Source organism: Dechloromonas sp. ZS-1 (assembly GCF_039649255.1).
GTDB lineage: Bacteria > Pseudomonadota > Gammaproteobacteria > Burkholderiales > Rhodocyclaceae > Azonexus.
This window is the reverse complement of the sequence record NZ_JBDIYD010000002.1, coordinates 1-57,671: the sequence shown is the minus strand read 5'-3', so window position 1 is coordinate 57,671 and position 57,671 is coordinate 1. Positions and strand designations below refer to the sequence as shown.

Sequence of the window (57,671 nt, the reverse complement as noted above, 5' to 3'; positions counted from 1 at the left end):
CGCCGCCCGGAATGTTTGACGATGTACATCGCGTGGTCGGCATGACGCAGCAGCATGTCGGGATCGGTGGCATCGTCCGGGTAAACGGTGATGCCGGTACTCGCACTGATGGCCATCCAGGTGTCCCCGACTTGCAAGGGTGCATCCAGCGCGGCATGGACGCGCTGCAGGGCGTGGCTGATCTCCTCCGGCGAGCTCAGCTCATTGAGCAGGATGACGAATTCATCGCCCCCCAGACGGCAGACCGTGTCGTTTTGGCGCAAGGCATGAGTCAGACGGCGGGCGACCTCGACCAGTACCTGATCGCCGGTGGCATGTCCCCACTGGTCGTTGATCGGCTTGAAGTTGTCGAGGTCGAGATAGCAGATGGCAAAATGGTGCTGGTGGCGTTCTGCGAGGGCAATCGCCTGATGCAGTCGGTCGCTCAGCAAGGCGCGGTTGGGCAGGCCGGTCAGTGCGTCGTAATAGGCCATGTGCTCCAGCTTTTCCTGGTTGGCCTTGACGTCGGTGATGTCGGCAATCATGCCGATGTAGTGAGTGGTCTCGCCCGATTCATCACGAATCGACGAAATGCTGGTGTGCTGGGTGTAGAGGCTGCCATCCTTGCGCCGATTTTTCAGTTCACCACGCCAGAAACCCTCTTGCAGCAAGGTTTTCCAGAGTCCGTGGTAAAAGCCCGTGTCATGCATGCCGGAACTGAGCAGACGGGGCTTTTGCCCGATCAGTTCGCCACGCCCATAGCCGGTCAGGCGGGTGACGCTGTCGTTGACGTCAACGATGACGCCCTTGGCGTTCGCAATCAGGATGCCTTCTTCCGCATGGCGGAATACGGCGGCAGCGAGGCGCAAGGCCTGTTCGCGCTCGCGCAAGCGCTGGTTGTCGCCGATGATCCGCCGGATACCCATGAGCAGGACCCCGGCAAGAGCGAGCAGGCATCCCAGCAAGTACGTGCCATAGGTGTTGAAAATGTCCTGCCAGGTGACCTCCTGGTTGGCATAGGGACCGAGGTGCGTCTCGCGAAATAAGTCGTGGACGGTTTGATAGTTCTGCGGCAGGGTCCAGCCATGGATGTGCGCCTGCTTTGCGGCCTCGGCCTCGGCGGGCATGGCGAGGAGGGCGATCAGGACTTGTTTGGTGATCGCTTCGGGCAGATCGCCGACGCGGGCCAGGGGCCATTCCGGATAGAGTCGGGTGGAGTGCAGGAACGGGTAGCCCGAGGTGTGACGCGCATCAATGATGCGCAGGGCGTGTGCCGGTAATTTTCCGGCGGCTTGCAGGGATTCGATCAGGTCGGCGCGGATGAAGCCGGCATCCGCCTTGCCGCTGAGGACGGCATCGATGACTTTTTCGTGGTTGCCGGTTTCCTGGATCTGGGCGACATCCTTTTCCAGGTCCAGCCCCTGTGCCTTGGCTTCCCGCAGGTGCATTTGCCAGCCGCCCAGGCTCGAACGATCGGGAATCGCCAGGCTTTTTCGTTTGAGATCGGCGTAATGAATCAAGTCCAGGCGTTCAGGCCGCGTGATCGCCACGCCGCCAAAATGATTGAGCGGGCCCTGCGGGCCAGCAATCAGGCGGGTGGCAACACGTGAGATACGCCCGGTGGCTTCCAATTCGGTGTAGTGACCCGTATTGGTGATCAGCAGATCGATGGTGCCGGTGCGAACGGCCTCTTCGATTGCGGTGTAACCAAGGGGCATGATCCGGAAAGCTTGGCCGGGAATCTGACGGGTCAGATAATCGGCATGTCCTTGCCATTCTCTGAGCGCAACATCATTGCCACGGTAGGCCAATACGCCAATGCGAATATCGGCCATGGCCGAGTGTACGCAGGCGAAACAGCCAAAGAAGGAAAACAGGAGGATCAGATACGCGCTGAGCCCTGTCCTGAATTTTTTTGTCATGCGGAGAGACTGGGGCGATAACGTATCTATCCTATATTAACGTATCAGAATTAACAAAAATTCTTGATTGATATCAGGGCTGCATTTCCGCTGATGGGCGCCGTATAATTTGACGAATGGTTTCCGTCATTCATTCTGTTGCCGCTCAGAGCAACTTCGATCAGTTCCTCGCCACCTTATGCGAGGGTGTGTCGCCGGAAGAGGCTGGGCGTATTCGTGCTGCAGTCGAATACGCATGGGAAGTCTACGGCGACAAAAATCTGGGTAGTGGCGAACGTATCTGGTCGCATGCATTGGGCATGGCCTTGATCATTGCCGGTTTGCGGCTCGACGCGGAGTCCCGTATTGCGGCTGTTCTCTTCGCCATTCCATCGCACGTCGAACATGCGGTCACGCATATCGAGGAAAAATTCGGCAAGGCGGCTGCGCATCTGGTGCATGGTATTTCCCGCCTGAACAGGCTGCGCCCGATCACCAAAGGCTTTGTCGCGACCAATATCGAATCGGATGAGACCAATCCGGCAGAGATGAAGGCGCAGGTTGAAGTACTGCGCAAGATGCTGCTGGCCATGGTCGAGGATATCCGCGTGGTGTTGCTCCGCCTGGCCAGCCGGACTCAGACCTTGCGCTTTTATGCGGCCAATCCGGACGATCTGCGCGTGCCGGTCGCACGGGAAACCCTCGAACTGTACTCGCCGCTGGCCAACCGCCTCGGGGTCTGGGAATTGAAGTGGGAACTGGAGGATCTTTCCTTCCGTTTCCTGCATCCGGAGACCTACAAAAAAATCGCCAAGATGCTCGACGAGAAGCGGAGCGAGCGCGAGCAGTTCATCACCGATGCCGTGGCCAAAGTGCGGAGCGAACTGCGGGTATGCGGGGTCGAGCAGGCAGAGATCTACGGCCGACCGAAGCATATCTACAGCATCTGGAACAAGATGCGCAAAAAAGGCGTGGAGTTTTCCGAGGTCTATGACGTCCGTGCCCTGCGCATCATCGTCGATGACCTGAAGGATTGCTACACCGCCCTGGGCATCGTCCATAACCTGTGGGTACCGATTCCCAAGGAGTTCGATGACTACATCTCGAATCCGAAGGGCAATTACTACCGCTCGTTGCATACGGCTGTCCGCTGCCCGGATGGGCGCAGTCTGGAAATCCAGATCCGTACGTGGGAAATGCACCGGCATGCCGAACTCGGCGTGGCGGCGCACTGGCGCTACAAGGAAGGCAGCAAGCGGACCTCCGAAGACAGCTATGACGAGAAAATTGCCTGGCTGCGCCAACTGCTGACCTGGAAGGATGAAGTCACCGACAGTTCGGACTGGGTCAAGCATTACAAGCAAGCTGCGCTGGATGAAACCATCTATGTGATCACGCCACAGGGACGTGTGGTCGATCTGCCGCAAGGGGCGACGCCGGTCGACTTTGCCTACCGGGTGCATACCGATCTCGGTCATCGTTGTCGTGGTGCCAAGGTCGGGGGACAGCTGGTGCCCTTGAATACGCCGTTGGAGACCGGGCAGCAGGTCGAAATTGTCACTGCCAAAGTCGGTGGACCGTCGCGTGACTGGTTGAATCCTTCGCTTGGTTACATTCATACCAAGAGTGCACGGACCAAGGTGCGTGCCTGGTTTGCCAATCTGGCCCTGGAAGAAACCCTGGCCGAAGGCCGCGCAATGATCGGCAAGGAACTGCAGCGGGCCGGCCAGACCAGTGCGAACATCGATGATCTGGCCCAGAAAATGGGATTTACCCGGGCCGACGACTTGTACATCGCTGCCGCACGGGGCGATTTGCAACTGCGTCATTTCCAGACCGTGGCGCGGGGGGGCGATCTGGCGGCCGAGAATCAGGCGCCGGATACCGTCACGGCACGGCCGAGCAAGCCGGTTGAAGGCAATCAGGGCATCCTGATTGTCGGGGTCGACAAGTTGCTCACGCAGTTGGCACGCTGCTGCAAACCGGCACCACCGGATGAAATCCAGGGGTTCATCACCCGTGGCAAGGGCGTCTCCATTCACCGTGCGGATTGCTCAAATTTTGCCAATCTGGCGGCTTTGCATCCGGAGCGGGTGATCGAGACGGACTGGGGAACCCAGACGACCGGGGTGTTCGCAACCGATATCGTCGTGGATGCGCACGACCGCCAGGGCTTGCTGCGCGATATTTCGGAAATTTTCACGAAGGAAAAACTCAACGTGGTCGGGGTGAATACCCAGTCGAAGCAGGGGAAGGCCCACATGAGCTTTACCGTGGAGGTCGGCAACCTGCAGCAATTGCAGCGCACCCTCGGCTTGATTCACGACATCGAGGGCGTGGTCGGCGTTCGCCGTGCCTGATCGAACTCAGTCCTTCAGCGTATCGATCAGGACGAACAGTCTTTGGTAAAAGCCGGGGTCGGAAATGGTTTCCTCCCCGACCTTGACCAGCGAAGATTTGTCCGTCGGCCAGGGAACGGAAATCGAGCCCAGGCCGGCCACCGACAGCCCGGTGCTGCTGCCGCCGGATTTCAGCTCGTAGCGGGTCTGCAAGGCATTCGCGTACAGCGTGCTGTCCTTGCCCGTTTGCAGGCAGACCAGCGTGAGGCGCAATTGCACCTGATGCTCGCTCTGCGGCTGGAAAAATTTTGAACCGCGCAGATTGAGCGGGGCGGAAGCGTCCACTTCGTAACCTTGGCTCAGCAGGGCCCGCTTGCCGTGTTCGCAGAGGACGAGGGGCGGCAGATCGCTGTGAAACTGGAAGGGCGTTTCGGCATCGAATGCTTCGTTGCGATAAGCCGGTGCCGGAGCAGAAGCACACGCGGCCAGCAGGGTGGCCAGAAGCAGCGGTAAGGCAAGGCGGGACAGCATCGGTGCGGTGTAAGAAAAGGCAGGAAGCACGCGATTCTATCTGAACTCGGGACGTGCTTGCGGCACGCCCGGTTCAGCATGTCGGATTGTTGCTCAGAGATTGCCCAGTGTCAGCATCAATTCGCTTTGTGCACTGTGCGGCTTGGCACGGGCCGAGCGACGACGTTGGTACTGGCCTTGGCTGTTCATGTCCCAGCCTTGTTGATTGTCGGCGAGATAGAACTTCAGGCCTTCGTTGATCACCCGCTTCTTGAGTTTTGGATCGAGGATGGGGAAGGCAAGCTCAATGCGCTTGAAGAAATTGCGTTCCATCCAGTCTGCAGACGAGAGATAGACCTGCTCCTTGCCGTCGGCATGGAAGTAGAAAATCCGGTGATGTTCCAGAAAGCGACCGATGATGGAGCGCACCCGGATGTTCTCCGATAGGCCGGGAACGCCCGGGCGCAGGGCGCAGACGCCGCGGACGATGAGATCAATTTCAACACCGGCCTGCGACGCCTGATAAAGCGCATCAATGACTTCCGGTTCGAGCAGGGAGTTCATTTTGGCGACGACTCGACCCTTGCGGCCAGCCTTGGCCGCCTCTGCCTCTGCCTGGATGGCGATGACCACATTCGGTTGCAAGGTGAATGGAGCCTGCCAGAGCTGTTTCAGGGTGCGTGCCTTGCCCAGGCCGGTGAGTTGCTTGAACACCTCGGCGACATCGTGGGTGACTTCCTCATTGGCGGTCAACAGCCCGAAATCGGTATACAGCCGTGCCGTACGCGGATGATAGTTGCCGGTGCCAAGATGGGCGTAGCGCTTCAGGCCGCCTTCTTCCCGACGCACGATGAGCAGCGCCTTGGCGTGGGTTTTATAGCCCACCACCCCATAGACGACATGGGCGCCAACCTGTTCGAGCTTGGTGGCCCAACTGATGTTGGCTTCTTCATCAAAACGGGCCATCAGTTCGACGACCACGGTCACTTCCTTGCCGTTCTGGGCAGCCCGGATCAGGGACTCCATGAGGACCGAGTCGGTGCCGGTACGGTAGACCGTCATCTTGATGGCGACCACGGCGGGATCGGTTGCTGCCTGCGAGAGCAGTTCAATGACCGGCGCAAAGCTCTGGTAGGGGTGGTGAATCAGGATGTCACCCTGACGGATACTGTCAAAAATGCCGACGCCCTTGGTCAGCCCTTTCGGCAAACCAGGCGCAAAGGCGCGGAATTTGAGATCCGGACGGTCGACCCAATCCGGAACCTGCATTAAGCGGACGAGGTTAACCGGGCCATTGACGCGGTAAAGGTCCACTTCCTTCAGTTCGAACTGGGCGAGCAGGAATTCCGTGATGGCTTGCGAGCAGTTGTTGGCGACTTCCAGGCGAACGGCGTTACCGAAATGCCGCTGCGGCAGTTCGCCCTGGAGTTTGGTGCGCAGGTTGGTGACTTCTTCCTCATCGACGAAGAGGTCGGAGTTGCGGGTGACCCGGAACTGGTAGCAGCCGAGTACCGTCATGCCGGTGAACAACTCATCGACGAATTCATGCAGGATCGACGACAGGAAAACGAAACCGTGTGCACAGCCGGAGAGGTCTTCCGGTAACTGGATAACGCGGGGGAGTACACGCGGCGCCTGCACGATGGCGATGTTCGAGCTTCGGCCGAAGGCATCCTTGCCTTCCAGTTCGACCGCGAAATTCAGGCTCTTGTTCAGGACGCGCGGGAAGGGATGGGAGGGGTCCAATCCGATCGGGGTGAGCACCGGCACCATCTCGCGATGGAAATAGTTGCGGATCCACTCGCGCTGAGCCTCCGTCCAGGTGGAACGGCGAAGGAAGCGGATGCCTTGCTCGGCCAGCATGGGCAGAATGATTTCATTCAGGTGCTGATATTGTTCGGCGACCATGGCGTGCGCTTCAGTGCTCACCTGACGGAAGGCTTCCTGTGCCGTTTTGCCATCGGTCGTGACCGCCGAACTACGGGCCCGCAGTTGTTCTTTCAGTCCGGAGACGCGAATCTCGAAAAACTCGTCCAGATTGCTCGATACGATGCAAAGGAAGCGCAGGCGCTCCAGCAGGGGGACGCGCTCATCCTGGGCTTGTGCCAGGACGCGGCGGTTGAAGGCCAGCAGGCCAAGTTCGCGATTGAGGTAGTTTTCGGTCGGGAAACGGGGGGTCAGCTGTGCAATGGTCATTCGTACGCTCCGGGGATCCGGACAGTATATGCCCGGCGAGCCGCATTTTGTTGCGGTGATGTTTCAGGATGATGACATCCTGAAATACTGCCGGAAACTAGGCGCTTTCCTCGACTGCGTGCTGTTCTCTGCGTGTTTCGGTGGGCAATCCCAGAGCGTGCAACAGGGTACCGAATTTGGCATTGGTTTCCGCCAGCTCCTGCGCCGGGATGGAACCGGCCACGATGCCGGCGCCCGCCTGCAGATACGCCTGCTCCCCACGGAGCAGGGCTGAGCGTAGCGCAACCGAGAAGTCACCGCTGCCATCGCTGCCAAGCAGGCCAAAACCGCCGCTGTACCAGGCTGTGCGGGCGGGCTCGTGTCGCTGCAGCCAGCGCTGGGCTGGCTGCGAAGGAAAGCCGCCGACGGCGGGCGTGGGATGGAGCGCGTCGAGCACCGTCAGGCAGCGCACGCCAGGGCGGGGTTGTCCGCTGATGCGCGTTCGCCAGTGAGTCAGCATACCTGCTGGCGCTGCCTCCGGGCGAGACAGTTCGAGTCCGGTGACCAGCGGCGCGAGGGCACCCAGAATGGCCTCGGTGACCAGGGACTGTTCGTGGCGATTTTTGTCGCTGGCGAGCGGCGGGGAGTCCTGCCAGGCCGTTCCGGCCAAGGCCATGGTTTCGAGTTGCTGCTGCGAAAATCGGAGCAGGCATTCGGGCGTGGCGCCGAGGAATGTCTCGTGCCCGGTGCCATGGGCGTAGATCGTGGCATCGCGCTGCTCGGCACAGAGGGTCTCAAGGAGACGCATGGGGGCGATCGGCTGATCATGCCTGAGCCGAATCTCGCGACAGAGCACCAGCTTTGCCAGCAGGCCACTTTCAATGTCGCTCAAGGCATGGCGGGTACGTGCCAGCCAGCGCGCTTCTTCCGCCGAATCCCGAATCCGGAGCATGCGTTGAGGCAGAAGTGGATAGGGGGGCTGGGCCGGTGTCAGCAATGCGATGGCGCTGTTCAGACCCACTTCAATATTGCCCGCCGCCAGGGTGATGATGGCGCGCAGGGTGTTCTCTTGCTGCTCAATCAGCAGGGTGGGGATGCCGAGACGGGCATTGGGCCAAGCATTGTTGCGTTCAGGGTTGAAAGCAAAACCGCAGAATGCCTGCCGGACAGGCGTATCTGCTTCATGACGCCAGGCGTGGCATACCGCACGCCAGGCATGATCCAAGGTCGCGAAGCGTTGCGGGCCTTCGCTGTCCAGCAAGAAGGCCTGGCCCACGCCGAGCAGGATACGGCCCTCACCTGGGCGAGCATGGAACCAGAAAGGCTGGTTGCCTGGCTGCCAGCACTGTAGCCAAGCCCGGTCGGGTGTGTCCGGCAGGTCAATGGCAATGCTCAGCGGTGTGCCGGGCGGAGCAGCAGCCGCCAGTTTGCTGAAGCGCTGACGCGTCGAAAGAGCCCGCAGCTGGTTTTGCAGGTCGGCAATCATGCGTTGTCTGCGGCGAGTTGCTTGAGCTGGATGCGCATCAGCTTTCCCGCTGAATTGCGCGGCAAACTGTCCAGTTGCAGGTAGCGGCGCGGGCGCAAGGGCGGGGGTAAGTGCCGGGCTGCGTATTCGGCCAGTTGAGCCGGGTTGCTGTCACCGACGAACAGCGCCATCAGGCTGTCTCCCCAGACTGGATCGGGCAGGGCCGTGACGGCGATATCGCGAATACCGGCATGGTGGCTGAGTGCATCTTCGATTTCCTGCGGGTGAATGTTGCGCCCGCCGCTGATCAGGATGTCGTCGGCCCGTCCCTGGATATGCAAGCGACCTGCCTCATCCAGGTAGCCCGTGTCGCCCGTGGTGAACCAGGCATCGTCAGGGAGGCGCGCTTCTCCCAGATAGCCGAGCATACGCTGTGTGCCGCGAATCTCGATGCGTCCTTCGGGGTTACGCCGAATTTCGACTCCCGGCAACGGTCGACCGGCGAGACCCGGTTGCCAGGGGCCATCTTGTGGTGTCCAGGAAGCAATCTGGGCCGCCGTTTCGCTCATGCCGTAACTGGGGTGCAGCGGCCATCCGGCTGCCTGGGCGCGTGCAAACAGGGCGGCATGGAGTGCAGCGCCACCGATCAGGACATGGCGCAAACTCGCTGGTGGGCGCACGCCGGCATCCAGCAACTTCGCGAGCATGGCGGGGACCAGGGAGAGGTGGCTGACGGGATGACGGGCAAGGCAATGCGCGATCTCCGAGGCATCGAATTGTGCCGTGAGGCAGATCCCCGCACCGGCCATGTAGCAGCGCCAGAGAATCATCTGGCCACCAATGTGGATCAGGGGCAGGCAATGCAGCCAGACATCACCCGGTCCGATGGGGAGTCGTTCATTGGCTGCACGGGCCGCCTGATTGAGGGCGCGCAGCCCCAATTGAACGACTTTGGGACGGCCTTCCGTGCCGCTGGTCGAGAGCATCAGGGCGCATTCGGGCAGCGGTGAGATCGCTAGCGGCGTAGCGCGTTCCTGTGGCCAGAAGGGACGTTCAGCCAGACTGGCGAGCAGCGTTTGTTCAAACAGGTGGCGGCGAGCCCCGACAGCGAGGACGGGGGCGGTGCGGCGAAAGCGGATGGCGCTTGTCCGTCGCAATGCCGCCAGGAGTGCGCCTAGACTCAGGGACTCGGCACCATAGATCAGGCCCGGCGCATCCGGATGGCGTGCAGCGTTGAGTGCCAGATGGTGGGCGAGGGGCAGATTCTCCATAAGCACAGGATTATAGGGGGCGCGATCTGGATGGCATCGAATTTGGATCAAATTGGCCATCGCTCCGGGCAGCCCAAGGATGGATACAAATCCTTACGCATTTGCTCAGGACGGCGATCGTGGCGGTCATTATGATGTTCTTTCCAGAGCAGCCTGCCTGCTCGTTCTCAGGAGTACATTCATGAAGACATTGCTTGCCCTTTGCGGTCTGTGCGCAGCCCCGGCCTTTGCCGGCCCCTTGATTGATCTCTCGGTCGATAGCAGTCGGCCTGCGGCGAACGATATGGTGCGTGCCACGGTGTACAGCGAAGCCAACGGGAGCAATCCCGGCGATCTGGCGCGCAAGGTCAATCAGGAAGTTGCCGAGGCCCTGAAGCAGGCCAAGGCCAAGAGCGGCATCACGGTCAAGAGTGGTCAGCAGACGACGTATCCCGTTTATGGGCAGGGACGGCGTATTGAAACCTGGCGCATGCGTAGCGAACTGATCCTGGAGTCGCGTGATGCGGCCGCCATGTCGGAATTGGTGGGGCAGTTGCAGCAGATGCGTCTGGCAGTGGGCGAGTTGTCGCAGATGCCCTCGCCGGAAACGCGTCAGAAGGTCCAGGATGAAGTACTCAAGGATGCACTGCAGGCTTTTCAGGCAAGAGCAGCCTTGATTGGCCAGCAATTCGGCAAGAGCTGGAAGATCAAGACGATGAGTATCCAGCAAGGAGCTCAAGGGCCGATGCCCAAAGTTTACATGGCCCGTGCCGCCATGATGGCCGAGGCTGCACCGGCACCCATCGAGGCAGGTGAAAGCCAGCTTACGACCAGCATCAGCGGTCAGATTGAACTCGCAGACTAAGTCGCCGCCCTATTCAAGCCTGTCGCCCGTTCTGCTATTGTTGTCAGAAATAACAAGATGAAATGGGCAGGACAGGCAATGCGAATTCTGATCATTGATGACAATGCCGCGATGCGTAAGGTGCTGGCGGCCTTGTTTTCGACGGTAGGCCACGATGTGGTGGGCGCCCTGGAGGATGGGCAACTGCTGGAAAATTCCTTACGCAGCCTGCAGCCCGATCTCGTCTGTCTGGATTACAACCTGCCGGGGCGGGATGGGCTGACCTTGCTGCGCATCATCCAGGCGATGGCCCCCGAAATCGATGTGGTGTTCATGACGGCCTCTGCCGAAGCCGGCTTGGAAGAGCGTGCCGCAGATGCCGGTGCCGCCGGATTCATCCGCAAGCCTTTCAGTCAGCAGCAGATTGTGGCGGAACTCAAGGACATCGCGGATGCCCGCGCGCTGGCTCGTAAAGCGAGTACGGCTGCGCCAGGCGGACGCATGGGCCGGGTGCGCGGCACGGCCGTGATCGCCGATGACACCGGTTCCGTTCGGATCGTCCTCAAGGGCTTGCTGGAAGAGTGCGGGCTGCAGGTCGTGCAGGCCGTGACCAATGGCAGTGAAGCCGTCCAGGCGGCGCGCAACCACAAGCCCCGCCTGCTATGCCTCGACATCAACATGCCGGTGATGGGCGGTATGGATGCCTTGCCGCAAATCCTTGAAGCCAGCCCGGAAACAGCCGTGGTGATGGTAACGGGGTGTCCTGACAAGCAATTGGTGGCCGAGGCGGCGACTCGCGGCGCACGCGGTTATATTCTGAAGCCCCTGCGGCCGGCTTATGTTGAAGGTTTTGTCCGCAAACTGTTGGGCGATTGACCGGCCTGCAGAACTTTTATCCCAAGCCAGCGTCTCTCCTGCATGCCTCAACTTGCCCGCATTGCCACACCCGCATCCCTGCGCCTGTCGGAATTGATTTCGGCGCTCAGTTATGCGCTGGATATCACCGAAGGCCAGCCTGAAGGCCACTGTGTGCGCTGTTGCTGGATCGGCATGCACATCGGGCGGCGGATCGGCTTGTCGGATGAGGCCTTGTGGGGCCTGTACTATACCTTGCTCTTGAAAGATCTCGGTTGCAGCAGCAATGCGGCCCGCATTTGCGAGCTTTATCTGACCGACGACCTTGCCTTCAAGCGGGATTTCAAGACCGTGGGGGATAGTCTGCCGCAGGTCCTGAATTTCGTGCTCGGTCATACCGGCTTGGGGGCGCCGCTGACCGAGCGCTTCCGCAGTGTGCTCAACATCGTGCGTCACGGTGATGAGATCGCAACTGAACTGATCGCCACCCGCTGCCAGCGGGGGGCGGAAATCGCCCGCCTGTTGCGTTTCCCGGAGACAGTTTCCGAGGGCATCTATAGCCTTGATGAGCATTTCAACGGCAAGGGGCGCCCGCAAGGCCTGGCGGGTGAGGCGATTCCACTCTATGCGCGGATTGCCCTGCTGGCTCAGGTGATCGATGTTTTTCATGCGAGCGACGGTCGACAGGCTGCATTGGACGAAATCCGGGCACGCCGCGGGCAATGGTTCGATCCTGCACTGGTCGATGCCTTTGAACTTGTGGCGCAGGATGCCGCCTTCTGGATGACCTTGGCCTCCGGTGCGGTGGATCGGGCTGTCCTGGCCCTGGAGCCGGCCGGGCATGCGGTTGATCTGGACGATGACTATCTCGATGACATTGCCACTGCGTTTGGTCAGGTGGTCGACTCGAAAAGCCCGTACACCAGCGGCCACAGTGCGCGTGTCGCCCTGTATACCGAGTTGATTGCCGAAGAAATGGATGTGGCAGCCTCGCGTCGGCGCTGGTTGAAGCGCGGGGCGTTGCTGCACGATGTAGGCAAGCTCGGCGTCAGCAACAGCATTCTCGACAAGCCCGGCAAGCTCGATGACGACGAGTGGCGGGCCGTACAGGCCCATGCCCAGTACACCGAAGCCATCCTGGCCCGGATTGATGCCTTTGCCGAACTGGCGCGCGTCGCCGGCGCACACCACGAGCGGCTCGATGGCAAGGGCTACCCGCGTGGGCTCACGGCAGACGAGATCAGTCTCGAAACCCGGATCATCACGACGGCGGATATCTTCGATGCGATCACGGCTGAGCGACCGTATCGCGGAGCCATCCCGATCCCGAAAACCCTGGAGATGATGGCGGAGCATGTCGGCACGGCCATCGATCCTGACTGTTTTGCTGCCTTGCAGCGGGTGATTACGCGCCTGCCCGCGTGAACTGCGCGTTCTCCCGGTAAAATATCGCCTTTGTACGCCGGTCGACCCGGAAAAAGGTTTTACTGCATGACTACTGAGATCAAAGTGCCGACCGTCGGCATCGTTTCCCTCGGCTGCCCGAAGGCCGGTTCCGATACCGAGCGCATCCTCACCAAGTTGCGTGCCGAAGGCTACAACCTCTCGCCCAACTACGACGATGCCGACCTGGTCATCGTCAATACCTGCGGCTTCATCGATGCCGCGGTGGAAGAGTCGCTCGACGCGATCGGCGAGGCCCTCAACGAAAACGGCAAGGTCATCGTGACCGGCTGCCTCGGTGCCAAGGGCGATATTGTGCAGACGACCCATCCGTCCGTGCTTGCCGTGACCGGCCCGCATGCCGCCGACGAGGTGATGGGCTACGTGCATCAGCACCTGCCCAAGCCGCATGATCCCTACACCGACCTCGTGCCGCCGCAGGGCGTGCGCCTGACGCCGGATCACTACGCCTACCTGAAGATTTCCGAGGGCTGCAACCACAGCTGCACCTTCTGCATCATCCCGTCCCTGCGCGGTCCGCTGGTCTCGCGTCCGGTCGGTGATGTGCTGGCCGAGGCCGAAAATCTGGCCCGCGCCGGCGTCAAGGAACTGCTGGTCATTTCGCAGGACACCTCGGCCTATGGCGTCGATGTCAAATACCGTACCGCCTTCTGGGGCGGCAAGCCGGTGCGTACCCGTCTGAAGGAACTGTGCGAGGCCATGGCCCAGTTCGGCATCTGGGTGCGTCTGCACTATGTCTATCCCTATCCGTCTGTGGATGACGTGATTCCGCTGATGGCCGAAGGCAAGATCCTGCCGTACCTCGATGTGCCCTTCCAGCACGCCAGCCCGCGCATCCTCAAGGCCATGAAGCGCCCGGCCTCGGCTGAGAATACGCTGGAGCGCATCGCCAAATGGCGTTCGATCTGTCCGGAGATCGTCATCCGCTCGACCTTCATCACCGGCTTCCCCGGCGAGACGGAGGAAGATTTCGACCAACTCATCCAGTTCCTGGAAGATGCCAAGCTCGACCGTGTGGGGGCCTTTGCCTATTCGCCGGTCGAGGGCGCCAAGGCTAACGAGTTGGGCGAATTGCTGCCGGAGTCCGTGCGTGAAGATCGTCGCCGCTGGCTGATGCAGGTGCAGGAAGACATTTCTGCCGAAAAGCTGGCCGCCAAGATCGATACCGTGATCGACGTGCTGGTCGACGAAGTCGATGAAGAGGGCACGATTGCCCGCTCCAAGGCCGATGCCCCGGAAATCGATGGTCTGGTCTATCTGGACGGGCACTTTGATGCCCAGCCGGGCGACTTCCTGAAGGTCAAGGTCATCGATGCCGATCACCATGACCTCTACGCCGAAGTCATCTGAGACGATGGACACCCTGGTCGCCCAACTGGCCGGGGTGGTCGGCGCTGCCCAGGTGATCACGGCGCCGGCCGATCTGGCGCCGTACGTGACTGACTGGCGGGGGCGTTATCAGGGGGCGGTACGCTGTGTCGTGCGCCCCGGCAGTACGGCGGAAGTCTCCGCCGTGATGGCGCTGTGTGCCGCAGCGAGGGTTCCGGTGGTGCCGCAGGGCGGCAATACCAGCCTGTGCGGCGCGGCGACGCCGGATGCGAGCGGCGCAGCAGTCATCATCTCGCTGAGCCGGATGAACCGTATTCTGGCGGTCGACCCGGAAAACAACACGATTTCCGTGGAAGCCGGCTGCACGCTTCTTGAGGTACAGGCTGCGGCGCGTGCCCTGGATCGTCTCTTCCCGCTTTCGCTGGCCTCTGAGGGGACCTGCCAGATCGGCGGCAACCTCTCAACCAATGCGGGCGGTGTGCAGGTGCTGCGTTACGGCAACACGCGCGAACTGACCCTCGGGCTGGAAGTGGTCCTGGCCAGCGGTGAAGTCTGGGATGGCTTGCGCGGCTTGCGCAAGGACAACACGGGCTACGACCTGAAGCAGCTGTTCATCGGGGCCGAAGGCACGCTGGGCATCATCACCGCTGCCGTACTGAAGCTTTTCCCGCTGCCAAAGCAGCAAACCACCTGCTGGCTGAACGTACGCAGCCCGGCGGCGGCGGTCGACCTGTTGAATCGGGCCAAAACCAGCTTCGATGCGCAGTTGACCGCGTTTGAACTGATCTCGGCCGTCTCGCTGGACCTGGTGCTCAGGCATATTCCGGATACCCGGCCGCCCACGCCGCCGAGCCCCTGGTATGTGCTCGCCGAGTTTTCCGAGGCCGATCCGGCGCGGGTTGAAGCCTGGCTGGCCGATTGCCTTGAGGTGGGGGCGGTGAGCGATGGGGCGCTGGCCCAATCCGGTGAGCAGGCACGGGCACTCTGGGTTTTGCGCGAGTGCATTTCCGAGGCCCAGAAAATCGAAGGTATCAGCATCAAGCACGACGTGGCCGTGCCGGTTTCTGCCATCCCGGCTTTCCTCGAGCGCGCCGATGCTGCGCTGAATGATGCCTTTCCCGGCATCCGCGTGGTTGCCTTCGGCCATGTTGGCGATGGCAACCTGCATTACAACCTCTCCAAGGCCGATGCTCAGGATAACGCGGCCTTCCTGGCCTGCCAGCCAAGCGTCAATCGCATCGTGCATGACACGGTCCACGCCCTGAAAGGCTCGATTTCCGCCGAGCACGGCTTGGGTCAATTGAAGCGCGATGAAATCCGGCGTTACAAATCGGCGCTGGAACTCGATCTCATGCAGCGGATCAAGGGCGCGCTCGATCCGGATGGCCGGATGAATCCCGGCAAGGTGTTGTGATCAGGCAGCCCCTGCTGCGTCACCTGTCAGGGCAAGCAGATCGGCTTCTTCTGGCGGGAGTTCGAAGGGCAGGGTGAAGCGGAAGGTACTGCCTTCTCCTTCCTGGCTTTCGATCTCGAGCTGACCGCCCATCAGTTCGATCAGCTTGCGAGCAATCGGCAAGCCGACGCCAAGCCCACCAAATTGCCGGTTGCTGCTGCCGTCCCCTTGCGCCAGGATGCCCTTCAGGCGCGGTAGTACGTGGGCCGGAATGCCGGGGCCGGTGTCCCGGATCGAGAAGGTGAGCCAGGCGGTGTTGTCGTCCGAGCGTGCCAGATACACGCTGACCGTGATGTGGCCGGCTTCGGTAAAGCGGGTCGCATTGTTCAGCAGGTGCCGGAAAATCTGACGCAAGTGCTTGAGATCGCCGACCAGCATGCCCGGCAGGTTCGGATCGACTTCTTCGATCAGGGCCAGGCCTTTTTGCTGGGCTGGCGTACGGTGTTCGGCGAGCAGGGCGGCGACAAACTCCGAGAGGGCGAAGGGTGCGGGGTGGAGGTGGGTCTTCCCGGCTTCCAGGGCGGAGAGGTCGATCAGGTTGTTGATCAGGTGCATCAGTTCCTGGCCCGAAGCACGCAAGGGCGTCAGCAATTCGCGCTGGCTCGGGGTGAGTTCATCCTGATCCAGCAAATCACTCAAACCCAGAATGCCATTCATCGGCGTACGGAGTTCGTGGCTGATATTGGCGAGAAATTCCGTCTTGAGGCGGTTGGTCAGCTCGGTTTCAAGCTGTGCGGCCTTGAGTTGTTCGATCAGGCCCGCTTTGTCTTGAGCCAGGCGATAGCTGTCGATCAGCGTGTGGTGGAAGAAATCCGCGCTGCGCGTACTGAAGGCCAGGAAAATCAGGGCCATGACCGCAAAGGCGAGATGAATCGGGTCGGGGCCCAGGGCGCAGATGCCGATGGTGGTGACCACCGGCCAGGCAAATACCCGAAACGCCTTCTTGTCTGCCGCCAGGACGGGGACGGCCCCGGCCACCATGCCGGCCATCACGAAACCGGTAAACAGCTGCTGGGACAAGGACTGCTGGTACATCAGGAGAATTGTCCCCACCGACCAGGCAAGGCCGCTGGCAAAGGCCCCCGCGACGAGGCGTTGGTACCAGAGTTGCAACTGTTGTTGGCGCTGCACCGGCGTCTGGCGCTCATAAAGCACGCTGCTCAGAACGCGCAGTGCGGCAATCAGCACGCAGGCCCCCAGCCACAGAAAGAGTGCAGCGCTACCGATGGTCGTCTGGGTCGCGTGGGCAACCCAGACCAGAAACCCCGCATTCAGGATCGCCGCCGCCTGACCCAGCCGCAGGTTGCGGTAGAGCAGTTCGACGCGACGATCGAGAAAGGGGGCGTTGTCCATGCTCAGTGCAGTTTTTCGGCCTGGCTTTCGGCAAACAGCGCTTGCACGTCTTCTGCCGTAAAGCGGTACACACGGTTGCAGATGTCGTCCTGAATGACGATCTCGCCATGTTCTGCGATCAGCGTTTCCGCATCGGCCTGGCCGATGCCACGGATCATGTCGCGTACCTTGTCCCAGTCCTCCGGGCAGTGATAGACCACGGGTTGCGGGTCATAGACGCGAATGCCGCCGGCCTCGATCTCCTCGTGGAAGAGTCGGCCCAGCAGGGTCTCGGCATCGAGTTCCAGCAGTTCGGCCGTTTTGACCGTGGACGCCAGTTGGGTGACACGATGCCAGCCATCGGCATCGCGCTCGTCGGCACCGGGCATCTTCTGCAGGAAGAGGCAGACAGCCGCCTTGGACGCGGCAGTCGCAAATAGACGCGAGGGCTGTTGCTCGGATTGCTCCAGATAGTGCTCGAAAATGGCGGCAATGCTCTCGCCGACCATGGGTACGAAGCTTTGATAGGGCTGGCGGGCGGTGGGCAGATCCAGGCTCAACATGAGCTGTCCACCTTGATGGGCGCCGAGCAGTTCCGGAACCGGCGCCGGCAGGACGACCGGGTTGCTGCGCGCCATGCCGCGTAATTGCAACTGCTCGTTGCAGTCCATGACCAGCAACTGGATCGGGCCGTTGCCGCGCAATTGTAGGGTCAGGCGACCGGGTTGCTTCAACTGGCCGCCGATCAGGGCGGTCACGGCAGCCGTTTCGCCGAGCAACTGCGCCACGGTCGGCTGGTAATCCCGGCCGGCCTGCATGTATTGCCAAGCATCGCCCAGGTGAACGATGGCACCGCGAATATCGAGGCCTTCAAACAAAAAACGACGAACGTAGCTGTCGCTCATTTCAATTTCTCCGCATAAATCTCCGGCTTGAAGCCGACCAGCAGGTCAATGCCGGTATCCAGCACCGGACGTTTGATCAGCGCCGGATACTGGGTCATCAAATGTTGTGCTTTGGCCGCGTCGACCGCCGAACGTTCCTCGTCGGTCAATTTTTTCCACATCAGGCCACGGGTATTGAGCAAAGTTTCCCAACCGGCCCGGGCCATCCAGTCCGGCAAATGAGACGCCGCCACGCCAGCCTTCTTGTAGTCGATGAATTCATAGGCAATGCCCTGGTCGGACAACCAGGTCATGGCTTTTTTCATGGTGTCGCAGTTTTTGATACCGAATACTAAATTAACAACTTTTTTCTCAGCCATATACAATCCACGCATGGAGCAAACAGTGCCGCTCGCCTATAACTACATCCGATTCTCTACCGCAGAGCAGAGGAAAGGTGACAGTTTACGTCGGCAGGACGATCTCGCCAAAGCATATGCGGAAGAAAAGGGGCTTTCACTTGATGAATCCCTGACCATGCTTGATCTTGGCGTTTCAGCATTCAAGGGAGCAAACGCTGAGTCTGGCGCTTTGGCTGCCTTTCTTGAAGCCATTGACAATGGTCATGTTCCAGTTGGCTCGTATCGTCATCTCCATCTACACGGATTGGGAGTTGGCTGAGGCCAGAATCTACAAGGACATCTACAGCTTCGAGGAGGCCTATCCAATTAAGGGCGGGCCTGCTGACCTGAAGGTGCATCTCACCATCAACAACTTCCTTGAACGCTGGCTGGACTCCCTGTTGCAGGATGAACACGTTCGTCGGGGCAGCACAACATGAAAGCCAGAAAGGAAAAACGATGAGCTATCGCTGTCTATGCGGCCTGACTGCGTATCGTTGCAAGGAATGTGGATGGCAATGGTGTTCAAGCCATCATTGCCGAAAGGGAAATGGGAAGGACGACAACCAGCCGATCAACAAGTGTCCACCTTGCAGGGGCTATGGAAGCACGTCGTAACACCCCAAGGGACATCGACAGATGACGATGCAGGTTCCTGAATGCCTGGAATACGAGGGCGATTGGTATGCCCTTTGTTCGTTGCCCCTTGAACCCTATCTTGCCAGCTGGTCAGAACGACCAGGCTTCTATGCCACGCCCACCTGTCTGGACCGGATGTATGTCGGCCATTGGCGTATCGAAGACAATCGCTTGTTCCTAATCGGGTTGGTGGCGCACGACAGGGAAGGGAATGCCATCACGTTGCAGCATCTATTTCCTGGTACAGAGCTACCTATCTGGGCTGATTGGTTCAGCGGACAGTTGCGTTGCCCAATTGGCAAGCGCCTCAAGACCATCCTGATCGGTTTCGAAAGCGTTTACGAATCCGATCTGCTGTTTTCGATCAACGAGGGCAGGGTGGTTGGCATTGAGAAGCGGATCAATGTTGCCTCTGCGAAGATGCAGGAGGAGGCAATGGACATTCCGGCATTTCTTCGACGTTATCCAGATCAAGGTCCATCATGAGCAGGTGGGCAATTGAATCCTCAGCGTATTCGATCTGCTTGCGCTTCTGGGCGAAGACGAAAGCCTGAAGCGCAGCATGGCAGAGCTGATCATGATCCGTCCATTCCACCACGCCCAAGAGGCGCAGGTAGTAGCTGTAGGAATCCTGATCCAGGTACTGCTTGAAGGCGGTGAAGAGGAACGCAGGGGTTTCAAACTGCTTGTGCAACTCAGTGTGGTACAGGCGGGACTGGAAAATCGTGTCGTAGCAGATGCCAGCGATCTGGCCTCCTGCGATGCCTTTTTCCTCTTCCGTTGCATGGTCCATCCAGTTGTCGTCGAGCATGAGGCCCACGAAGCTGACAGGATGGGAAGGGGCGTTGAGGTTGTCGCGGATGTAATCAGCGCCTTGCTTTGCCAAGGCTTGAGCTTCCACGAAGGTGTTGCAGTAGGAAACGTGGTCCGTTTCGCCGAAAACTACGATGCCGAGCTTGTTCATGTCCAATAGCCATCGATTCGCATACCAAAAGCGGTACAGGGCTATTAGATTCAACCGGTTGACCGGTGTACACGACTGATTTCGCCATGTTTGCTTGGTCAGTCGCGTACCCGATGCAGCTAAATTAGGTCGAGATAGTTGTTAATTTAGTATCGCAGTTCTTGATGCCGAACACACGAATTTGGGACATGGTGCTTCTTCCATCGGGGTCGTTGAATCAGGCCCGACATTATCCCAGTTTTCCGTCTCAGGCTTGCTAGGGCGCGCGGCCTGGACGGGGGGCGCATGCAGTATGAGGGCCTGCCGACGGTCGACCGTCGGCAGGCCCTCATTTTCCCAAGTCGAGGAAAGCCGCTGTGTTTTAGCGAAACTCGAAGGCTTCCTGGTGAAACTGATGTGTGGGCAGACCGCCTTGGCGGCATGCCTGGCTGAGCGATTCGCCCCAGCGGCGCGGACCGCAGAACCAGACCGAGCACTGGGTGCGCAGGTGTCGGGTGATCTCGGGCAGGCTGAAGGGGCCGTCGCGATCCGTGCGGCGCGGGTGTAGACGGACACCCGTCTGAGCGCAGAGGGTTTCGAGCTGGGCGGGGAAGTCGCTGTCGCCTGCACAGGCATAGAAGAAATCGATGTCGCTGCGTTCCCCCGTTTGCGCCAGCGCCTGCAGGCGGGCGAGGAAGGGCGTCACACCAATGCCGCCGGCGACCCAGATTTGGCTGGCCGGCTTCACCCCCGGACGTGAGATGTCGAAATCGAAGCGGCCATAGGGGCCTTCCAGGCGAACCGTCTGTCCGGTACGGATGTGATCGCTCAGGCGGTTGGTGAAGTCGCCCAAGGCCTTGATGGCCAGTGTCAGCGTGCCTTGTTCAGGCGCCCAGGCGGAGGCAATCGTGAAGGGATGGGCGCCTTCCACGGGCGTGCCGAAATCGATGAACAGGAATTGGCCGGCGCGATGGCCAGGCCAGCTTTCCGGGCGGCAGGTCAGTTCGAGGACACCGCCCGGTTGCTGGCGCAGATGTTCGATCCGGGCTGGATGCTGGCGTGTGCGCCCAAGGCGTCCGCTCAGAGAGAGCAGGGCGGGTACGACGCCGATGGCGGCAACGACGAGTGTGCTCCAGCCCAGCGGCGTTTGCCAGAAATCCTTGGGTAGCAGCAACAGGCCATGAAAGGCGCCGGCGATGAAGATGGCGCCGAAGGCCTTATGCACGAGCCGGAAGGCGCGATACGGAATGCGGCGCAGCAGGGCGATGACGACCAGCGCCATGAGCAGATAACCGGCCCACTCGCCGACATCCTTGGCCAGATCGAGCCACAGGTCGTGTTGTTTCGGGCCGCGTGGACGGCTGGGGAGCCAGCCCAGTTTGGCCAGTTTCTTCGGCAGCCATTCCAGTTGCCAGTGCACCAGCACGAAAATGCCGGCGCCGATGCCGACATCCTTGTGCAGGCGGTAGAGCTTGTCCAAACCGCCAAACATGTTTTCCAGCCAACGTGCGCGCGTGGCAAGCAGCATGCCGGTGCTCATCCACCATAGCGCGACGATGCCGGAGAGGATGATCAGGTTGCGGCGCCAGAACCAGATGCCGTTTTGCTCGGCGCTCAGCAATTCGGGCAAGGCAAAGCCGGCCCAGAGGCCAAACGGCAACAGCCCGAGGGCGATGCCGAGTGCAAGACGATGGGTTTTCATGATTTTCTCCCTGTTCTGAATAGGGAGTTTACGCTTGCGCTTGCCGTATGGCTGTCGTGATGCTGTTACCGGATGTAAGCAAATGAAAACCGCCGGCGAACCGGCGGTGAGATTCAGCGTTTCAGCTTGGCAAAAGCCGCTGCCATGGCGTTCCCCGAGGGCGGCGGGGTGCTGGTGTGGCGGGCCTGGTTCCTTGATAGCGGAGCGCCGCGCTGGGTGCCGGATTCCTGGCTGCGGCCCTTGCCCGGTTCGTCGCTCATGCGCATGGTCAGGGCGATGCGCTGGCGTGGCAGGTCGACTTCCAGCACCTTGACCTTGACCACTTGCCCGGCCTTGACGATCTCGTGCGGGTCTTTGACAAAGGTGTTGGAGAGCGCGGAGACATGCACCAGGCCGTCCTGATGCACGCCGATGTCGACAAAGGCGCCAAAGGCGGCGACGTTGGTCACCACGCCTTCGAGAATCATGCCCGGACGCAGGTCCTTCACCTCTTCGACGCCTTCCGCAAAGGTCGCCGTCTTGAACTCGGGGCGCGGGTCGCGGCCCGGTTTCTCGAGTTCTTTGAGGATGTCCTGTACGGTCGGCAGGCCAAAGCGCTCGCTGGTGTATTTGCTGGCGTTGACGCTCTTCAGCGTGCGGCTGTCGCCAAGCAGTTCCTTGATCGGTTTCTTGAGATCGACAATGATCTGCTCGACCACCGGGTAGGCTTCCGGGTGGACGGAGGACGCATCGAGCGGGTTGTCGCCGTTCGGCACGCGCAGGAAGCCGGCGGCCTGCTCGAAGGTCTTGTCGCCCAGACGCGGCACCTTCTTGAGGTCGTCGCGGGAGCGGAAGGCGCCGTTGGCATCGCGGTAATTGACGATGTTGGCAGCGAGGCTGGCATTGAGGCCGGAAATGCGGGTGAGCAGCGGGACGGAGGCGGTGTTCACATCGACCCCGACGGCATTCACGCAGTCCTCGACCACGGCATCCAGCGAGCGGGCCAGCTTGGTTTGCGAGACGTCATGCTGGTACTGGCCAACGCCAATCGATTTCGGCTCGATCTTCACCAGTTCGGCCAGCGGGTCCTGCAGGCGGCGGGCGATCGAGACGGCGCCGCGGATGGAGACGTCGAGGTCCGGGAATTCCTTGGCGGCCAGTTCGGAGGCGGAATAAACCGATGCACCGGCTTCGGAGACGACGATCTTGGTCAGGCGCGCCTCCGGATATTTCTTCATCACATCCTGCACCAGCTTGTCGGTCTCGCGGCTGGCCGTACCGTTGCCGATGGCGACCAGAGAAACGCCATGCTGAGCGGCCAGGCGGGCGATGGTATGGATGGAACCGGCCCAGTCGTTGCGCGGCTCGTGCGGGTAAATCGTGGCGGTGTCGAGCAGCTTGCCGGTGGCGTCGACAACCGCGATCTTGCAGCCGGTGCGGATGCCCGGGTCAATGCCCATGGTCACGTGCTGGCCGGCCGGCGCGGCGAGCAGCAGGTCCTTGAGGTTCTTGCCGAAAATGCGGATGGCTTCTTCTTCCGCCCGCTCGCGCAAGGCGTTCATCAGTTCGAGTTCAAGGTGGGTGTAGACCTTCACCTTCCAGGTCCAGCGGACGGTGTCCTGCAGCCACTTGTCGGCCGGGCGGCCCTGCGCCTTGATGCCGAACTTGCTGGCGATGCGCATTTCGCACGGGTTGGGGCCCGGCTTGATGTTCTCTTCATCGAGTTCTGAATCCAGAACCAGCGTGACCGAGAGCACGCCTTCGTTACGGCCACGCAGCAGCGCCAGGGCGCGGTGCGAGGGCATGTCGGCGATGGCTTCGGCAAAGTCGAACCAGTCGCGGAATTTGGCGCCTTCGACTTCCTTGCCCTCGATGACCTTGGCGCGTACCTGCCCGTGTTCGTTCAGGTATTCACGCAGGCCGCGCAGGAGGTCCGCATCTTCGGCGAACTTTTCCATCAGGATCTGACGGGCACCGTCGAGCACGGCCTTGGTATCGGCAAAACCGGCTTCAGCGTTGAGGAATTGTTCGGCTTCTTCGTCCGGCGTCAGCTCGGGGTTGTCGAGCAGGGCCAGGGCCAGCGGTTCGATGCCGGCTTCGCGGGCAATCTGGGCCTTGGTGCGGCGCTTCTGCTTGTACGGCAGATAAAGGTCTTCCAGGCGCTGCTTGGTCTCGGCGTCGTCGATCTCGGCCTTGAGTTCGGGCGTCAGTTTGCCCTGTTCTTCAATGCTGGCCAGGATGGCGGCGCGGCGGTCTTCGAGTTCGCGCAGATAGCCCAGGCGCTCTTCCAGCGTGCGCAGCTGCGTGTCATCGAGGCCGCCGGTTACTTCCTTACGGTAACGGGCGATGAAGGGCACGGTGGCGCCTTCGTCGAGCAGGGCAATGGCGGCATTGACCTGGGCGGGGCGGACATTGAGTTCAACGGCGATGCGGTGTTCGATCGGAGCAAGCATGGGACGGCTGGACAGCAAAAATCGGGCGTGCACTATGCGCAAAACTCCCGGAAAACACAACCGCCCCGCCGCCCCCGAAAACGCCGTCGGCACAAGCGGCAAGGCTTGGTGTAGGATCGCGGCTATTGTCATTCATCATTCGAGGGAGAAACGGGGATGCAAGTCGACACCTATCTGTTCGGCAAGGTCGAAGTCAGCCCGGAGAACGTCATCACGTTCCCGAACGGTCTGGTCGGGTTTGAGGACCTCAAGCGCTACATGCTGGTGCACGAAGCCGATGCGGGCGATGTCGCAAGCTTCACCCTGCAGTCCCTGGAAGATGCCGCGGTGGCCTTTCAGATCATTGATCCGCATGCACTGGGCTACAACTACGAGCTGGCCCTGACCGATGCCGAAAACGCACTGCTGCAATCGCCCGCGCCGGAAGAGGTGGTCGTCATGCAGATCCTGTCGAAGCAGGAAGACGGCAGCCAGAAGGTGATCGCCCCGAACCTGCGCGCACCGCTGATCATCAACACGCGTGCCAAGGTTGGTCTGCAGAAGATGATGGAAACCTTCCGCCAGAACATCGTGCTGACCAATCTGGCCAGCAACGTTTGATCCGGGCGCAGCCCGATCGTCAAAAGCCTCGCCGCGCGGCGGGGCTTTTTTACGTCCGTTGTGACTAAAACGCCGGGCCGGTTTTGAGGCCTTGCCGACGGTCGACCGTCGGGGCAGGCTTGTTTTCGGTCGCGATCCGGCGTGTCAGCAGCGCTGCTCAGCCTTGCAGGCAGCGATGACTGGTGCGGCGGGGGCCGGCGCGCCGCCCTGGGCGATCCAGTCCTTGATGCCCGATTTTACGTTGTACACGGTGGTGTAGCCCGCCTGCTGAGAGAGCAACTGGCTGACCGGCCGGGTGCGATTGCCGGTGCGGCAGATGACGATCACCGCGTCGTTCGGCTTGGCGATCTTGTGCACCTTGGCCAGCCAGGCCGGCGCATCGTAGCGGCCGCGTTCATCGAAGAAGGTGAGCAGATGGCTGCCCGGCACGATGCCGGTTTGTTCCCATTCGCTTTGCAGGCGAATGTCGATCACGGGGATGCCTTTTTGCCGCAACTGATTGAGGGTGGCGTGATCGATGTCGATGATCTCGGCCCGGACCGGCCGGGCGGCCAGCAGCAAGGGCAGGGCAAGAAACAGGGCGGCAAGTTGGAGCGTGAGGCGGCGCATCGGGAATGGGGCTCTGAAGGATTAGAGAATGCTTATTATAAGTCCGCCGTGGGATAATCCGCCGCTTTCATGTATCTGGCGACACCATGGCCCTCAAATCCACCATCTTCAAGGCTGAACTGAACATTGCCGATCTCGACCGAGGCTATTTTGGCGAACATGCACTGACCATCGCTCGCCACCCGTCCGAGACCGACGAGCGCATGATGGTGCGCGTGCTGGCCTTTGCCCTCCATGGCGCGCCGGACCTCAGCTTTGGCAAGGGCATCTCGAATGATGATGAGCCCGCCCTTTGGGAAATTGACCCGGGCGGCATCATCCAGCGCTGGGTTGAAGTCGGCCAGCCGGACGAGGAGCGCATCCGTAAAGCCTGCGCCCGCGCCGAGGCCGTGACCGTGCTCACCTATGGTGCCCGCGCTGTCGATGTTTGGTGGCAGCAAGCCCGCGACAAGCTCAGCCGTTTCAGCAATCTCACCGTGCTGCGCATCACGGCGGAAGAGGGCGCTGCCCTGGCTGCGCTAGCCGAGCGCAACATGCGTCTGGCCTGCACCATCCAGGAAGGCACGGTCTATCTTGAAGGTTGCGAACTGAGCCCCCAAATCCTCATGGCGCCCGCCGCCTGACCCTGTTTGATGGAGCCTTACCATGACCGCCGACCGTCTCGCCACTGAACGCCGCCGCCTTTTTCTGCTGCCCGATCAGCCGGCCGATCTGCCCCTCACCGAGGATGGCCGTTGCCGTACGCTCTTTCTCGAGATTGTGCGCAATGCCGACTGGGAAGCCCTGGCGCGTCTGCTGGCCGGGATTCAGGATGAACTGCAATTGCCCTTGCCGGCGCTCTCGGTCAATGCCACGGGCGGTTATCGTGCCTGGTTTTCGTTGCGCGAAGCCGTCAGTCCGAGCGACGGCCTGGCGTTTCTGGATGGCCTGCGCCGGCGTTATCTGGGGGACCTGCCGGCGGGGCGCGTGATCGCCGAATTTCCGCAGGGGACCTTGCCGGATCTGCCCAGCCTGGATGCCGAGAGCGAGCGCTGGTCCGCTTTCATCGATCCCGGCATGGGCGCCATGTTCCGCGACGAACCCGGCCTCGACATCCCGCCGGGCCGTGACCGTCAGGCCGATCTGCTGATTGGCGTGCGCAGCCTCGCAGCGGCTGATTTCCGACGTGCCCTGAAGGAACTCGGCCTGCCGCCGGTGAGCGAGGTGACGCCCGCTGTATTACCGACCGCTGCCCGCGCAGGCGAGGCTGGCCAGCACGCCGCGCTGCCGCCGGCCGGCTGGCAGAACGTGGGCACGAGCTACAGCCAGCCGCAGGCTTTCCTGCTCGCCGTGATGAACGATCCCACTGCCAGCGCGGAACACCGTCTGCGTGCGGCAGAAATCCTGATGCAGGCGGCTGCCCGCTGAAATCCATGCCTTGCCGACGGTCGACCGTCGGCCATCCGTTTTGTCAAAGAGCCCACCATGAAAATCGCCGATCCCACCCAGACCCGCGTGGTCAATGAAGTCAATGTGTTGCTTGAGTCCTTGCCGCTCGATGGGGCGGTGGTGCTGGAGTTGGGCTGTGGCAAGGCGGACAAGACGCGGACGCTGGCGCAGACCGGGCGCGTGAAGGAAATCGTGGCGCTGGAGGTGGATCAGATTCAGCATGCGAAGAATCTGCAGGTGACCGATCTGCCCGCTGTGCGCTTTGCCCAGGGGGGGGCGGAGACGATTCCCTTGCCGGATGCGAGCGTTGATCTGGTGCTGATGTTCAAGTCGCTGCACCACGTGCCGATGGACCGGATGGACGACGCGTTATCGGAAATCGCCCGTGTTTTGAAGCCGGGCGGCCTGGCCTGGATTTCCGAGCCGGTGTATGCCGGTGAGCTGAACGAGGTATTCAAGCTCTTCCATGATGAAAAAGTCGTGCGGGAGGCTGCGTTTGCGGCCGTGCAACGGGCCGTGTCCGACGGTCGACTGGCCCTGAAGGAGGAAATGTTCTTCCTGACGCGCAGTTATTTCGAGAATTTCGCCCAGTTTGACCAACGCATGATCCAGGTGACGCACAGCGATCATCGCCTGTCGCCCGAGTTGTACGCCCGCGTTCAGGCCAAGTTTGAGTCCTATCTCGGGCCAGAAGGGGCAACCTTCTTCAACCCGCAGCGCGTCGATCTGCTGCAGAAGCCTGCCCCGTGAGCCGTCTGCCGGGTATTGCCTTTGCCCTGGCGGCGGGGCTGATGTGGGGGCTGGTTTTTGTCGGCCCCTTGCTCTTGCCGAACTATCCGGCTGCGCTGCATACGGTGGGGCGCTACCTCGCCTTTGGCGTGATCGCCTTGCCCCTGGCCTGGTTTGACCGGCGTGCGCTGGCGGAACTGTCGCGGGCCGACTGGCTGGCCGCACTCAAGCTCGCCGCCATCGGCAACCTGCTGTATTACCTCTGCCTCTCCAGCGCCATCCAGCGTGCGGGCGGGCCCTTGCCGACCATGATCATCGGCACGCTGCCGGTGGTGATTTCGATCACGGCCAATCTGCGCAGCCATCAGCGCGATGGTCATCTGCCGTGGCGGCGCTTGTTGCCGCCGCTGGGGCTCATCCTGCTCGGCATCGGCTGCGTGAATCAGGCAGAAATGGCCGCTCTGGCAGCGTCGACCGCCGAGGCGCAGGCCCGCTATGGGCTCGGTGCCTTGCTGGCCGTGGGGGCTGTCGCCTGCTGGACCTGGTATCCGCTCAAGAATGCAGACTGGCTGCGCGATCATCCGACGCGTTCGCCGCGTGCCTGGGCCACCGCGCAGGGGCTGGCGACCTTGCCGCTGGCAGCGCTGGGCTATAGCGTGGTGGCGTGGCTGATGGGCGGCGATGCGGGCTTTCCTCTGCCGCTGGGGCCGGACCCCTGGGCCTTCGTAGGCTTGATGTTTGCCATCGGCCTCTTTGCTTCCTGGCTCGGGACCTTGTGCTGGAACGAGGCCAGCCAGCGCCTGCCGACCGCCTTGGTCGGGCAACTGATCGTTTTCGAAACCCTGGCGGCCTTGCTCTATGCCTATCTGTTGCGCGGTGTATGGCCGGATGCCCTGACCGTGCTCGGTATCGGCGGCCTGGTGGCGGGGGTGCTGTGGGCGGTGCGGGTGAAACCGGTTAAGGCGTGAGGCCGTCCGCGTCGCCCTTTTCTTAAAGAGGCGGGGGACGGGGCCCGCTCAATCGGGTGATGTTTGCACCGCGCCAGGCGCGGTCTGCGCAGGCAGCAGTTCAGCCTGCCTCGCGGGGCGTACGGACGAAATTGAAGTGTTTTTCGAGGTCGACCGTCGGCAAGGGCGTGAGGGGAAGCGTGTGCCAGGTGATGGCAGGCGTCTCGCCCGCGAGTAACGCGGCCAGCGCTTCGTCGCTGACGGGGTGGCCGGTGCTGTCGGTACACTCGGCCAGCAGCGTGGCGAGGTCGCGGTCATCGAGCAGGCCGGGGCCCAGTTCGGTATCGAGCAGCAGATTGCCTTCGGCATCCAGGTGGAGCGCACGGATGTCGCCGGCGGGGCGCCCGGTATGGCTGATGAAGGCCGGGCTGCCATCCGGCGCACGGTGAAACACCCAGGGGCTGTAGGCGAGATCCACAAAAGCCCGCTGCGGCCCGTTTTGCACAAACCAGCGACCAAGATCGTCGACCGCGTAGTTGAGATTCAGGAAGGTGATCAGACCGCGATGGGCGATCACCTCGCCCTTGAGCCGCCATTGGCCGCGCCGGTCGAGGGAAAGCCATTCAAAACAGGCGGGGACGTTGGGCCATTTGGCGAGGAGGGCGGGGTCCATGCAGGGAATCGCTCGGGCTTAGGCGGTTTGATGGCCGGTTTCGGTGGTCGGGGCGACGTAGACCCGGACATTGCTTTGGGTGAGGATCGGCTGGATTTCCTCGGGCGGCGTGCGGTCGGTGAAGAGCGCGTCGATATCGCCGATGTGACACAGGCGCACCATGGGCGTGCAGGTGAATTTGGTGTGGTCGGCGGCCAGGAACACTTCCCGCGCATTGTCGATGATGGCTTGGGCGACGCGAACTTCACGGTAATCGTAATCGAGCAGGGTTCCATCGGTGTCGATGCCGGAAATCCCGATGATCCCGTAGTCGACCTTGAACTGACGAATGAAGTCGATGGTGGATTCGCCGATCACGCCGCCATCGCTGCGCACGACGCCACCGGCGACGATGACCTCATTGTCGGGATTGGCGCTCAGGTGGGTGGCGACGTTCAGGTTGTTGGTGATGATGCGCAGGTTCTTGTGTCCGCTCAGCGCCTTGGCGACCGCTTCGGTGGTGGTGCCGATGTTGATGAAGAGCGAGGCATTGTCCGGAATCTGTTCGGCCAGTCGTTGCGCGATACGTTGCTTGTTGGCGTGGTTCAGAATCTGACGGTCGGTGTAATTGACGTTCTCGATGCTGGAGATCGGCGCGGCGCCGCCGTGGTGGCGCCGGAGCAGGCCCTGGTCGCAGAGCTCGTTGATGTCGCGGCGGATGGTTTGCGCGGTGACCTGAAACGTCTGTGCCAGGGTTTCGGTGGCAATGAAGCCTTGCCGCTTGATCAGGGCGAGGATGTCCTGATGTCGCGGATTCAGGTTCATTTGCGAAAATTTTCTTTTCATGTCGCCAGCGCAATCGAATCGGGTTTGCCGAGGGTGGGCTGAATTATGGCATGTCATGGGCGTTTTCGGGGCGGCGTTGCCCGGATTGGCCTGACTCCGGGTGTGGCGATTTGTTCAAATACGGTGCTTAAAATGTTCGAATTGCAACATTTTGTGCTTGGTTGTCCCGTCTTTTGGCCCTAGAATTCGCGCCTTAACGTCTATTTCTGCGGCTGTTGCGGCTGTGGAAACGCGCATTTGTTCGTTTAACAACATTTGGAGATCCGCGTGATCGGTTTTTTCATGCCTGCTGCGCATATTCCGCAAGTGCCTGCGGAACAACAGGGTGCGCTTTACTCCCGTCTGCGTTGGCAGATTTTCCTGGGTATTTTTATCGGCTATGCCGGTTACTACCTGATCAGAAAAAACTTTTCGCTCGCGGTGCCGTATCTCGTTGAGCAGGGCTTCTCGCGCGGCGATCTCGGCTTTGCGATGTCGGCCGTGGCGATTTCCTACGGATTTTCGAAATTCCTGATGGGCGTGGTCTCGGACCGCTCCAATCCGCGTGTCTTCCTGACCGTGGGGCTGCTGCTTTCGGCCTCCATCTTTCTGCTGATGGGCTTTGTGCCCTGGGCGACCTCCAGCGTTTCGATCATGTTCTGCCTGCTGTTCCTGAACGGTTGGTTCCAGGGCATGGGCTGGCCCCCGTGCGGCCGGACGATGGTGCATTGGTGGTCGCAGAAGGAACGCGGCCAGATTGTCTCGATCTGGAACTGCGCCCACAACGTCGGCGGCGGTTTGGTCGGGCCGCTTTTCCTGCTCGGCATGATGTGGTTTGCCGACTGGCGTTCGGCTTTCTACGTACCGGCCATCGCGGCAATTGTCGTGGCTGTTTTCATCTATGCCACGATGCGCGATACGCCGCAATCCTGCGGCCTGCCGGCCATCGAGGTGTACAAGAACGACATTCCCGAGGACTACAGCGAGAAGCATGAAGAAGAACTGAGCACGAAGGAGATCTTCAAGCTCTACATCCTGCCGAACAAGCTCCTGTGGTACATCGCTTTTGCCAACGTTTTTGTCTATCTGCTGCGTTATGGCGTGCTCGACTGGGCGCCGACTTACCTGAAGGAAGTGAAGGACTTCACGGTCGCCAAGTCGTCCTGGGCGTATTTCCTCTACGAGTGGGCCGGTATCCCCGGCACCCTGCTGTGCGGCTGGATGTCCGACAAGTTCTTCAAGGGCAACCGCGCCACCACCGGGATCGTCTTCATGGTGCTGGTGACGCTCGCCACCCTGGTCTACTGGATGAACCCGGCGGGCAATCCGACGGTCGACATGCTGGCGCTGATCGCCATCGGTTTCCTGATCTATGGGCCGGTCATGCTGATCGGGCTGTACGCCCTTGAACTGGCGCCCAAGAAAGCCGCCGGGACGGCAGCGGGCTTTACCGGCCTGTTCGGTTATCTGGGCGGTACGGTGGCCGCGAATGCCGTGGTCGGCTACACGGTCGATGCCTTCGGCTGGGATGGCGGCTTCATGCTGATGATCGGTTCCTGCATCATGTCCATCCTGCTCTTCATGCTGACGCTCAAGCACAGCAATCAGCTGGCAAACGCGGCCGCCAAATCGGCTTAAGGATAAGACGGACGATGGCTAATCGCGTGAAAGGGTGGGCGTTGTGAAACTGCGGGCCAGTAACATCGCAAAGCTGGAACAGCACGACTACGATGTGCTGATTATCGGCGGCGGCATCAACGGCGCTGTGGCCGCTGCCGCGCTCTCCGGCAAGGGGGCGCGCGTGGCCTTGATCGACCAGCGCGATTTCGCAGGGTTTACCAGCCAGCAGTCCAGCAACCTCGCCTGGGGTGGGATCAAGTACCTGGAAAGCCACGATTACGGCCTGGTGCGCGATCTGTGCAAGAGCCGCAACCATCTGCTGGAACACTACCCCTCGCGCATCCGGGAAATCCGCTTTTACTCGACGCTGGAAAAGGGATTCCGTTTCCACCCGCTGTTCGTTTATCTCGGGACCTGGGTGTATTGGCTGTTCGGCAACGGCTTCACCAAAGTCCCCAACTGGCTCTCCAGAAAACGGGTCGAAGCCGAGGAGCCGCTGATCCGGACCGACCGCTTTTACGGCGGCTTCGAATACTCGGACGCCTATCTGTACGACAACGACTCGCGCTTTGTTTTCCAGTTCATCCGCGCCGCCATGGACCGTGGCTGTATTGCCGCCAACTATGTCGAATCGCTGGGCGCGCGCAAGGTCGGCGACCGCTGGCTTACCCGGGCGCGGGACGGGATGTCCGGCCGCGAATTCGAGATTCGCGCCAAGGTGCTGATCAATGCCGCCGGTCCGTTCGTCGATGCGCACAACGGCCTGACCGGCGAGCGCACGGCGCATCGGCATGCCTTCTCCAAGGGCATCCACCTGATCGTGCCCCAGATCACGCCGAACAACCGCATCCTGACCTTCTTTGCTGACGACGGTCGCCTGTTCTTCGTCATCCCGATGGGCATGCGCACCTGCATCGGCACCACCGACACGCGGGTTGAATCGCCGTATGCCGAGGTCACTGATGAAGACCGCCAGTTCGTGCTGGACAACATCAACAAGCGGCTCAAGCTGGCCAAGCCGCTGGGGCGCGCAGACATCATCGCCGAGCGCTGCGGTGTCCGGCCCCTCGTGGTCAAGGCCGGCAAGGATGGCCAGGCGCGCGACTGGCTGCAGATGTCGCGCAAGCACGAAATCGACGCCAATCCGGCAAACGCCCACATCAGCATCTTCGGCGGCAAGCTGACCGACTGCATCAACGTCGGCAATGAAGTGGCCGACCTTGTTGCCGGCATGGGCGTCCGCCTGCCGTTCCCCAACTACACCTGGTACGGCGAAGCGCCGGCTGCCGTGCGCGAGGAATACCTGCATCAGGCCCGCCTGATGGATCTGGGTCGCTACACCTCGCCCGATGCCATCGAGCCCTTAAGCAGCCGCCTGTGGCGCCGTTACGGCCAGCAGGCCCTGGAACTGCTTGCCGACATCCGCGAAGACCCGCGCCAGGCCGAAGTACTCATCAAGGGTACCGACTACATCCGCTGCGAAATCCGCCTCGCCAAGCAGCAGGAAATGATCACCACGCTGGAAGACTTCCTGCGTCGCCGCTCCAAAATCGCCCTCGTTGTGCGCCACGAAGACATCCGCCGCGCCGAAGGCCTGATGGAAGCCTGCCAGATTCTCTTTGGCGACGAAGCACAGGCGAAGTTCGACGCTTACTTTCAGGCCAGAAACTGATCTTTGCGCTTCAGTCAGCGGAAATGTCCGCTTTCCGGCGGTCGACCGTCGGAAAGGGTGGGAAATGCGGTGAGCATTTATCCTTTTTGCAGAGCGCTTTGACGAAGCCTGCTGGTAGGGGCGGTGTCGTTTATTGGATGGTGCGCTCTCATGGATAGGGCGTGCCCTGATTGAAGCGGGATTGCCAGTGGCCTAGGTAGGCCTTGGCTGTGTTGGGTTGATTCCAGAGGATCAGCACGTTTTCGCTGTTGCGTTTGGCGGATTCCGTGTAATTCCAGCTGCCGGTTTGCACGTGGCAACTGTCCACAATGATGAATTTGTCGTGTACTGTAACCTTGTTCATGTTACCGATTGTATTCCATAATACTTCTATATCAACAAGCAGTAGTGATGTTCAGGAGTGCCTTTTATGGGGCCGTGGAATGCCGACCAGATCAATCGAGCCCGAGGCGTTCCGTTCTCGGCGGTGTTGAATTTCCTTGGGGCCTACTACAAGCGCGATAGGGAGTACGAGGCGTTGGACCCGAGCCGGAAAAGCATTCGGGTTCAAGTGGGCTACCAGGGACGGGACTTTCGCTTCATCTTCACGGGCGAGAAATGGCTGAATGAGCTTCTGCCGGCGGATCATCCTCAACGTGGCGGTGGTGGGACCATCGACTTTGTGAGACACCTCACCGGCCAGGGGTTCGTGCATGCCGTGAAGGTGTGCCTGGATGCCGCCGAGGAGTTGGGCAGCCGATGAGGATTTTCTACACCACTTCCGATTTCGTGTACAAGGGCAATCCCAGTGCAGGGATTCCGTTCCTTTGTGATGACGACATGGAGTTCGTTCCGGTGGTGAACGACTATCTGTTGTGGATTTCCCTGGAGAACGCCAACACAGCGAGTCCGGCGACCTGGAAAAGCCATGCAGAGGCCCTGTACGACTATTTCTCGTGGCTGGGGGCCAACAATCTCGCCTGGGACGACCAACCGGTGAAGGGGCCGCATGGCGAGGAGATATCGAATATCGCCAGCTACCGGAATTGGTCGGCTGACCTGATTGATCCGGAAACTGGAGAAGCCCGGATTGAGCCGAGCACGATCAGAAAACGGATTTCCCAGATCATGTCCTTCTACCGTTGGGCCGAAAGGCGGAAGCGGATTGCTGCGTTGCCCTGGGAGGAGTCGTTCCGGGTGGTGATGATCCCCGAGTCGCACCCGTCAATGTATCGCCACACCCGAGCAGGCCGTGTCGTTGCCAAGGACAATATCCGGCCCAAGGTGCCGAAGAAGTCGATACCCCTCCTTCGTCTGGATCAGTGCAGTGCGCTCATGAAAGCGTGCGGGACGGAAACGCTGCAATTGATGACGAAGCTCATGTTGCAATCGGGGCTTCGAAACGAGGAATGCCGGACGTTCCCGAGGAAGTATGTTTTTGACCCGTCTGCCCAGGATCGCAGCAAACGGATTCCTATTGAGTTGTCCCCCAGGGACATGGCCCTCAAGGGCAGTAAGCCGCGTCGAATTTATGTCTCCTGGCAGTTGATGAAGGAGCTTTTCGACTACCTCAACTTCGGGGAAGGGGCGCAGCGGGCCAAAATGTACCGGCAGGCATTCGGGACGAAAGCACCGCTTGTCTTCTTGAACCAGGACGGCGAATCCTGGAGCGAGAAGGGACTGAATAATGCCTACCGACGGCTGTGGGCACCTGATGACGGGAGACCCCCTATATTGAGCTTCCGAGTCACCCCCCATATGTTGCGGCATACGTTCGCTACTTTGGAGTTGTATGCCGAGAGTTGGAACAAGAACATGGGGGCCGCCCTCGCCTGGGTTCGAGATCGACTTGGGCATACGTCCATCAAGGCCACCACCGTCTATGTCCACTGCCTGGACCTGATGGGCGAGGCTGACCTGAACATGTATCAGCGTGAGATCGACGCGCTTCTGGTGGGAGACAGAAGTGGCAAGGCGTAAGGACTATTCCCTGGAGGCCGCGCCAAAGCGTGCCCCGGTCGTATCATTGCCCGCCCAGCAATCTTGGGTCGTGGTGTCCGGTGGAACGGAGTATGACCTAAGTAGATGGCGGTATCACGGCGTTTCTGGTCAGCATGCGGGGCGCGATGAGCTGGTCGCGGCTGTGCGTGCCGCGCTGGATAGAATGGCCAGGTTCTCTTCGCCGAAAAGCATCCGCTCCTTGTGCCGGGGTGGATTACCGCCGTGGTTTCAGTATCTCGATCATCGGCTTGACCAACATCTATCGGCAGTATGCCGCCTGTCCGATATCAGCCGGGAAGTCCTGGAGGAGTACGCAGTCTGGCTTCGGCATCGTCCAGCCAAAACCAAGTCTGGCCGGCACTCGTATTCCGGCGCAAGAACGGCCTATTCCCAAAGCAAATCCATCTGGCTGGAGTGTATTGCCGCCGGAAGCCTCAGCATGGAGTGCATCCCTGACAATCCGTTTCCCAACAGCAATCGGGCAGCAGTATCCCACAAGCCCTATTCCAAGGGGGAAATGCGCCGACTGCTGGCGTCGCTCGCAGCCGATCTAACCGCCATCCGTGGCGGCGCTTTCCGTGGAGGCCAGAGTGACCGACTACTGGTCTACCTCTTGTTGATTGCCGCCAGAACAGGACGCAATCCTACGCCGCTATTCGAATTGAGTCGGGAGGCGCTTCAACCCCACCCGATAAAGCCCGAAACCCATGCGTTGCTCACGACCTACAAGCGCCGGGGTAACAACATCGCCATCCAGTCGCTCCGAAACACTCAGGAGATCGAGGAAGCGGCCACCATTGCCGCCGACGTGGCTACGCTCTTTTACGAGGTGCGCGAGATGACGGAGCAGTACGTCAAAGACGCGCCTCGTGAACTTCGCACGTTCCTTTGGCTATTTGAGCGCGACAAGCGAGGCGCTTACGGCGAGGGAATTTCCAGTCTGAACAGTAGCAATTGCCATGATGCCATCGGCCGCTTCGTCGCAAGGCACAACCTGACTGGTGATGAGATTGATCCTGCAACCGGTGAGACAAAATCGTTCCAAGTGACTTTCATGCGGCTACGTAAGACATTCGCTTCGCGGATGTGGCAGTTGACTGGCGGCGATCTGGTGCGAACTGCTAATGCCCTGGGCAACCAACCCCACGTAACCGATACCCACTATCTGGCAGTGACGCCGGAGATGGTTCGCAACCATCGCTTTGTCGGGAAGTGCCTCGAAGCCGATCTGCGCGGGAAGACGGATGATCCCGCTACTGTCGCCGGGCTGGCAAACGAGATTGGTGTCTCAGTCGACGACGTGAGGCGCATCCTGGCGGGCAAGAACAATACCGGCGTCGGGCGGTGTTCCTCTCCCTTGTACGGAAAATTCGCGCCACAGACGGGGGGCAAAGCTTGCACGGCCTTCCTCTACTGCTTTCGCTGCCCGAACCAAGTCGTCATGGAGAGCGATTTGTACCGACTTTTTAGCTTCTACTGGCTGCTCATCAAGGAGCGCAATATCCTGATGCGCAATCGCTGGCACAAGGTCTATGGGTGGGTGATTCGGGAAATCGACCAGGTGATATCCCCGCGCTTTCCGCCGGATCGTGTTCGGCAGGCCCGCGAGGAAGCTCGCTTGAATCCTCACCCTATGTGGCGGGATCGAGCCATGCTGGGAGGAGCGCATGGCTAATTTCGGAGCACACCTTGTTGATCTGCACCCCTTGGCTGCCGCCGATATTCCCGATGTGGTTATCAGCCAACGTGGCGACGTGGTGCTGTCACGCTATCGAGACAATGTGTGGGACATCGCTCCCTATCTGCCGGCCAGGAATTTGAGGCAGACCACGATTCGATTCGAGGTGGAATTTTCTGATGGATCGCGTCTCACCGATCCGCAGCACGCCGCCCTCTTGGACGCCTCAAAGCGTTTCCTGTATGCGAGGTGGCGGGTCAAGGCCCCTCATTCCCGCAAATACATTGCGGCCAAAACGGTCTGCAATAACTGGTCTCAACTGCGGGCGCTACTGAAGTGGATGGTTGAGCAAGGCATCGCTACCTTCCATTCGCTGACCTCCGCGCATTGCTTGGTGTATGCGGCCAGCCAGGAGGGGAAGTTGAAGAGCAGTACGAGGGTCATCAATCTCCAGGTGCTCACCACCTACTACGACCTACGCGACCACCTGGCCGACTGCTTGCCGGAGTATCCCTGGGCAGATTCGGTTCCAACCATCCTGGCCCGTAATGGCAATCCCCAGCGGGCAAATGGACGCCGGCAGGCAACCACCGAGGTCATCCCGCCCAGAATCCTGCGGCTGCTCGTACAAACCGCTTTGGACTATATCGAAACCCGTGCCGAGCGCATCCTTGAAGTGCGGGATGAAATCTTGCGCATCCGGGCCGAGGAGCGAGAAAAACTGGAGGTGACTCACCGTGCTCGATACCCCAATGGGTTCTCCAGCGTCTATCGGGATGAGCAGGAGTATTTCGGCGTTCGGGTGTCCCACCTTGTTTCCCGCCGCGTGAATGACCTGTGTGCCAAGCGTGGGTTTGGATCACTCGCGGAATTCAAGAAGCAACTGATCCACCTGCGGACAGCCTGCTACATCATCTGCGCTGTCTTTTCAGGAATGCGCGATTCCGAATTGGCGTCCCTCGAAGTCGGTTGTTTTGCCACACGCGAGGGCTACGATGGTGAGGAGTTCTGCTGGTTGAAAGGTCTGACCTACAAGCTCGAAGAAGACCCCATGTCCGCCGAGTGGATGGTGCCAGCGGTGGTGGGGAGGGCCGTCGATGTTGCCACACGCCTAGGCGCACCCGAGCGGGCGTTGTGTGCCGGGCGGATACAGGAAATAGAAGCCATTCTCGCAAGCGCCTACGTGCTTGACAGTGCCCGCGATGACTTGCTGCTCGAACTGGACGAAGCCCGAAAGCATCAGCATGCATTGATGTTTACCGAGAAAGAAAACGGGCGAATCCTGGCCTTTAGCGGTACCACCGCTATCAACTCCCTGCGCAGTTTCGCGGAGGCGGCTGGCGTAGTCGTAGAGCAGTCGGACATGGAAGGGGTGCTCGACCATGCCAAGGTGTGCGTTGGCGAGCCCTGGCCATTTGCCAACCACCAATTCCGACGCACGTTCGCGGTTTTCGTGGCCCGCAACCTGATGGGCGATGTCCGTTATCTCCGGGAGCATTTCAAGCATTGGTCGATTGATATGACCCTCTATTACGCCAAGCACGACGCCGGCCTGGATGTGACAGTCTTCACCGACATCCTCACCGAGCGTGACGAATTGCAGGCAATCATCCTGGAAAAATGGATCTCGACGGATCAGCCTCTTTCCGGCGGTGGCGGTAAGCGCATCATTTCTTTCCGGAACCGGGGTGAAATCAAGACGGTGAAGGACATGCGGGAGTTCTGTCGGAAGCTGGGCGAGGATGTCTTCATCCGTGGGACCGGGCACTCGTGGTGCATGGCCAGCGGCAATGGTTGTGGCGGCCAGGGTTTGTATGATGCGGTGCGCTGCATGTCCTGTGGCGAAGGAGTCGTGGATGAGCCCCATCTTCAGATTTGGCGAGGCATTCGGCAGCAGCAGATCGAGACGTTGCAGTGCCATGACCTCGGAGCATCATCCTGGGAGCGTTGCGTAGAGCATCTAAGGGAGGCAGAGCGCATCCTGCTTGACCTGGGGGATGCTATCCAGCCGTACCCGGTTCCCCCTTCTCCTCTTTCTGAGGCTATTACGCTGTGAACACCAAAACCGATGTCACCAGGTCGGATACCAAGCAGTCCCTCGAATTGGCGATCAAGCGAATTCAGGAGGGCGTGCCGAAGATTGTCCCGGTGGGACGCAAGATGAGTATTGCTGCTGTCGCCAAGGAAGCCGGCGTCAGTAACGCGACCATTCACAATCGCTACCCAGATATTGCCGAGAAGATCAGGAAGCTGGTGAGTGGCGGCTACGTCGAACAGTTGGAAGCGAAGCGCGGCAGCTTGAAGGAGTGCCAAGGCAAGCTGACTCAAGCACGCAAGGAAATTGAGCAACTGAAATCGGACCTATCCAGGTCGCAATCCATCAATCTCCGGTTGGTCAAGGAAAACGAACTGCTTCGGTCGCGTCAATAGTCATCCGCCGCCCCAATATATCAAAAGCCCGACCTCATAAGAGGCCGGGCTTTCAGTTTGCTTGGTCGGCTTGCCGATGGTGTGCAAGCCTTAACGAAAAGCGCCGATTTACCAAAAGCGGAAGCCATGGCTGATAGCCTTGCTCGCATCCGGCAACAGCCACAGGCTGTCTGGTGCGTAAAGATGGCCGACCGGATCAGTAATCTTTCGAATATTCCCGAACACTGGACAGACGAGAAGGCCGCCAAGTATAGCCGGGAGGCCGAAGCTATTCTCCTGGCGCTGGGTGATGCACATGCTCACCTTGCTGAGCGGCTGAAACAAAGAATCTCCCGCTATCTCAAGTGAGGTTTTTGTTGGCCGTTCTGGCAATACTTGGTCGGGTTGTATTTGGCATTACCGCGCTTCTGGCGAGCACGGCAGCTTTTGCTGAGCCAGTTACCCTGAAATCCGAGTTTGTGGACATGATGCGCTGGGAGCATCTCAATCGCACGCGACCGTTTTATGTTTCCTCTGCCGAATGGACGGCACATTGCAGCCTGTTTGATGGTGCTGAATGGCGGGAAAAATGCGAGGATAAGCGGCAAGACGCGTTGGATGGTGGGGCACGAATCGCCCTGGTGCTTAACCAGGCATTAGCCAAATAGTTTTCGCTGAAACCCGTGCCCCGAAGAGCGAGTGTAGTTGCTCATAACTGACGCTTTGATCCTCAATCGAGTCATGCAGCATGGCGCACTGGACAGCAAGGTCTAAGTCACCCAGTGCTATGGCTTGATGTGCAGCAACAACTTCCATCGCTACATTACCCAGATGTTGCAGGTAGGAGTTGTCGCTACCAGGCATCTTTTGCTGTGCATGTACCTTGGCGGCAAAAGACCAAGCTGAAGACCACGCATCGATGCCATGTAATGGGTTTGTGCTCATAGCCCTTCAGATACTCTTCAAGAAATCTTGAAACAAAATCCCGAGTTCGGGTAGTACGCTATTTAGCCGGTGGTCACTATTCAGGACGTGCAGTTCTGCCTGATGTGCTTGCGCAAAGCGGATACCGTGCTCTACGGGAATCACCTCGTCATGCCATCCAAAAACCACACTGACCCGCGATGACCCCGGTGTGGGCGTTTGGACGGCATAGCCCGGGATATAAAACGCCGGGGCCATCAGAAAAAGTGCGGAAGGTCTCAGGGTCTGCGAAGCCACCGTTGAAACATAGCCCCCCATACTAGAACCTACCAATACCAAGCGATCATGGGCAGGCAGGGGCATGGCCAGCAAGCGGGCTACGCGCTCATCCGGGTCGGTTAAATCGCTGTAATCCGGACTGAGCACCTGAGCACCAAATTCCTGGGCGATGGTGGCCAAGTGACGGATTTTTGAACCCCAAGGGCCAGATTCCTTGCCGTGGGCGAAAAGTACGAGTGTTTGCATGATTGGCATAAATTGAAGTTATATAGCATAATGCCATAAAAATATAAATCAACCTCGGGAGCGGGTTGTGTTCATCAGCGACATCAAGGCATCGCAAGTTCATCTGTCCTGGCATCCAGGCAAGGAAACCTATGTCGTCACACTGACTGGCAAAAAAGACGACCTGGCACAGATCGAACTTTCCCCTTCCGCACTACAGTCCTTGATCTTCCAGGCGTTGGCCTACATGCCCCACATGGAGCCCAGTATTGTAGTCAAGGGAGAAGCCGACGCATTCCGCAAGCAGGCCTGTGTGCTTAAGGATTTGGATGACCGCTCCATCCAATTGCTGCTGAGGGAAGTTCAGTCGGACACGCTGATCAACTTCTTGTGGTACATGAAAAACGGTGACCTGATCAGGCTGGTGCTCAGCAACATGTCCGGGCGTGCCGCAGAAATGCTGTTGGAAGACCTGGAAGACACCTGGGGCGGCAAGGACCCGGATCAAGCCACGGCAATCCATGCGGAAAAAGGCCAGCGGGCCATCGCCGAAATCATGAGCATCGTCGAGCGATTGATCTCTGAAGGCCAACTGCCAGATTTTCTGTCGCATCTCGTTCCGCCTGAAGAGCAACCGCTTACCGTAGAGCAGGTTGATGCCTTGCTGCAAAGGAGCGACGCCCAGACAGGAGATAGCCATGGCTAGCCTCAACGAACATTCACCTTACGTAGCCTGGCTGGGATGCTTGAATGCCATCGGGCACAAAATCCGTCGTGAGGGGTTGATGGCTATTGAGGCGGATGTCGAACGCCCGATGAACGAAGATTCGCCATTTTCAAAGTTCCCGCTGACACTCAAACAGCCCTACCTTGAATTTGCCTGCGACATCCTCCGCTTGATGCTCGGCGGGATGCTCAATCAACCCGCGCTGATCGACCTTTATGCCGAAAATGCCCTTCGTGCCAACCGGAGCGGACGGTTTTGGCAACGGGCAGATGAAAAGCTGCTACGGCTGATCGCAGTTACGCTACGCATGCTGAGCGATGAGCATCATCCGAACGTGGCTTGTGAGTTTGGGAGGCAAGTGATTCCTGCTTTGAAGCGGCCAGCGTTTAATGAAGTTGAGGAATGGCTGCGGGAGCAGCGTGTTGATGCCCGAATGCCTTTATCTGAAGAGAGGATTTCTGCTTTCCTAAGTGGCATTGGGGTAAGTGCTGCATGCAAAGAGTTGCAACCCTCTGCAAGCATAAATTCTAACAAATACGAATAATCTCTTGATGTTTCCTGAATTTTTGAATGGAATCCGAATGAAAATTTTAATTTGTGCCGGCTTTGTTTTTGTTCTATCTGGTTGCGCTTCTGTTAATAATGCAAATGATAATAAGCGTAAAGAAAACATGGTAGGTGAATCGGGTTGGATAAAAGATAAAAACTCCGGGTGCCAATTGTGGGTTCGTCAAAAAGAAAATGTCGATTCAGCAGCTTGGTCAGGGAGCTGTGTTAATGGGCTTGCTGAGGGCGATGGGGTTGCAGAGTTTTATAAAAATGGAGCAATATATTCAACATATAAAGGGTTTTATAAAGATGGTAAGCGAGATGGGAGGGGGGTGTATGTTACTGCGCGTGCAAAATATGATGGCAACTACAAAAACGATTTAGCCTCTGGAAAAGGTGTTTTAACTTGGAAAGACGGGGAAAAGTATGATGGTGATTTCAAGGATGGCAAGAAAACTGGTGTTGGAGTTTGGATTTTGCCTAACGGATCTCGTTATGTTGGTGGCTTCCTGAATGATAAACTGCATGGTGAAGGACGGCTCGAAATTTCAAAAAATAGTAAAACGATTGCTGACTGGCAAGGAAAAGGCCGATGGCAGAAAGCATTACAGGGTGGCGAAGTTTATGTTGTAGATGGGCGTTTTGAAAATGGAAAATTTTATCGGACAAAAAACTTCGGAGACCTGGATAAAGAACTAATCCCTAATGAATTCTTAATAAAAACAATTGAGGGGTGTTATTTGATTAACCCAAAACCAGTGGCAGGCGAGAAGGTTAGTTGGACAGGTGCGTGTCGAAAAGGATTGGCTCACGGCGTTGGGACTCTTACTTGGATAAGCAATAAAAACACTCCGGGTAAAAATTTATATATGGAGGGTGGGTTTGTAATGAAGCCATTTTCTCCGGGGGGAGCTCTTGTTGAAAGTACAATGAATTCAGGGTGTAAATTTTCTCTGCCAGTCGAGGGTGCGGAGAGAATGGAAAAAATATTTGACGTCGAATATGTTGGAGGCTGCCCGAGCGGCGGTGGTACGCTTATTAGTGAGTCAAGAGGGAAAGGGGAAGCATATATATATCTAAATGGAGTGCTTTTTGCTAGTTACAAAGGAAAGTTTGCAAGGTCGGCAATCCCGGTTGACGGCGAATTGGTTTTTTACACGGGCACAAAATTTGTTTTTAAAGACAATGTAAGTTTTTTGGGTTTTGTTACGCCTGAAATGCTTGAGAAGTGGTCTTCGAATACTAGCGTTGTTAGGTATGGCACGAAAGAAGCCAATGATTCGTTGTTTGATATCAAGGTGTCATTCTCTGCATCAAGGCCTCAGCCTGTTGAAAAAACAGCCAAATCATTTTTTATTTCGACTAATTCAATATCATCTTCGAGTGAATTGAAGATGACTTATCAAGTAGCTCCGGCAGATATTAAAAAAATTTCTGGAGATTCTTATGTTGTGTCACTACATGTTTCTATTGACGTGAAAGAAAAAAGTACATTTGGGGGGTGGTCTGCCGGTGGTGACAAATATAGCATAAATAGGAATGTTGATATTGTAGTTAATAAGTCGAATGGATATAAAGCATCTGGAAGTTTTGTTTTGTCCGAGCTGGACACATATTTTAGTGCAATGGGTGCCAATTCCAAGGTTGAGATTTCAAAGCCTACTGTTAGTTTAGTCTCCGTCAGCAAGCAATAGATTGTAATTGTTATATGAAAATCAAATTTTTTGGGTTTGTTGGTATTTTGGGAGTCTGGGTAGGAGCTCAGGCTGGTGTTTCTGTTGACTCCAATGGGTTTGTAGAATCAGTGAATTCAACAGTCAAAATGGGAGAGTCACTAAAGGCTCAGCGTGACTATGAGGCAGAGGTTGCCAGGCGTGACCGGCGAGCAAAATCAGAAGGCGCCATGGGGGGGCAATTAAGTTGCACTTCAGTTGTAAAGGATCATGCTCTCTATGATTATTGCAATACGGGGAATTGTTCCGGATTTTCTTCCAACTATGGGCTTTACAGTCTTTGCGATGGCAATAAGACCGATGGGCTGGGAGACCATGGCATGGTTCGATATATTGAGAATGGTGACATAGCCGTTTTCTCGAAAAATATTAAATACTATCAGGCCGCGCAAAAGCAATCCGGGTCTTTTATTGATAGGAAGCGTTTTGTGATTTATTACCTGAGGGGTTATGTTTACCATTAAGTGAATTTCTTTGCATAACCAGTGCTTTTATTTCACTTTGGATTACGAATTCAGCCGTATTCGGGAGTCGTTATCGAAGGGCGCCCACGTCGAACTGCTCAAACACGGAATTCGGCACAAAATTGCCGTTGACCGCAGTAGTCTGCTCTCTTATGAGGTTTGCTTTGACTGAGATTCATGGGTCGGACTCCATGGCTGCGTTGGTTGATTTCCTTTTCGATCTACGTGAAGCCAAGCCGGGGAATCCGACACGGCCCACTTCTCCCGATTATTCGCTTGAAGTGACTATCGATACGGATGCCGCGACACTCGGTATTTTTCAGCGTAGTTTGGAGGACGTTACGGTCAAGCGACACCTTCTCCTGTTGTGGGTCGAGACAGACCTTCCCTCCAGCGATTTATTGCTGAATAGCCAACCATGCGATTGGGGAACGGGGGATCGTTCTTGTGCGGGCAACGTGGCCCGCACCACCCGTGTCCAGTTACCTTATGCAAAAACGGCCTTGGTTGATATCCACCTTGGCCGCGAAGGCAATTATTTTTACGTGCACTTACTTGTTGCGGATGGTGATCGGACTACGGAGGATTGCCCACCTGCTTCGGTACGATTCCAACTTGGCGAAAACAGCTGCTACCAACTTGCCGAGGGCAGCTACAGTCCGGCCGTTGTCCCTGTTGATCGGTTCCTGAGTCCTTCGTTGGAAAGCCCTCAACTACTGTCGACAGATTTCAGTACTGGGTATGTATTGCCATGGCCGGTATCGTTGGTTTTGCTAATGCTGGCCTGTGCTTTGGCGGGCTGGATATGTGCTGTTGCAGGGCAAACCAAGGAAAACCCTGGCGCTAGCATGGCAACACTGATGTTTCTTCTGGGCACAGTGCCTTTTTTCGCACGTCGAGTAGGCGGTTTTACGTTATTTGGGGTGCTGGTCGTTACGGTGGTGGGGATATTTGTCTCGCTGAGCGGGTTTTTGTTCAAAGCCAACGTCGTTGTGCTTGCGGTACTGGCGATGGGAACTGTGTTGTCGTTGGTTTTTAGCAACAACGGGTATGGCAAAGCCAAAGCAGCGCAGATTGAACTGGAGAATAATCAGCCAGGGAAATCCAGATTTATCGCCACCCGCACCGAACAAGAGCAAAACATGCTTTGGATTGGTGACTTTGCCATCGTGCTGGCGGTCACTGTGCTGCTGGTATGGGCTTATTCGAGTATTCGCGCATGGATCAACTAAAAGGCCCATCCGGTTGGCGAAAGTGGTTTTCTTCCTTGCCCTTGTTGGCTTCGCTAATCAAACCCAGCATCGATGGGGAAATTTTGTTCTTCAAACGCTTGGCGTGGAAAGATCGCGTACAGATTGCGGGCCTCTACCTGCTGTTTTGGGGGGGCTTGTTGTCGGGTATCTGGCAGGTTGCGTTTGGCTTTTATGAGGGGCCCAACTTTGCTGCGACGCGTATTGTGGTGGTGGACTACATTGCCGAATGGACCGAGGAAGGGCGACACAACACCCGCTTTACCCATTGGTCGCTCGAGTATCACTATGTCAGCAGCAAGGGCGAAACGGTCTCTCGCAGAATCACGGTGAATTCGGACGATCCGGGAGCAAGGCAGGTTCGTGGTGCTGAGGTTGGTGACGAGTTGCTGCTCCGCGTGGGCGTTCCGGCCGGCGAACCGGGAGCGGCATTCGGTTTTAACAAGGCGGTCAGGCAAGGTATGGCAATTGTGCTCTTGCTGCTTGTGCTGTGGTACTTCAGCCGCGATGGCTTCTTGGCGATTGATGAGGAAACGGGCAAGGTCGTCCCGGATAAAACCAAGGTTATCAAGTTGCTAGTGGCCTTTTTCGGCACGATGTTTGGCATGCTTTGGCTGACCTCGCCGGTGATTCCATGATCTCCGGCACCATCCTGCTGCAAGGGTTTCTTGTTTGCATTCTCCTGATGCCCTTGTTGGCATTCTGGCGAGCACGAGAGAAGAAAGAATCCTTTGGTCGTTGGGTGGTGCGTGCTGAACATGCGGTTACCTCACCCCTCGTCACGCGTCTGCAACGATCGTATTGGCTCACACCAGGAACCTACCTGCAACTGTTGTTCTGGGCGGGATGCATTTCTTACCCCGTACTTTGGCTGTTTGCGCTGGGCAGTTTTCTCGGGTTGTTTCAGGCAGACTTGGATCGAGGGCTAGCCAGCCTACTTGGCATCTGGCTCGAATTCGCAGTTCTAATCGCCAGCATCTGGTATTTCCCCCTGAATGGATTGCGAGACAAACCCCCGGCGCTGGATGTTCGGCGGTATTTGCTAGGGCTGCCGCAGGTGTTGCTGTACAGCCTCCTCATTTTGAATATTTATGGCCTGTTCACCGCAGACATTGCGTTTGATGGTTACAAGGGACTGATCTGGCGGCACGACAGCAATAAGGAAACGGAACGTGTTCAGTTCTTCTATGCCCTGTTGGTCTTGCTGCCGCTATGGGTTTATGTGGAAAAGCGTGTTCCTGGCGAAGGATTTTTTGAATGCCTGGAGCGAGTGCATCAGGAAAGCAAGGCTAGACTTGAGGCACGCCTGAAGGTGCAAATTCTGCTGACTCCGCTCAGCTACCTGGCTCACCTCAGGTATGTGCTGCTGGGCACTTACCCCTTTATTGCGCTGCTCGCTGCCGCCATGATCGGCTCGGATCTCTTTGGCTGGGGATTCCTCCACGACTGGCGAGATACGCAATACCTACCGCGCTTTATCCGAGGTTGGATAGTGGGTCTGCTCATCTTCAGCCTCCTGCTTCTGCCTTATTACACGAGCACCAACAAAAGACACGGCTTGAGCGAAGGCAGTGTGATCGGTCTGCTGGCCGTGCAGGTGATTGTGTATGGCGTGGGCGTTATGGCTCTGACAAACCATTTCTATCAACCGCAACTGACGCACGAAGAAGAATGGGCGCTGTTCTTCAAAACCGGCAAGACGCCCAGTTGGCATAACAAGCCTGCGGTGGTGCCGCCGCTGGACCCGGAAGGTCTGGCCCAGCGCTATGCAGGGCGCGTCATTGAACCAGAGTTGGTCTCCATTCCGGCCGGTGAATATGTGCGTGGCTGCCCGCCAAGCGAGAAGCGCTGCGATGACGACATTAACTTCACGCTCCGTACCCGCATCATGGACTGCAAGCAAGAGGGCGGTGTGGCTTGTGAGCAACGCAATACCGATGAACCGCGCCAGCAGAAAGTTACTGTTGCTGGCTTTGCCATGGGCAAGTACGAGGTCACCTTTGAGGAGTGGGATGCCTGCGTGGCAGACAAGGGCTGCCAGCATTGGCCGGACGATGAAGGCTTTGGTCGCGGCAAGCGCCCGGTGATCAATGTTTCGTGGGACCACATTCAGGAATATCTGCATTGGCTCAATGCCAGAACAGGCAAAAACTTCCGCCTGCCCACCAGCACCGAATGGGAATATGCCGCAAGAGCCGGCGCAACCACCCGTTTCTCGACGGGAGATTGCCTGACCACACGGCAAGCCAACATCAACGGAAAAATTGATTATTACTGCAAGGGCGACACGCCAGATACCACCAATCCAGCCGTACATAGAAATCAAACGCTGCCTGTCGGGAGTTTTCCACCTAATCCTTGGGGTCTGTATGACATGCACGGGAATGTCGCCGAGATTTTGGCCGATTGCCCCTTCTTCGCTCAAAAGGATGCAGCAGGAAAGTGCGACGGATACGCCTATCGCGGTGGCGACTGGTGGATCCACTCCGACAGGGCAAGGTCGTATTTCAGATCATGGACATCGCCTGGTCAATACAACCAAACCATTGGTTTTAGATTGGCCGTGGAAACGAAATGAGCCGATATCTCCTGCGGATTACGTTGCTTTTTTTAGCCGGAACGGTGGCCGCAGCAGGGGCTAGCAATGCGAGTGATGAGGCCTTGTGCCGTGAGGCATATCGTTGGGTGAGTACCGAGTATTACGAGCCTGTGGATGAGCAAGTATTCATGCAGGCCTGCCCGGACTCGCTGGATAAGGTGCTGAACAAATACTCGAAGCTGGTGCGTGCTGATCCACAAACTGCCCGTGGCGAAGTTGCTCATCTCGGGATGGAGGTCAAGCTGGAAGCAGACCGGCCAGTGGTGGCATTAATCTACGAGGGCTTTTCTGCGGCAAAAGCGGATATCCGGATTGGCGATGTCATCCTGGAAATTGATGGTGTTTCGACGCAGGGCATGGTGCTGGCAGAAGTACATAAGCGCTTGCGTGGGGCCATTGGTACAACGCTGAGTCTGGTGCTGCAACGTGGGGAGCAAACCCTCACGATCGGTTCGATTACACGCCAAATTGTGGTCTTGCCCACCGTGGTATCGAAAGAAATTCAGCCAGGTTTTCTGTCAATCAAGATTTCCAAATTTGACACGACCACAGTGCTGGATGTCGTGAATACCTTGATGGCACGACGAAGGAGCCAAGGTCAGGAACCCCTCAAGGGATTGATCTTCAATTTGCGTGGCAATCCAGGAGGACGACTCAATGCCGCATTGGAATTGACGGCTGCATTCCTGCCAGAAGATGCTCCTCTCATTCGAATTCACGAAAAGGGTGGTAAAGAAAAAATCATCCTGGCCAACGACCGTGAAGCACTCAGTCGAGCACAAATATCGCGCCTGCCCCCCGATCTGAAATCCTTGCCGCTTGTTGTTTTGATCAATCAAACAACAGCAGCGGGGGCAGAAATTGTTGCCGGGGTGTGGCAAGGCTATGGCAGGGCCATGGTGATCGGTGCGCCGTCATTCGGCAAAAACACCATCGAAACCCTCAGGCTGCTGGAAGGCAGGTCAGATGCTTATCTCAAGCTCACGACTTCGACTTGGGTATATCTGGATGGCAAGTCGGTAGCAGGGAGAGGTGTGGAACCTGATGTGATGCTTGACGCAAGGAATATCGAAAATAATTTGGCTTCGGATTTTTTACAAACAAATTTCGGGGACTTTTTTTAAATAACCATTTTGTGATGATTGTTTTTGATTTTTGTTGATTATTTGAGTTTTTTGTAATGACCAGGGCTGGCTCTATTAAAAATTAATGGAATTTTTGCCGTGCGCCAGTTTCACTAATTTGAAAGTTTATTATTTCTGGCAAGTATGTTGTCATGGATAGATTTGGACCGGGGTTCGGAAATAAATTTAAAATTAAATTAATTTAACTCGGCTTCAAGTTGGTTTTTTCACGGATGGGTATATGAATACATTTTTCTTTAATTCAATAACAGTGATTCTGGCTTGCAGTCTTGTGTCGGGCTGTGGGAGCGAGATTGATAATACTATTGATTTGTGTGTTTCTGATTTTAAGTGCGGCTTATATGATGTCTCGCGATCGGCACTGCTAACAAACCCGGATTTTCAACTGGTTAGTATTTTGCGCCAGAATAGAGTTGCAGTGGTCAAAGATGGAAAGGTTGGGTATTTGGATTCAAGTGGCGTGAATGTTGTTAATCCAAAGTATGATGATGCAAATGATTTTTCGGATATTGGTATTGCGGCGGTGTCTATAAGCGGCAAATGGGGTTATATTGATACCGCCGGGAGGGAGGTTATCCCAATTGAGTTTGATGGGGCTGAGGATTTTTCTTCCAATGGAATAGCTGCTGCCAAAACAAAAAATCTTTGGGGTTATATAAAAAAGGATGGTTCATGGCTGGTTAAGCCTCAATTCGAAACCGCAACAAAATTTTCGAATGCAAACTTTGCGATAGTTAAATTTGGAAAAAGCGATTTATTGACACAGAATAGAGAAAGCAAGGGTGTTGATTATGAAATCGATAATGTGTTTTATAAGTTGCTTAGCAACGGGGAGATTTCAACGAAATTTTCTGGGGTTTTTGTATCGCTTAGCGAAAATGGTTTAATAAAATTTTCGATAAACAATAAATTTGGTTTTGCAAATAGCGATGGAAAGGTAATTGCGCCAGCTATTTACGATACGGCAACTGATTTTGATGGGAAAAATAATGCTTTGGTTTCGATTGGAGGAAAGTATTATGTTATGAATATGGATGGTAGGCATGTTAATTCGGTGCCTTATGATGAAATTAACGCCTTTGCCGGTCCTTATGCTGCTGCTAAGCTCGATGGAAAATGGGGTGTTATCGATAGGCAGGCAAAAAGAATAATCGATTTTAAATACCAGGAAGTGAGGCTGATTGATAATTCGAATTTGGTATCCGTCAATAACAACAACAAATGGGAGTATGTTTCGCTGGCAACAAAAGAATCAACAAAAGTTTTTTTTGACAATGCATTTCCGGTTTGGAAATTTGGTATCGGGCTAGTTAGGATTGAGGGAAGTTGGTATATATACAGTGAGAAAAAAGGTGTTATTAATGAATCAAAAGGCGACTCATATAAATTCTCAAGAAAAGATGGGTATGTTTGGATTAAAAATGGGATAAATAGCACGTTGTACAATAATGATGCAGAACCAGTTGTTCGCATAAGCACGCATTGCGGAAAACGTTCTATTTCAAATGCCAATAACCTAATTATTTGGCCAAAGGATGAACCACAATCCTGTGATAATGATGTTTCAAAATTAAAAGAATATCAAGGGGTGTATAGTGGTTTGGATTGTCAATTGAGTCCGGCTAACCGCAGTATGTTTATTGTTTTTAAGGTCGAAGGTGACTCTCTTTGGGTTAAGACTGGAAATGAGCCATGTGATTTTCATCAGTTTATTTCGTTTGATACGGTGCCAGGCGATAAGGAGCAAATTGCATTAATTGGAACCGAAATTAGTCGTGACCGCGAATACATTTATGAGTTTTCGGCTGATGGAGAAAAAATTCATTTGAAACCAGCGCCAGGGACTAGAAAACTTGTTGAGATGCAAATATCAAATTACGAAACAGAGCCTCATGACAAAAGATCTGTAATGTTAGCTGATCGACTAAAAAAGCTTTTGTCTAAAGATGGAATTGTTGGATTTGTAAAAATTGGTGCAAGCCAAAGTGGATTGCCAAGCAATTCTTCTTACTATTTTCCAAATAAATTTTCAAATAAAATCGATAATGCGCTCTTAAAACGTGCTGAAAAGCTTTCTGGGATTGATGATACGGATGGAATTGCGGCAAGAATTACTTTGATTCATGAGTTTTATAAAATTGGTTATGTTGATAATAGGTCAGATTTTATTAAGATGCCTGGCGCGGGCAATGAAACGGTCGCCAAGCAGATTTCTTGGTTGAAGGACTCTGTCAGGAACTATAAGTGGGTTGATAATATAAAAAACAACTGGACTATTTACTCTGATGAGGCTTACTCAGTTGCAAATGAGGCTGCCTCAATTGATTTGAGTAGATCAAAAGACATTGGGCGAGCAATTGATAAACTTAAAGTTTCAATTGCGTTGGATCCATTGAACATTGATACGGCATTAAATTTGTCATATTTGTTTTTAAAAAGAGGATCTACTGAGGATTTGTCAGAGTCGGACTTTTATAGTTTTTACGCTATGAGTTTGCCACGAAACAATGGCGATTATATCCGAGGGTTCAATCTATTGACGATGGCTATAGAATTTGCACTGAAGCATGATGATGATGTTAGTGTGCCGATCTTTAATCTAGCCAGAACAGCTTATTCACCTGATGAATACTGCAAAATGATTGATAGGATTCGCTATGAATTCAAAGGAAAAATAGAGTCTTCACTTAAAAAGCACTTTGAGGTGACAAAGAGGCTTGGTTTGCCTGAAAAATATTTCTGTCAATAGTTTAATCAAACCGATGTCTTATGGATATATTTATATGGCTTTCTGTTGCTGATTGGGAAACATGCGTCTCACTCAAAGTTTTATATCGTTTCAAAATAATTTTCAAAATACCTTAAGCGAGATGTGTGGCATTGGAGCCTCCTTGCCTGTACTTCTTGAGTTGAATGTCGATCCTCAGGATACGGCCCTCGAAGTACGGCGCTACATTGGAGATTCAACTAGCATCTGTATCAGCAAAACCTGGTGCTTGTACGTCTACCGGGATCAGGATGGCGAATTGACAATTGGTGCGGACAATCGGGAGCTTCATGACTTGAGCTTCGGGCCGGCCTTAACCGATGATGAAATCAGAAGGCGCGCCAAATCGATTGCCTTGCCGTTTAGTCCGGCCCGCTTGAATGATTTGCGGGTGACAGAGGGCGTCGATGCTTTCTGCTTAGAATTTGTACTGGTTAGCGCGTCGGATTATGCTTCAGAAGAGCAAACGCTTCAGATTCTGCTCTGTACCGATAGCTGTGTCGTGGTGTCTGATCCCGTGTCCGCTGTGCCTGGTGTATGGCGTGCTCGCAATGAGCTTTCCCCCATCGGGATTGCTGAACTGGCGGACATCGTTTCAAACCATCGTGCTTATGCCGATGATGCGAGTGATGATGAACTTCGGCGTTTTCGCGATGAATTGGCCGCTTGGCGCTCCGTGCCGCTCTGGCTAGGAAAACGAACGGTGCCTGTCGGAGACAAAATCAAGGTTCTGTTCAGCGAGGGTGAAAAATCCTGCTCTGAATTGCGGTTTGCCCAGCCATATCGGGAAGGCGCAGGGTATGAGTTGTCGCCGAAAAAGAATGGAATGCCTGCGTGGCGCTATGAACGCACGACGCTGGCTGATTTGATCTCGAATGAAGAGGGTGTCAGGGTATGGGAGAGTTTGCTACCTGAATTAATTGAACACGAAAATAATTTTGAGCGCTTGTTGGGGGAGGCAACTAAATACGGAATTACTCAAGTTTCAAGTTTCTCTGAAGCAAGATCGATGATCAATGATCAATGATCAGGAGAGAATAATCTCCGAATTTGAAGGTGCGTCAAAAAACATAAAACGCCTTTTTGAAATGGTTAAAAAGAAAACGAGTAATAATTGATTGTGCATTAATATTTGTTTGTGATTTTATAAAAAATTTACAGTAAGAGAAAAATGATGAGCGTAGTCAATAAAACAGTAACTCCTTGGAGAGTGTTCGTGTTTGTTTTTGAGATATTAATGTTGTTACTGTTCGTTAATTATGCGTTATCCATTATTTTTGGCCAATCAGGTGGCATGGTTCAGGTGTCGGGCAGCAGTATGCAACCGCAATTTAATGGGGATGGAAGTGAATATATAATTGCTTTTAACTTCAAGCAAAAAAATGGAGATATTGTTGTCTATGGAAATGAATACACTGGTCAAGTTGAGATTAAACGATTGATCGCATCTCCTGGTGACACGGTGTCATATGATCGGTTGAGGGGGCGATTCACTGTTAGCTCAAAAAATGGAGATGCTTGGCTGGATGATGGTCCAATTATTAAGCCGTCTAGCGAAACGGTAACCTACCAAGTGTTGTCAATGCGAGAGTCAATGAGGTCGCTATCCCTTCCTGTGGTTGCCTTGGAAAGTGATTATGTTGTCGCTCAGATAGCAAGTTCAGAAAAAACAGATTTCTATACCCATTTTGACGGTGAATATTTTAATATTGTAGATTACAAAGTTCCTGAGGGGCGCTATTTTGTTGCAGGGGATAATCGAGAGTCATCTATTGATTCAAGATATTTTGGACCTGTCGATGCTTCTAAAGTGATTGGTAGTTGCTTTGCAAGGTACCCGCGGGGACTTGCAATATTGTTTCCTTTCGGGTGGGGATGTTGAAATGCGTGATTTTTTTAGAGAAGATCCTGAGGAAAAGGCGCTCAGGGAAAAGCTGAATAAAATGATAATTAACGGCGAGAAAATGGAGGTTGTTTTCGAAGAGGCGGGTGTTTCGAATCAGGATGAGTTAGACGAATTTCTGGATGCCGATCCTTTTGTGAAAATTCTGAAGCCAATTTCGATAATGGTTTGCATCGTTGGTCTTTGGGGGGTTGATTCGAGTTATACAATAGTGGTTATTTTATCGGTAATAGTTCATTTGATTGGCTGGTTTCTTATTTTTGTGGCGTTTGGAGCCAAAGCATTTTCTAATGTGTGACGCAATAATTCATGTGCTTTAAAATTTAAATAGTAGATATGCACCCAGCTGAAAATTTCGCGCGATTCCAAAAAGATATCCAAGAGCCTTTGCTCGATATCGAAGGTATCGGAGCCTCCAGGTCTGCATTTTTTGAGTTGAATGTCGACCCTGAGGATAGCGTTCTTGAAGTTCGCCGTTACGTTGGAGGTTCAACTAGCCTCGGTATCAGAAAAAGCTGGTGCGTGTACGTCTACCGGGATCAGCAAGGCGAATTGACAATCGGTGCAGACAATCGGGAGCTTGAAGATTTGAGCTTTGGGCCGGCCTTAACCGATGATGAGATCAGACGACGTGCCAAATCGATTACCTTGCCGTTTAGTCCGGCCCGCTTGAAGGATTTGCGGGTGACAGAGGGTGTTGATACTTTTTGCTTAGAATTTGTGCTGGTTAGCGCGTCGGATGATGCTTCAGAAGAGCAAACGCTTCAGATTCTGCTGGGTACCGATAGCTGTGTCGTGGTGTCTGATCCCGTGTCCGCTGTGCCTGGTGTATGGCGTGCTCGCAATGAGCTTTCTCCCATCGGGATTGCTGAACTGGCGGACATCGTTTCAAACCATCGTGCTTATGCCGATGATGCGAGTGATGATGAACTTCGGCGTTTTCGCGAGGAATTAGCCGCTTGGCGTTCTGTGCCGCTCTGGCTAGGAAAACGAACGGTGCCTGTCGGAGACCAAATCAAGGTTCTTTTCAGTGAGGGTGAAAAATCCTGCTCTGAATTACGGTTTGCCCGGCCATATCGGGAAGGCGCAGGGTATGAGTTGTCGCCGATAAAGAATGAAACGCCTGCGTGGCGCTATGAACGCACGACACTGGCGGCTTTGATTTCGACCCAGCTTGGAATTCAGGCGCTTTACCGGCGTCTCGATGAGGATTGCGTGGCCCCGTATGGCGGGCTGGATGCTGTCGTGGCCGAATTCAAAAAGGGAACCTTGGCTTTCCAAACCGTCTGGGCGTGGGAAAACGATGTAACGAATCCGACGGCGCTGCTTTGTGCGCCCATGCCGGATGTTCCCAACGGCCCGCTGGGCGAATTTCCGGTGGTGATTCCGGCTGCGTGGGGCACGCTACAGTCCAGGAAGTTTGGCGGGTTGTATTTACACAAGGGACATACCCTGCTGGTCTCGAATGCCGAGGGGCTTTGCGGGATTATACGGTTGCGGCAATTGAGTGAGGCTCCGGTTCGTGTGGTGGGCGAGTGGGTTCAATCGTGCACCTGGCCCTACCTGGCGGGCGGGCGTAATACTTCGTCCAATTTTCTTGAGGCGGCCGCTTCCACTGAGCCGGATGTGCGGGGCGAGTTGGTCTGTGACCTGATTGACCCGGTAGATGGGCGTCGCATTAATCCGCCTGGGGTCAAGGGCTTAATGGGCGCTACGGATTACGATGGGACGATTGTTGTTAATGACGCTGGTTGCAGAGATGTTCAGCGTTTACTTGGCAAGCTGGATATTCAGGGAAACCTCTATTGCGGACAGCCGATGGACGATGGGGTACTTACCAAGGTTGAATGGGGTGTTGGCGACCTGCGTTGGCTAGAAATCGGCAGTCGCTGGGAGGGAATGACCGCCGTTCGTTCGCCGGAAAGCGGCCTGTGGGGGTTTGTGGACCGCTCCGGCGCACTTGCGATTCCAGCGCAGTTTGACGATGTCAGGGGTTTTGATGAGGGGCGGGCGGCAGCCAAGTTAGCGGGCGAACCATTCTGGGGGCTGATTGATCAAGCCGGTGACTGGGTGCTGCCAGCCAAATGGCTGGATATCGAGCCTTGGGAAAAAGACATTATCGTGCTCAAAGATGCGGAGCACCGCTGGGGGGCTGTCGATAGCCAGGGGAATACCATCGTTGATTTCAAGTCTCAAGCCGACTGGTTGTTGAATCCTGTGACAGCCCTGCTGTTATCGGAATATCCGGCAGGCAAAGCATGGGCCGATAATGAACAGGGCATGCTGCGGGATGTCGTGATCAATGGCATCAGGAAGATCGCCAAGGAGCAATCTAGAAACCGCATGCGTGAGGCGTTGAGTGCCTGCTGCAAGGGCGGCTTCTTGGCGGGTATGGAAGGAATCTTTAATGCCGATACCAGCGAACGTGATCTAAGAGAGGTTGGGGTTTGGGGAAGGCAGGTTCGGGTTCTGAGAGACAAGAAGGACGGCTTTTTGCAGCCGCTGAAGGGTGAAGAGGGGCGAATCGGTTGTTATTATCCGGTGGGCCTGTCTTGTTTTGATTTGTCGGTTGAGGCACCTGTTAATGGTCTGCCTACACAACCGGAGGCCGCTATCGGCATACGCTGGCGTGATCTGGAGTTCGTGGATGCAGAGGGCGAGAGACAGTCTAAGAGTCTAACTTCAGCATGGGATAAGCTGAGACAGGCTGTTTCCAGTGCAACGAATATTTCAGCCCATCTACTGGGGGCAGTTTTTCTGTTTTTCCGGCTGGGCATTGTCGGCATCACGCTGTACGCCATTCTGAACGGGATTTATCACATTCCATTGGTGAGTGCGTTGCCTGGCGCTTTGTGTGCTGGGTATTTACTGTGGATTGGGTTTAAGGTTGCCCAAGCCATCTTGGCGAAAAATAAGGAAAAGGCTGGGGAGGTGTTCGTCACCGCATACTCCGATAGCCGACAATTCTTCTGGTGGAATTTCGGTGGTTTCGTTGTCTGGTTGCTGCTGGTATTGGGTTTCAAGGGGCAGATTGATCCTTGGTTTGCGCCGCTATGGGCGGCGTTGTCTTCCCTTGGCGTTTTGCGCATGGCGCACAGAATCAGACAGATCACAATGCCCCCACCAAAACCGGAGTGGCCTACTGATATCGTGGAACAGATGAAAGCCGAGTTTCGTAAGGAGCTTGAAGAAGACGGAGAAAACGGCCCCTGCGAAATTCTCTGCTTGCGTAGCAGGTACTACATGTTTCGGGCAGGTTTTGTTGAAGATTACGCAGATCGTTACCCGGCGGTGGCGTTTTACGAGGAGGAGATCACCAAGATGCTCGATGATATGTGCCAGCCCTAGCGTTTACGCCCACTTCAGTTATGACTATCGAAACTCGCTTGGCGACAGCAAAACATAATCGCTGGTGGCTTTGAAAACATTGTTAGTGGCGGAGTTCAGCACATTTGAGGTGGCCGATTTGAGCAGAATACGCAGCGTGCAACGGTTGATGGATATCTGCGATCAAATGCACCAGTGCTTTTACTGCGAATACTCGTGTTGCCTGATCGGTTTTTCGGTCAGCCAGCAGCTTGCTAAGCTGATCGATGCGAGCAGTTGCGCAGTCACCGTTATGGCAAACCGCTGCTGCCGTCGATTTCCCGCAGACAGGGATGTTGTCGTAATGCCACTTGTCGGAGCCCGGAATCTGATGCTTTAGGCTCCGGCGCTCATCATCCATGTAGCTGGCCACATCAGCCAGAGAACCACCCATGAGCAGCTCGCCAACTCGGATGCGGGCTTGCTGAGTGAGCAGCCCAGAGGCAACGTCCGCAGCAATTCGATGGCCATCATAACCCTAGGCATGAGCTGCAACCGATGCCAGCAGCAGACTGCCCGAAATCAACCAATTGACAACGAACTTAATCGAATTTTGTTTCATGTTCTTATCCTTTAGTAACAGTCTATCTTTGTTACATCACGCGAAATGCCCGTCACGACGTCCCCCCGGAATTGAGTAGCGCCTGACTTTAGAGTCCAATCCATCACGACAAGGAGATTGGACATGAAGAAG

The 57,671-nt window shown here is 56.5% G+C and carries 52 protein-coding genes and 1 pseudogene (1 of these 53 running past the window's edge); 36 read left to right on the top strand and 17 right to left on the bottom strand.

Translation table 11 applies throughout. The features are described from left to right. Positions 1-1,814, bottom strand: the 5' portion of a protein-coding gene (locus AACO21_RS03070) for an EAL domain-containing protein (RefSeq protein ID WP_346191020.1). Its footprint begins 1,198 nt before the window's first position; only the first 1,814 of its 3,012 coding nucleotides appear in the window; the start codon lies at positions 1,812-1,814; its stop codon lies beyond the left edge, outside the window. Between the two features lie 203 nt (positions 1,815-2,017). On the opposite strand from AACO21_RS03070, the gene AACO21_RS03065 reads away from it, so the two are divergent. Further along, a complete protein-coding gene (locus AACO21_RS03065; protein WP_346191019.1) occupies positions 2,018-4,240 on the top strand; it encodes a bifunctional (p)ppGpp synthetase/guanosine-3',5'-bis(diphosphate) 3'-pyrophosphohydrolase in 2,223 nt (740 codons plus the stop codon). Between the two features lie 6 nt (positions 4,241-4,246). On the opposite strand, the gene AACO21_RS03060 is transcribed toward AACO21_RS03065, so the two are convergent. The 4 genes from AACO21_RS03060 to AACO21_RS03045 all read right to left on the bottom strand — a co-directional run bounded on the left by AACO21_RS03060 (position 4,247) and on the right by AACO21_RS03045 (position 9,640). Next, the gene (locus AACO21_RS03060; protein WP_346191018.1) at positions 4,247-4,780 is read right to left on the bottom strand and encodes a DUF2242 domain-containing protein; all 534 of its coding nucleotides are present in this window, start codon (positions 4,778-4,780) and stop codon (positions 4,247-4,249) included. 63 nt (positions 4,781-4,843) lie between these two features. Further along, positions 4,844-6,925 (bottom strand): polyphosphate kinase 1, encoded by a 2,082-nt coding sequence (gene ppk1 / locus AACO21_RS03055; RefSeq protein WP_346191017.1) that lies wholly within the window; start codon positions 6,923-6,925, stop codon positions 4,844-4,846. Between the two features lie 97 nt (positions 6,926-7,022). Further along, the gene (locus AACO21_RS03050; RefSeq protein WP_346191016.1) at positions 7,023-8,390 is read right to left on the bottom strand and encodes an isochorismate synthase; all 1,368 of its coding nucleotides are present in this window, start codon (positions 8,388-8,390) and stop codon (positions 7,023-7,025) included. Continuing rightward, entirely contained in the window at positions 8,387-9,640 is a 1,254-nt protein-coding gene (locus tag AACO21_RS03045) for an AMP-binding protein (RefSeq protein ID WP_346191015.1), read from the bottom strand. Before AACO21_RS03045 ends, AACO21_RS03050 begins: the two co-directional genes overlap by 4 nt. A 181-nt stretch (positions 9,641-9,821) precedes the next feature. Between AACO21_RS03045 and AACO21_RS03040 the strand changes: the two genes are divergently transcribed. The 5 genes from AACO21_RS03040 to AACO21_RS03020 all read left to right on the top strand — a co-directional run bounded on the left by AACO21_RS03040 (position 9,822) and on the right by AACO21_RS03020 (position 15,525). Next, positions 9,822-10,484, top strand: a complete 663-nt coding sequence (locus AACO21_RS03040) for an SIMPL domain-containing protein (protein ID WP_346191014.1) — start codon at positions 9,822-9,824, stop codon at positions 10,482-10,484. A 78-nt stretch (positions 10,485-10,562) separates the two neighbouring features. Further along, on the top strand, positions 10,563-11,339 hold the full coding sequence (locus AACO21_RS03035) for a response regulator (RefSeq protein WP_346191013.1): 777 nt from the start codon (positions 10,563-10,565) through the stop codon (positions 11,337-11,339). 42 nt (positions 11,340-11,381) lie between these two features. Further along, a complete protein-coding gene (locus tag AACO21_RS03030) occupies positions 11,382-12,743 on the top strand; it encodes an HD-GYP domain-containing protein (RefSeq protein WP_346191012.1) in 1,362 nt (453 codons plus the stop codon). 66 nt (positions 12,744-12,809) lie between these two features. Continuing rightward, a complete protein-coding gene (gene rimO / locus AACO21_RS03025) occupies positions 12,810-14,132 on the top strand; it encodes a 30S ribosomal protein S12 methylthiotransferase RimO (RefSeq protein WP_346191011.1) in 1,323 nt (440 codons plus the stop codon). 4 nt (positions 14,133-14,136) lie between these two features. Further along, positions 14,137-15,525, top strand: coding sequence for an FAD-binding oxidoreductase (locus AACO21_RS03020; protein ID WP_346191418.1), 1,389 nt, complete (start codon positions 14,137-14,139; stop codon positions 15,523-15,525). Here the strand turns inward: AACO21_RS03020 and AACO21_RS03015 are convergent, their stop codons facing one another. Genes AACO21_RS03015 through AACO21_RS03005 form a run of 3 tightly spaced genes read right to left on the bottom strand, consistent with a single transcriptional unit; the run spans position 15,526 to position 18,160 of the window. Next, the gene (locus AACO21_RS03015) at positions 15,526-16,917 is read right to left on the bottom strand and encodes an ATP-binding protein (RefSeq protein ID WP_346191010.1); all 1,392 of its coding nucleotides are present in this window, start codon (positions 16,915-16,917) and stop codon (positions 15,526-15,528) included. A 2-nt stretch (positions 16,918-16,919) separates the two neighbouring features. Continuing rightward, positions 16,920-17,801, bottom strand: a complete 882-nt coding sequence (locus AACO21_RS03010) for an Hsp33 family molecular chaperone HslO (protein WP_346191009.1) — start codon at positions 17,799-17,801, stop codon at positions 16,920-16,922. Next, the gene (locus tag AACO21_RS03005) at positions 17,798-18,160 is read right to left on the bottom strand and encodes an ArsC family reductase (RefSeq protein ID WP_346191008.1); all 363 of its coding nucleotides are present in this window, start codon (positions 18,158-18,160) and stop codon (positions 17,798-17,800) included. Before AACO21_RS03005 ends, AACO21_RS03010 begins: the two co-directional genes overlap by 4 nt. Positions 18,161-18,185: 25 nt before the next feature. On the opposite strand from AACO21_RS03005, the gene AACO21_RS03000 reads away from it, so the two are divergent. The 3 genes from AACO21_RS03000 (at position 18,186) to AACO21_RS02990 (ending at position 19,306) form a co-directional block, all read left to right on the top strand. Then, the gene (locus AACO21_RS03000; protein WP_346191007.1) at positions 18,186-18,461 is read left to right on the top strand and encodes a recombinase family protein; all 276 of its coding nucleotides are present in this window, start codon (positions 18,186-18,188) and stop codon (positions 18,459-18,461) included. Next, a complete protein-coding gene (locus AACO21_RS02995) occupies positions 18,454-18,621 on the top strand; it encodes a hypothetical protein (protein WP_346191006.1) in 168 nt (55 codons plus the stop codon). Before AACO21_RS03000 ends, AACO21_RS02995 begins: the two co-directional genes overlap by 8 nt. Before the next feature lie 199 nt (positions 18,622-18,820). Beyond that, the gene (locus tag AACO21_RS02990) at positions 18,821-19,306 is read left to right on the top strand and encodes a hypothetical protein (RefSeq protein ID WP_346191005.1); all 486 of its coding nucleotides are present in this window, start codon (positions 18,821-18,823) and stop codon (positions 19,304-19,306) included. Here AACO21_RS02990 and AACO21_RS02985 read toward each other — a convergent pair. From AACO21_RS02985 to AACO21_RS02975, 3 genes are all read right to left on the bottom strand, one after another. Next, positions 19,221-19,784, bottom strand: coding sequence for a hypothetical protein (locus tag AACO21_RS02985; RefSeq protein ID WP_346191004.1), 564 nt, complete (start codon positions 19,782-19,784; stop codon positions 19,221-19,223). The two genes, AACO21_RS02990 and AACO21_RS02985, sit on opposite strands and share 86 nt — an antisense overlap. 361 nt (positions 19,785-20,145) lie before the next feature. Further along, positions 20,146-21,465, bottom strand: coding sequence for a ferric reductase-like transmembrane domain-containing protein (locus tag AACO21_RS02980; RefSeq protein WP_346191003.1), 1,320 nt, complete (start codon positions 21,463-21,465; stop codon positions 20,146-20,148). A gap of 113 nt (positions 21,466-21,578) precedes the next feature. Then, entirely contained in the window at positions 21,579-23,897 is a 2,319-nt protein-coding gene (locus AACO21_RS02975; RefSeq protein WP_346191002.1) for a Tex family protein, read from the bottom strand. Positions 23,898-24,053: 156 nt separating this feature from the next. Between AACO21_RS02975 and fliW the strand changes: the two genes are divergently transcribed. Continuing rightward, on the top strand, positions 24,054-24,497 hold the full coding sequence (fliW, locus tag AACO21_RS02970) for a flagellar assembly protein FliW (protein WP_346191001.1): 444 nt from the start codon (positions 24,054-24,056) through the stop codon (positions 24,495-24,497). 144 nt (positions 24,498-24,641) lie between these two features. Here the strand turns inward: fliW and AACO21_RS02965 are convergent, their stop codons facing one another. Beyond that, complete coding sequence (locus tag AACO21_RS02965) at positions 24,642-25,106, bottom strand: rhodanese-like domain-containing protein (RefSeq protein ID WP_346191000.1); 465 nt, start codon at positions 25,104-25,106, stop codon at positions 24,642-24,644. Positions 25,107-25,192: 86 nt separating this feature from the next. On the opposite strand from AACO21_RS02965, the gene AACO21_RS02960 reads away from it, so the two are divergent. From AACO21_RS02960 to AACO21_RS02945, 4 genes are read left to right on the top strand one after another with little or no spacing between them, the layout of a single operon-like run. Continuing rightward, on the top strand, positions 25,193-25,729 hold the full coding sequence (locus AACO21_RS02960; protein WP_346190999.1) for a YaeQ family protein: 537 nt from the start codon (positions 25,193-25,195) through the stop codon (positions 25,727-25,729). A 22-nt stretch (positions 25,730-25,751) separates the two neighbouring features. Then, positions 25,752-26,513, top strand: coding sequence for a hypothetical protein (locus AACO21_RS02955; RefSeq protein ID WP_346190998.1), 762 nt, complete (start codon positions 25,752-25,754; stop codon positions 26,511-26,513). A gap of 57 nt (positions 26,514-26,570) precedes the next feature. Then, on the top strand, positions 26,571-27,284 hold the full coding sequence (locus AACO21_RS02950; protein ID WP_346190997.1) for a class I SAM-dependent methyltransferase: 714 nt from the start codon (positions 26,571-26,573) through the stop codon (positions 27,282-27,284). Further along, on the top strand, positions 27,281-28,231 hold the full coding sequence (locus tag AACO21_RS02945) for a DMT family transporter (RefSeq protein ID WP_346190996.1): 951 nt from the start codon (positions 27,281-27,283) through the stop codon (positions 28,229-28,231). Before AACO21_RS02950 ends, AACO21_RS02945 begins: the two co-directional genes overlap by 4 nt. A gap of 100 nt (positions 28,232-28,331) precedes the next feature. On the opposite strand, the gene AACO21_RS02940 is transcribed toward AACO21_RS02945, so the two are convergent. Both AACO21_RS02940 and AACO21_RS02935 read right to left on the bottom strand, forming a co-directional pair. Next, a complete protein-coding gene (locus tag AACO21_RS02940; RefSeq protein WP_346190995.1) occupies positions 28,332-28,883 on the bottom strand; it encodes a DUF2946 family protein in 552 nt (183 codons plus the stop codon). Positions 28,884-28,901: 18 nt separating this feature from the next. Further along, positions 28,902-29,687 carry a DeoR family transcriptional regulator gene (locus tag AACO21_RS02935; protein ID WP_346190994.1) on the bottom strand — a complete coding sequence of 262 codons (786 nt, stop codon included), beginning with the start codon at positions 29,685-29,687 and terminating at the stop codon, positions 28,902-28,904. Positions 29,688-29,975: 288 nt separating this feature from the next. On the opposite strand from AACO21_RS02935, the gene glpT reads away from it, so the two are divergent. Together glpT and AACO21_RS02925 are read left to right on the top strand one after the other, a co-directional pair. After that, a complete protein-coding gene (gene glpT, locus AACO21_RS02930) occupies positions 29,976-31,325 on the top strand; it encodes a glycerol-3-phosphate transporter (protein WP_346190993.1) in 1,350 nt (449 codons plus the stop codon). Between the two features lie 43 nt (positions 31,326-31,368). Further along, the gene (locus AACO21_RS02925; protein WP_346190992.1) at positions 31,369-32,979 is read left to right on the top strand and encodes a glycerol-3-phosphate dehydrogenase/oxidase; all 1,611 of its coding nucleotides are present in this window, start codon (positions 31,369-31,371) and stop codon (positions 32,977-32,979) included. Between the two features lie 148 nt (positions 32,980-33,127). On the opposite strand, the gene AACO21_RS02920 is transcribed toward AACO21_RS02925, so the two are convergent. Next, a complete protein-coding gene (locus tag AACO21_RS02920) occupies positions 33,128-33,352 on the bottom strand; it encodes a phospholipase D-like domain-containing protein (protein ID WP_346191417.1) in 225 nt (74 codons plus the stop codon). Between the two features lie 36 nt (positions 33,353-33,388). Here AACO21_RS02920 and AACO21_RS02915 point away from each other — a divergent pair, with 36 nt between their 5' ends. From AACO21_RS02915 to AACO21_RS02885, 7 genes are all read left to right on the top strand, one after another. Then, positions 33,389-33,721, top strand: a complete 333-nt coding sequence (locus AACO21_RS02915; protein ID WP_346190991.1) for a hypothetical protein — start codon at positions 33,389-33,391, stop codon at positions 33,719-33,721. Continuing rightward, positions 33,718-34,938, top strand: a complete 1,221-nt coding sequence (locus AACO21_RS02910) for a site-specific integrase (RefSeq protein WP_346190990.1) — start codon at positions 33,718-33,720, stop codon at positions 34,936-34,938. The genes AACO21_RS02915 and AACO21_RS02910 overlap by 4 nt, the downstream gene beginning before the upstream one ends. Further along, positions 34,925-36,634 (top strand): hypothetical protein, encoded by a 1,710-nt coding sequence (locus AACO21_RS02905; RefSeq protein ID WP_346190989.1) that lies wholly within the window; start codon positions 34,925-34,927, stop codon positions 36,632-36,634. Before AACO21_RS02910 ends, AACO21_RS02905 begins: the two co-directional genes overlap by 14 nt. Then, positions 36,627-38,693, top strand: coding sequence for a hypothetical protein (locus AACO21_RS02900; RefSeq protein ID WP_346190988.1), 2,067 nt, complete (start codon positions 36,627-36,629; stop codon positions 38,691-38,693). Before AACO21_RS02905 ends, AACO21_RS02900 begins: the two co-directional genes overlap by 8 nt. After that, positions 38,690-39,067: a TetR/AcrR family transcriptional regulator gene (locus AACO21_RS02895; protein WP_346190987.1), complete on the top strand. Its 378-nt coding sequence runs from the start codon at positions 38,690-38,692 to the stop codon at positions 39,065-39,067. Before AACO21_RS02900 ends, AACO21_RS02895 begins: the two co-directional genes overlap by 4 nt. 126 nt (positions 39,068-39,193) lie before the next feature. Further along, positions 39,194-39,415 (top strand): hypothetical protein, encoded by a 222-nt coding sequence (locus AACO21_RS02890; RefSeq protein ID WP_346190986.1) that lies wholly within the window; start codon positions 39,194-39,196, stop codon positions 39,413-39,415. A gap of 8 nt (positions 39,416-39,423) precedes the next feature. Then, a complete protein-coding gene (locus AACO21_RS02885) occupies positions 39,424-39,714 on the top strand; it encodes a hypothetical protein (RefSeq protein WP_346190985.1) in 291 nt (96 codons plus the stop codon). Positions 39,715-39,997: 283 nt separating this feature from the next. Here the strand turns inward: AACO21_RS02885 and AACO21_RS02880 are convergent, their stop codons facing one another. Continuing rightward, a complete protein-coding gene (locus tag AACO21_RS02880; protein WP_346190984.1) occupies positions 39,998-40,495 on the bottom strand; it encodes a YqiA/YcfP family alpha/beta fold hydrolase in 498 nt (165 codons plus the stop codon). A 67-nt stretch (positions 40,496-40,562) separates the two neighbouring features. Here AACO21_RS02880 and AACO21_RS02875 point away from each other — a divergent pair, with 67 nt between their 5' ends. The 13 genes from AACO21_RS02875 to AACO21_RS02815 all read left to right on the top strand — a co-directional run bounded on the left by AACO21_RS02875 (position 40,563) and on the right by AACO21_RS02815 (position 56,959). Beyond that, the gene (locus AACO21_RS02875; protein ID WP_346190983.1) at positions 40,563-41,180 is read left to right on the top strand and encodes a FliG C-terminal domain-containing protein; all 618 of its coding nucleotides are present in this window, start codon (positions 40,563-40,565) and stop codon (positions 41,178-41,180) included. Beyond that, positions 41,173-41,745: a hypothetical protein gene (locus AACO21_RS02870; RefSeq protein ID WP_346190982.1), complete on the top strand. Its 573-nt coding sequence runs from the start codon at positions 41,173-41,175 to the stop codon at positions 41,743-41,745. Before AACO21_RS02875 ends, AACO21_RS02870 begins: the two co-directional genes overlap by 8 nt. A 37-nt stretch (positions 41,746-41,782) precedes the next feature. After that, positions 41,783-43,444, top strand: coding sequence for a hypothetical protein (locus AACO21_RS02865; protein WP_346190981.1), 1,662 nt, complete (start codon positions 41,783-41,785; stop codon positions 43,442-43,444). Between the two features lie 14 nt (positions 43,445-43,458). Next, a complete protein-coding gene (locus AACO21_RS02860) occupies positions 43,459-43,947 on the top strand; it encodes a hypothetical protein (protein ID WP_346190980.1) in 489 nt (162 codons plus the stop codon). 191 nt (positions 43,948-44,138) lie between these two features. After that, positions 44,139-45,179, top strand: coding sequence for a hypothetical protein (locus AACO21_RS02855; protein WP_346190979.1), 1,041 nt, complete (start codon positions 44,139-44,141; stop codon positions 45,177-45,179). Continuing rightward, positions 45,167-45,835: a hypothetical protein gene (locus AACO21_RS02850; RefSeq protein ID WP_346190978.1), complete on the top strand. Its 669-nt coding sequence runs from the start codon at positions 45,167-45,169 to the stop codon at positions 45,833-45,835. Before AACO21_RS02855 ends, AACO21_RS02850 begins: the two co-directional genes overlap by 13 nt. Then, a complete protein-coding gene (locus AACO21_RS02845; RefSeq protein WP_346190977.1) occupies positions 45,832-47,775 on the top strand; it encodes a formylglycine-generating enzyme family protein in 1,944 nt (647 codons plus the stop codon). Before AACO21_RS02850 ends, AACO21_RS02845 begins: the two co-directional genes overlap by 4 nt. Beyond that, positions 47,772-48,920 (top strand): S41 family peptidase, encoded by a 1,149-nt coding sequence (locus tag AACO21_RS02840; RefSeq protein WP_346190976.1) that lies wholly within the window; start codon positions 47,772-47,774, stop codon positions 48,918-48,920. Before AACO21_RS02845 ends, AACO21_RS02840 begins: the two co-directional genes overlap by 4 nt. 241 nt (positions 48,921-49,161) lie before the next feature. Next, positions 49,162-51,690 carry a WG repeat-containing protein gene (locus AACO21_RS02835; RefSeq protein WP_346190975.1) on the top strand — a complete coding sequence of 843 codons (2,529 nt, stop codon included), beginning with the start codon at positions 49,162-49,164 and terminating at the stop codon, positions 51,688-51,690. Between the two features lie 61 nt (positions 51,691-51,751). Further along, positions 51,752-52,735 carry a hypothetical protein gene (locus tag AACO21_RS02830; protein ID WP_346190974.1) on the top strand — a complete coding sequence of 328 codons (984 nt, stop codon included), beginning with the start codon at positions 51,752-51,754 and terminating at the stop codon, positions 52,733-52,735. A 189-nt stretch (positions 52,736-52,924) separates the two neighbouring features. Beyond that, positions 52,925-53,590, top strand: coding sequence for a signal peptidase I (lepB, locus tag AACO21_RS02825; protein WP_346190973.1), 666 nt, complete (start codon positions 52,925-52,927; stop codon positions 53,588-53,590). Between the two features lies 1 nt (position 53,591). Further along, entirely contained in the window at positions 53,592-53,909 is a 318-nt protein-coding gene (locus AACO21_RS02820; protein WP_346190972.1) for a hypothetical protein, read from the top strand. 38 nt (positions 53,910-53,947) lie between these two features. Further along, positions 53,948-56,959 (top strand): WG repeat-containing protein, encoded by a 3,012-nt coding sequence (locus AACO21_RS02815; protein ID WP_346190971.1) that lies wholly within the window; start codon positions 53,948-53,950, stop codon positions 56,957-56,959. Between the two features lie 82 nt (positions 56,960-57,041). On the opposite strand, the pseudogene AACO21_RS02810 reads toward AACO21_RS02815, so the two are convergent. After that, a pseudogene (locus AACO21_RS02810) lies at positions 57,042-57,440 on the bottom strand (S1/P1 nuclease); the annotation flags it as partial. Positions 57,441-57,671: the final 231 nt, after the last annotated feature.

Bases quoted from the DNA above. Each gene is read 5' to 3' on its own strand.
- AACO21_RS03065 (WP_346191019.1), top strand. From the start codon at position 2,018: ATGGTTTCCGTCATTCATTCTGTTGCCGCTCAGAGCAACTTCGATCAG.
- ppk1 (WP_346191017.1), bottom strand. From the start codon at position 6,925: ATGACCATTGCACAGCTGACCCCCCGTTTCCCGACCGAAAACTACCTC.
- AACO21_RS03050 (WP_346191016.1), bottom strand. From the start codon at position 8,390: ATGATTGCCGACCTGCAAAACCAGCTGCGGGCTCTTTCGACGCGTCAG.
- AACO21_RS03045 (WP_346191015.1), bottom strand. From the start codon at position 9,640: ATGGAGAATCTGCCCCTCGCCCACCATCTGGCACTCAACGCTGCACGC.
- AACO21_RS03040 (WP_346191014.1), top strand. From the start codon at position 9,822: ATGAAGACATTGCTTGCCCTTTGCGGTCTGTGCGCAGCCCCGGCCTTT.
- AACO21_RS03035 (WP_346191013.1), top strand. From the start codon at position 10,563: ATGCGAATTCTGATCATTGATGACAATGCCGCGATGCGTAAGGTGCTG.
- AACO21_RS03030 (WP_346191012.1), top strand. From the start codon at position 11,382: ATGCCTCAACTTGCCCGCATTGCCACACCCGCATCCCTGCGCCTGTCG.
- rimO (WP_346191011.1), top strand. From the start codon at position 12,810: ATGACTACTGAGATCAAAGTGCCGACCGTCGGCATCGTTTCCCTCGGC.
- AACO21_RS03020 (WP_346191418.1), top strand. From the start codon at position 14,137: ATGGACACCCTGGTCGCCCAACTGGCCGGGGTGGTCGGCGCTGCCCAG.
- AACO21_RS03015 (WP_346191010.1), bottom strand. From the start codon at position 16,917: ATGGACAACGCCCCCTTTCTCGATCGTCGCGTCGAACTGCTCTACCGC.
- AACO21_RS03010 (WP_346191009.1), bottom strand. From the start codon at position 17,801: ATGAGCGACAGCTACGTTCGTCGTTTTTTGTTTGAAGGCCTCGATATT.
- AACO21_RS03005 (WP_346191008.1), bottom strand. From the start codon at position 18,160: ATGGCTGAGAAAAAAGTTGTTAATTTAGTATTCGGTATCAAAAACTGC.
- AACO21_RS02990 (WP_346191005.1), top strand. From the start codon at position 18,821: ATGACGATGCAGGTTCCTGAATGCCTGGAATACGAGGGCGATTGGTAT.
- AACO21_RS02985 (WP_346191004.1), bottom strand. From the start codon at position 19,784: ATGAACAAGCTCGGCATCGTAGTTTTCGGCGAAACGGACCACGTTTCC.
- AACO21_RS02980 (WP_346191003.1), bottom strand. From the start codon at position 21,465: ATGAAAACCCATCGTCTTGCACTCGGCATCGCCCTCGGGCTGTTGCCG.
- AACO21_RS02975 (WP_346191002.1), bottom strand. From the start codon at position 23,897: ATGCTTGCTCCGATCGAACACCGCATCGCCGTTGAACTCAATGTCCGC.
- fliW (WP_346191001.1), top strand. From the start codon at position 24,054: ATGCAAGTCGACACCTATCTGTTCGGCAAGGTCGAAGTCAGCCCGGAG.
- AACO21_RS02965 (WP_346191000.1), bottom strand. From the start codon at position 25,106: ATGCGCCGCCTCACGCTCCAACTTGCCGCCCTGTTTCTTGCCCTGCCC.
- AACO21_RS02960 (WP_346190999.1), top strand. From the start codon at position 25,193: ATGGCCCTCAAATCCACCATCTTCAAGGCTGAACTGAACATTGCCGAT.
- AACO21_RS02955 (WP_346190998.1), top strand. From the start codon at position 25,752: ATGACCGCCGACCGTCTCGCCACTGAACGCCGCCGCCTTTTTCTGCTG.
- AACO21_RS02950 (WP_346190997.1), top strand. From the start codon at position 26,571: ATGAAAATCGCCGATCCCACCCAGACCCGCGTGGTCAATGAAGTCAAT.
- AACO21_RS02940 (WP_346190995.1), bottom strand. From the start codon at position 28,883: ATGGACCCCGCCCTCCTCGCCAAATGGCCCAACGTCCCCGCCTGTTTT.
- AACO21_RS02935 (WP_346190994.1), bottom strand. From the start codon at position 29,687: ATGAACCTGAATCCGCGACATCAGGACATCCTCGCCCTGATCAAGCGG.
- AACO21_RS02915 (WP_346190991.1), top strand. From the start codon at position 33,389: ATGGGGCCGTGGAATGCCGACCAGATCAATCGAGCCCGAGGCGTTCCG.
- AACO21_RS02910 (WP_346190990.1), top strand. From the start codon at position 33,718: ATGAGGATTTTCTACACCACTTCCGATTTCGTGTACAAGGGCAATCCC.
- AACO21_RS02900 (WP_346190988.1), top strand. From the start codon at position 36,627: ATGGCTAATTTCGGAGCACACCTTGTTGATCTGCACCCCTTGGCTGCC.
- AACO21_RS02890 (WP_346190986.1), top strand. From the start codon at position 39,194: ATGGCTGATAGCCTTGCTCGCATCCGGCAACAGCCACAGGCTGTCTGG.
- AACO21_RS02880 (WP_346190984.1), bottom strand. From the start codon at position 40,495: ATGCAAACACTCGTACTTTTCGCCCACGGCAAGGAATCTGGCCCTTGG.
- AACO21_RS02870 (WP_346190982.1), top strand. From the start codon at position 41,173: ATGGCTAGCCTCAACGAACATTCACCTTACGTAGCCTGGCTGGGATGC.
- AACO21_RS02865 (WP_346190981.1), top strand. From the start codon at position 41,783: ATGAAAATTTTAATTTGTGCCGGCTTTGTTTTTGTTCTATCTGGTTGC.
- AACO21_RS02860 (WP_346190980.1), top strand. From the start codon at position 43,459: ATGAAAATCAAATTTTTTGGGTTTGTTGGTATTTTGGGAGTCTGGGTA.
- AACO21_RS02855 (WP_346190979.1), top strand. From the start codon at position 44,139: ATGGCTGCGTTGGTTGATTTCCTTTTCGATCTACGTGAAGCCAAGCCG.
- AACO21_RS02850 (WP_346190978.1), top strand. From the start codon at position 45,167: ATGGATCAACTAAAAGGCCCATCCGGTTGGCGAAAGTGGTTTTCTTCC.
- AACO21_RS02845 (WP_346190977.1), top strand. From the start codon at position 45,832: ATGATCTCCGGCACCATCCTGCTGCAAGGGTTTCTTGTTTGCATTCTC.
- AACO21_RS02840 (WP_346190976.1), top strand. From the start codon at position 47,772: ATGAGCCGATATCTCCTGCGGATTACGTTGCTTTTTTTAGCCGGAACG.
- AACO21_RS02835 (WP_346190975.1), top strand. From the start codon at position 49,162: ATGAATACATTTTTCTTTAATTCAATAACAGTGATTCTGGCTTGCAGT.
- AACO21_RS02830 (WP_346190974.1), top strand. From the start codon at position 51,752: ATGCGTCTCACTCAAAGTTTTATATCGTTTCAAAATAATTTTCAAAAT.
- AACO21_RS02820 (WP_346190972.1), top strand. From the start codon at position 53,592: ATGCGTGATTTTTTTAGAGAAGATCCTGAGGAAAAGGCGCTCAGGGAA.
- AACO21_RS02815 (WP_346190971.1), top strand. From the start codon at position 53,948: ATGCACCCAGCTGAAAATTTCGCGCGATTCCAAAAAGATATCCAAGAG.